Raw genomic sequence first — 57,446 nt, 5'->3', positions numbered from 1 at the left:
ACCGAAGTTCACCCGCACGACACTCGCCAAGGAGCGCAGGCTCAGCCGCGACCACGGCACCGTTCGCTACGTGCACGACGAGCGCGACCCCGCGGCCCTTCGCACCCTGATGGAGTGGAAGTCGGCCCAGTACCGCAGGACGGGCCGCAGCGACCGCTTCGCGCACACCTGGATCAGCCAGCTCGTGCGGCAGCTCTTCCACACCAGGTCCGACCAGTTCGCCGGCATCCTCTCCGTGCTGTACGTCGGCGACGTGCCGGTCGCCGGTCACTTCGGACTGCGCTCCGAGCGGGTCTTCGCCCAGTGGTTCCCGGCCTACGACCCGGCGTTCGCCAAGTACTCGCCCGGCCTGATCCTGCATCTGCGCATGGCCGAGGCGGCCGCCGCCGACGGCATCGCGTACATGGATCTCGGACGGGGCCAGAAGCAGTACAAGGACTCCCTGAAGACGCGCGAACTCACCGTGTCCGAGGGATGGGTGGCTCTGCGCCATCCGGCAGCGATCGGACACCGGGCGCGGCGCGCTCCGGTACGGGCACTGCGCAACACCGTCTTGTCACGTCCGGAATTATTCGAACCGGCCGACAAGCTGCTGAAACGCATGGGCCAAATTCGATCAAGAAAGAAGGAATAAGGGGGCACAGCAAGGAACGGGGCACTCCATATGTGTCCACCAAGACCGGCCAAATCATCAAAAGGGTGAGGCCACGTTCCAGGTCTTGCCATACGGTCTCAATCATCAATACCGTCGTACATCCACCCGCATCGGTCCATCACGCAGTGCGATCTAGGGGAGGGCTCAAGATCGCGGTGGTACCGGCGCGGGGCGCGGTAGGGGGGTGCCGTGCTCGGCGACTGAATTCTGCCGGGTCACGTCCCGCGCGATGCCAGCTCACTCGGCATGCACGGAGATCCATTTCGTCATGCGTAAGTGAGAACCCCCCTTTCGAACCGGATACATAGCCGGACCGCCCGGGGGTGGGCGGTCCACCGGACGAGAGGGATCAGACTCAATGAGTTCTTTTGTGCGCCCGGCCGCAGAGCCCGGGCAAGACCCGTTAAACCAGCCGATGCTGTCCGGGAACTACCGGGCGATTTCCACGCACCTGGCGATCACACCGCCGGTGAGTGTCGTGATTCCCGCGATGAACGAAGCGGAGAACCTTCCCTACGTCTTCAAGACACTGCCCGACTGGATCCACGAGGTCGTCCTTGTCGACGGCAATTCCACCGATGACACGGTGGCCGTGGCCCGCGAGCTGTGGCCGGACGTGAAGGTCGTAAGACAGCTCGGCAAGGGCAAGGGCGACGCCCTGATCACCGGATTCGAGGCGTGCTCCGGCGACATCATCGTGATGGTCGACGCGGACGGCTCCGCCGACGGGCACGAGATCGTCAGCTATGTCTCCGCCCTCGTCTCGGGCGCGGACTTCGCCAAGGGATCACGGTTCGCCAACGGCGGCGCCACGGACGACATGACGCCGATCCGCAAGCTCGGCAACCACGTCCTGTGCTCCGTCGTGAACGCCAAGTTCGGCGCCCGCTACACCGACCTGTGCTACGGCTACAACGCCTTCTGGAAGCACTGCCTCGACAAGATCGACCTCGACTGCACGGGCTTCGAGGTGGAGACCCTGATGAACATCAGGGTGGTCAAGGCCGGGCTCAAGGTGCAGGAGATCCCCAGCCACGAGTACCTGCGCATCCACGGCGTCAGCAACCTCAGCGCCGTGCGCGACGGCCTGCGGGTCCTGAAGGTGATCCTCACGGAGCGCTCCAACCGCCGCGGGCAGCGCCGCCGCACGCGCGGTGTCCCCTTCCGCACGCGCCAGGGAGAGGTGTCTTGAGCGTTTCCGGACGCCACGGGGGAAGCACGGTGGCGGGCATCTCCGTCGTCATCTGCGTCTACACCGAGGACCGCTGGGAGGACATCCTCGCGGCGGTCGCCTCGGTGCGGGCGCAGTCACTGGCGGCGCTTGAGACGCTTCTCGTGGTGGACCACAACGCCTCGCTGCTCGACCGGCTCGCCAAGGAGTTCAAGGAGACCGAAGGGGTGCGGGTGCTCGCCAACGCGGGCCCCCGCGGCCTCTCCGCGGGCCGCAACACCGGCATCGCCGCCACCAGCGGCGAGGTCATCGCCTTCCTCGACGACGACGCCGTCGCCGAGCGGGACTGGCTGCACCACTTCGCCGAGGGGTACGCCGACCCGAAGGTCTTCGCGGTCGGCGGGCGCACGATGCCCGTCTGGGAGTCCCGGCGCAGGCCCGCCTGGTTCCCCGAGGAGTTCGACTGGGTCGTCGGCTGTACGTACAAGGGGCTGCCCGAGGGCCGTGTGCGGGTGCGTAACGTCCTGGGCGGCAACGCCTCCTTCCGTCGTACGGCGTTCGAGGCGGCGGGCGGCTTCGCGACCGGCATCGGGCGCGACGGCGACAAGCGTCCGCTGGGCTGCGAGGAGACGGAGCTGTGCATCCGGCTCACCCGGGCGAGGCCGGACGCGATCCTGCTCATCGACGACCGCGCGGTGATCCACCACCGCGTTCCCGCGGCGCGGGAGCGCTTCCACTACTTCCGCACACGGACGTACGCGGAGGGCCTCTCCAAGGCGCTCGTGGCCCGAAGCGTCGGTGCGGGCAAGGGACTTGAGTCCGAACGCCGCTATGCCACGCGCGTCCTGCCCGCCGGTGTCGGGCGGGGGCTGCGTGACGCGCTGCTCGCCCGTCCGGGCGGCGCGGGCCGCGCGGGAGCCATTGTGGCGGGCGTGGTGACGGCGGCCGGGGGGTACGTCCTCGGCAGTCTCCGCGCGCGCAGGGGAGGCGCCACTTTCTCGGTCGTGGAGATCGAGAAGGATGCGGACGGTGAGAAGGGGGCTGCCGCATGAGCACGGCACGGACCGGCCGAGGGGGGCCACCATGAACGCTCCCGTTCCGATACTCATGTATCACTCGATCGCGCATGAACCAACCCTGGAGACACGGGCGTTGTCCGTGTCTCCAGGGGCGTTCACCGAGCAGCTCGAGCTGCTCGGCGAGCGCGGGTTCACGCCGCTGAGCACGGCCGGGCTCGCCGCCATCTGGCGCACCCCCGGCCGGACGCTGCCCGCCAGGCCCGTCCTGATCACCTTCGACGACGGCTACGAAGGCGTGCACCGGCACGCCCTGCCCGTGCTCGCCAAGCACGGCTTCGCCTCGACGCTCTTCGTCTCCACCGGCTGGCTGCGCGGCGCGCACGACACCGGGGGCGGTCTCGACGTGATGCTCGGCTGGGACCAGGTACGCGAACTGGCCGCCGCGGGCACGGAGATCGGCGGGCACAGCCACACGCACCCGCAGCTCGACCAGCTGGACGACGACGACCTCTGGTTCGAACTGCGCCGCTGCAAGGAGATCGTCACCGACGAACTCGGCACCGACCCCGCCTCCTTCGCCTACCCGTACGGCTATTCGAGCCGCCGGGTGCGCCGCATGGTGCGCGGCGCCGGATTCGCCCAGTCGCTCGCGGTCGGCAACGCCCTCGCACGGCGCAGCCAGGGGCCTTATGCCCTCCAGCGGGTGACCGTGCGCCGCTCCACCGGCATCGAGGAGTTCGAGCGGCTCGTCGAGGGCCGCGCGATCGCCCGCAATTTCGCCAGGGACCGTGCCCACACCAAGGGATACGCCGTGGTCCGCAGAGCCCGACAGGCCCGCCGGAAGGCAACTCGTACCCGTGTCTGACACGTCGACCGCCCAGGCAGACGTCTCTGGGACTCCGAGCACCGAACAGCAGCAGCCGTCCGGCAAGTCGGGCAGGCCGCGCAGATTACGCCTGCCCGGCGGGGGCGGCGGCTCCGGCGGTGGGAGTCCGCTGTTCCGCAATGCCTACGCCCTGATGCTGAACACCGGCATCTCCGGCGTGCTCGGCCTCGGATTCTGGCTGGCCGCCGCTCGGTACTACTCCGAGTCGGCCGTCGGCCAGGGCTCGGCGGCGATCGCCGCCATGAAGTTCCTGGCGGGACTCACCGCCCTCACGCTGATGGGGGCCCTCGCCCGCTTCATCCCCGTCGCAGGGCGCGCCACGGGCAGGCTCATCTTCCGTACCTACGCGGGAAGTTCGCTGGTCGTGGCGTGCGCCGCGCTGATCTTCCTGTTCACGCTCGACCTGTGGGGGCCCTCGTACAAATTCCTGAACGGACCGCTGAACGGCCTCGGCTTCATGGCCGCGGTCGTCGCCTGGTCGCTGCTCACCCTCCAGGACGGCGTGCTCACGGGGCTGCGCAGCGCGCTGTGGGTGCCGGTCGGCAACACCATCTTCTCGGTCGTCAAGCTGGGGCTGCTCATCGCGTTCGCCGCGGCGATCCCGACGGCCGGCGTGTTCGTGTCGTGGGTCGCCGCGATCGCCCTGTCGGTCATCCCGCTCGGCTATCTGGTGTTCCGGCGGCTCGTGCCACGGCACGTGAAGGCCACCCAGGACAAGGCGCAGCCGCCCACGCTGCGCGAGATCGGCCGCTTCCTGGCGGGCGACTACACCGGCTCGCTCTTCTCGCTCGCCGTGGTCTATCTCGTACCGGTGATCGTCGCCTCACAGGTCAGCTCGGTCGACAACGCGTACTTCTACATCACCACCACGATCGGCGGCACGGTCAACCTGCTCGCCATCAACATGGGGGCCTCGCTGACCGTCGAGGGCGCGCACGACCCGGCGCGGCTCGCGGCCAACACCCGGGCCGCGCTGCGCCGCATGGCGCGCATCATGCTGCCGGTGTGCGGTCTGCTCTTCATCGGCGCGCCCTTCATCCTGCGGGTCTTCGGCCAGGGGTACGCGGACGCGGCGACGCCGCTGCTGCGCTGGTTCGCGGTGGGCGCGGCGCTGCGGGTCGTCATGGAGACGTACTTCGCGGTGCAGCGCGCGCAGAGCCGCACCTCCGGGATCGCCTGGATGCAGGGCCTGTTGTGCGTCCTCGTGCTCGGTCTGACGCTGATCCTGCTGCCGCGGATGGGGCTCACGGGCGCGGGCGTCGCCGAGATCTCCAGCCTCGCGGTGATCGTGGCGATCGCGGCGCCGAAGCTGTACCGGGTGGCGCGGGGCGTGCCCGCCTCCGCGTCGGACGACGGCGGCGCACCGGACGGCGACCTCGCCGATCTGGGAACGCCCGAGGCGCCGCACCCGCCCACCGCCCCGGAGCTGGAGCAGAAGAAGGAACGGCGCGGGCCCGCGTGGGCGCTGCGCGAGACACTGGATTCTCAGACCCTGCAGCTGGCCGTGCAGACCGACTTCGAGCATCCGGAGCGCAGGCCCGACATGCGTCCCGGACCCGGAACGCCGGCGTCCGGAACAGCTGTGTCCGGAACACCCGTCTCCGGAACACCGGCCTTCGGGAAGGCCGCTTCCGGTGGGCCTGCTGCCGGGAAGCCCGCTTCCGAGAGGTCCGCGGGCACGGGGGACGCGGGCACGGGGGACGAGGGCACGGGGGACGAGGGCACGGGGGACGAGGGGGACGACATGGAGCACCGGCCGACCTGGGCGCTGAGAACACCGCTCAAGCCACGTGAGACGGGACCGTCCTCACCGATCCCCGCCTCCGTCTCCTCCGCCGTCACCGCGCCCGCCGAGGAGCCGGGCACCGACGCACGCGCGGCAGAGCCGTCCACCGGGTCCGCCGTCCCGCCCGAACCGCACCCACGCCGCCGCACCCTCTTCATGGCGCTGCTCCTCGCCTTCGCGCTCGCCCTCTACTGGCTGCCCGTCGTGGGCTTCGCCGAGGCGGACCTGGACGCGATGGGCGGCCTCGGGCTCATCTCCGTCCTGCCCGTGCCGACGCTCCTCGGGGCCGCGCTGCTCGTCGTCGTCTTCGCCTCGCTGCTCTGGATGGAACGGCCGCACAAGGCACTGCTCCTGGTGACGCTGATCGCCACGGTGGTGTGCCTGCACGCGCTGCCCGCCGTGCTCGAGGACGAGCCGCGGTTCGCGACGGCCTGGCAGCACCTGGGCTTCATGGAGTACATCGACAGGACCGGCTCCGCGGTGCCCGACCTGGACGCGCGCTGGAGCTGGCCCGGGTTCTTCGCCGCGGCCACGTTCGTGGCCAAGGCGTGCGGCGTCTCGGACATGACCGAGGTCATCCGCTGGTGGCCGCTGGCCATGCAACTGCTCTATCTGGCGCCGATGTTCCTGCTCGTGCGCTCCATGCGGGCGTCCTGGCGCGCCAAGTGGGCCGGCCTGTGGATCTTCGCCCTGAGCGGCTGGGTCGGCCAGGACTACTTCTCCCCGCAGGGCTTCACGTACCTCCTCTATCTGGTGTTCGTCGCGGTGCTCCTGGTGTGGTTCCGTGCACCGCACGTGCTGTGGGCCAAGCGCCGCCCCGGAGAGCTGGAGGTCGAGCCCGTCGACCGGCGCCAGCGCGCGGTGCTCCTCGTGGTCCTGGTCGCCCTGTTCGCGGCGACGGTCCCCGCGCACCAGCTCACGCCATTCGTGATGCTCGGCGTGCTCGCCGTCCTCGTCCTGGTGGGCCGCTCGGAGCTGCGCGGCCTGCCGATCCTCTTCGCGGTCTTCGTCGCCGTCTGGGTGGGCTTCCTCGCGGAGCCGTACTGGTCGGGGCACTTCGACGAGCTGTTCGGCGGCATCGGCGGCGTCGGCGGCAATGTGTCGTCGTCGGTGTCCGGGCGGATCGAGGGCGGCAGCTCGGCCCACAAACTCGTCCTGTACGCGCGCGTGGCGCTGGCCGGTGGCGTCATGGCCCTCGCCTGCTGGGGCTGGTGGCGGCGGCGCGACCACAAGTACACGGAGCGCTCGCTGCTCGTCCTGACCTTCGTGCCGTTCCTGGGCTTCGGCATGCAGTCGTACGGCGGCGAAATGGCCCTGCGGGTCTTCATGTTCGCGCTGCCCGGCGCCGCGCTCCTGGCGGGGCTCGCGCTCTTCCCGCGGGCGGGCATCACCGCGAAGGAGCGGGACCGCGACCGGGTGAGTCTGGCGCCCCTAGCCGCACTGATGGCGGGACTCGTCCTGATGGGCGGCTTCCTGGTGGCGCGCTGGGGCAACGAAGCCTTCGAGCGGACCCGGGCCGGCGAGGTCGCCGCGATGGAGTACGTGTACGAGCACGACGACCCGACGGTGCGGCTGCTGTGGATGAGCGACGACACCGTCAACAACGTGACACCCGCGATGCCGTGGGGCACGCGGGACATGGAGAAGGTCCAGTACGTCCCGACCCTCGCCCCGGCCGACCCGGTCCTGGTCTCCAGCCTGGTGAAGGCGCTCAAGGACGCGGGCCCCAACTCGTATCTGATGATCAACAAGAGCCAGACGGTCTATCTCCAGATGGACGTGGGCTACTCAAGGACCTGGGACTCCCGGCTGATCACGAACCTCGACAACCGCCAGGAGCTGAAGAAGGTCCTCACGAACGACGACGCGACCCTCTACACGCTGCGCAAGCAGCCGAACGGCGCGGTCGAGAAGGCCGCTCCCGGCCCGATCGGCCCGCAGGTGACGTGGACTCCCTGGTCGGTGATCGGCGCGCTCGCGGCGATCGCCGTGATCCTGCTGCTCGCCACCCGCGAGGTCGTGCGGGTGGCGGTGGAGCCGAGCGTGCGGCAGCTGCGCTGGCTGCAGAGCAGCTTCTGGTTCTCGCTGCCGCTGCTCGCCGTGCTGCTCGCCTCGCTGATCCAGCGGTTCCTGACGATGGCGTGACGTGGGTGGTGGTGGCTGGGGCGGATCACCGCTTCAGCCACTTCACCCCGTACCCCTTCAACTCGAACCGCTGCCCGTCGATCTTCGCGTCGATCGTGCGGTCGAGGGTGTTCACGACGAGCACCGTCTCCTTGTCTGCCAGGACACGGACGTTCGGTACGTCGTCGGCGGCGACGGAGACCTTCTCGAACTCCGTGCCGGGCCCGAACTCCTCGTTGAACCGGGAGAGCATCTTCAGCATCGGCAGCTCCGTGCCGCCGTCCTCCAGCTCGGTGGAGCGCCACAGGCAGCCCGCGCAGTCCTCGCCCCTGTTCTGCGGGTTCCAGTAGAAGCCGCTGCGCGCGCCGCCGCGGGCCATCGCCATCAGACCGGACGCCTGGACGGCGACGCGGTGCGGCTCGGACCAGTCGTCGCGGTCGTCGTTGCTGTCGCCCGGTTCCACGTAGTACTCGGCCCACCACAGCGGAAGGTCGCCGGTGCGCGACCGCACCCACTTGCCGACCGCCGTGAGCTTGTCGGTGGCCTTGAACTCGTCGGGGAGCATCTCGTCGTCGACGGTGTAGCTGGAGCCGTCCACGACGACGAAGTCCGCGCCCGTCTTGTTCTTGTTCCAGTAGTCGAAGGCGTCGAGGACGCGCTGGTCCATGCGGCCCCAGGCGCCCTTGACCTCTCTCGACGCCCCCTCGGTCTGGCGCGGGTCGACGCTGTCCATGACCAGGTAGGGACCGCCGACCATGATGTCCTCGTTGACCTTCTTGAGCTCCTTGTAGACCAGGTTGTAGAGCTCGGTGTAGCCCTCGTAGTCCCAGCGGGCCTTCTCGCTGTTCCAGAAGCCCTTGAATTCGTTCCAGACGATGAAGTGACGTACGTCCGGATAGCGTTTGGCGACCGTCGCCGCGAGCTTGGCGTAGTCCGTGTAGTGGGCGCGTTCCGGGGCGGTCTCCAGGGCCTGCTGGCTCCAGTCGGTGTTGTCCGCGCCGGGCTTGCCGCCCTTCATCCAGTCCGGGGCGCAGCACAGGGTGACGACCGGCGTGGCGTCGGTGGCGCGGATGAAGTCCATCCGCCGGTCCATCGCCTCGAAGTCGTAACGCCCCTTGACGGGCTCGGGGTTGCTCGCGCCCCAGCCCATGATGTGCTGGATCTGCGGCAGCGCGCGCGGCTGCTCGGCGAGCATCGTCCGGGCGCGCTGCGTGGCGGCGTCCGTGCCCTCGTCCGCGCTGTACTGGGTGTGGGTGAAGCCCCAGCCGACGGCCGGCTTCGCCTCGTCGGGCGGGACGGCCGGGGTGCCGTGCACCTTGTCCCCGTCGCGCGTGGTGCCCTCGGTGCCCGTGTCGTCGCCGGGGAGTGTGGTGATGACGGTCAGGATCAGGGCCAGTGCGGCCAGAGCAACGCCGAGCAGCGCGGTGAGCCGCCACCGCTGTGCCCCCGAATTCCACCCATGACGTCCCATCAAGGGCAAGAGTATCCGCGGCGGTTGGCGGTAGCACAGGTTCCGCGTCACGGGATTGCGGCATCCCGGCGGCTTCCGCGGGCGCACGCGGCGCGTTTGCGCACCTGAACGGAGTACGGCGGACTACGTAAACCGGGATGCACGAGGGCACTTGTGTGCCGGATCATGGCGGCATGTCTGCGAACCCTCAGGACACCCTGCCGATCCGGCTCAACGTCGACGACAGCGACTCCCCGTCGGATGTCGTGGACGCCCTCTTCCTCGGCCGTTTCGCCACCGGCGAGCAGCCCTTCTCGCACAGCTCCAACATCGACCGCGTCAAGTCAGGATCCACGCTGCTCCCGCCGGGTGCGACGGTGCTGCGCGCCGCCCGCGACGACGACCGCAGCGCGACGCTGGCCGAGGGCGACGGCTGGACGCTCCTGATCTCCCGCTGGAACCGCGGCGCGGACGTCACGGTGACGGCGACGACCGCCGACCTCGCGGAGAAGGTCCTGAAGCAGGCGACGGACGGCGCGCAGGACGAGCCCGAACCGCAGCCGGACAACGTGACCATGGGATTCTGGTACGTCTCCCCGAGGCGCGGCCCGCACCGCACCACCCGGCAGATCGCCGCCGGTACGTGGGAGGAGGTGCGGCAGAACTACACCGCGCCGGTCGCCGAGGCGATGGACTCCCTGATGAAGACCACTCCCGAGGACATCTCGGGCCGCCTCCTGCTGCTGCACGGCCCGCCGGGCACGGGCAAGACGTCGGCGCTGCGCACGCTCGCGCGGTCCTGGCGGGACTGGTGCCAGGTGGACTGCGTCCTTGACCCCGAGCGGCTGTTCAGCGACGTCGGCTACTTGATGGACATCGCGATCGGCGAGGACGACGGTACGGCGAAGGGGCGCTGGCGGCTGCTGCTCCTGGAGGACTGCGACGAGCTGATCCGCGGGGAGGCGAAGCACACCGCAGGGCAGGCGTTGTCGCGGTTGCTGAACCTGACGGACGGGCTGCTCGGGCAGGGCCGCAACGTCCTGGTCGGCGTCACGACCAACGAGGACCTGGAGCGGCTCCACCCGGCGGTGGTCCGGCCCGGCCGGTGCCTCGCCCGGATCGAGGTCGGCAGCCTGACCCGCGCGGAGTCGGTCGACTGGCTCGGCACGGACGAGGGGGTCTCCCGCGAGGGCGCGACGCTGGCCGAGCTCTACGCGTTGCGGCGCGGGACCTCCCCCACGTCGGTCCCGGACCCCCGGGAAGGGGCGGACGCGGGGCTTTACCTGTAGCGGGGCGGGCGGCTGCCCAGCCGCCGCTTCGCGGCGATTCCTTCCCGCCCACCCACCCGATCACCCCGCAGCGCAGGGGGCACGAACACCCCCGCCGCCGGGTGCCGATTCAGCAAGGCGTCACCCCGAGTCCCCGTAAGCCGCCCGCAACGCGTCCCGCACAGCGGCAAGAGCCCTCGCCTCGGAGAGCCCGAGCCGCCGAGCCCGCTCGGCAAAAGCCTGGGCCGCGGCCGAAGCCTCCCGCGCCGCCGCGTCACCGGCCGCGGCCACGAACGTCCCATGACGCCCCCGCGTCTCGATCACCCCGTCCGCCTCAAGGGCCCGATACGCCTTGGCCACCGTATTGGCGGCAAGCCCCAGCTCCTGGGCGAGCCCCCGCACGGTCGGCAACTTGTACCCCACCGGCAGCGTCCCGCCCCGCGCCTGCTCGGCGATCTGGGCCCGCACCTGCTCGTAGGACGGCACACCACCCGCACTGCCACCGTCGATCTCGATCTTCAAAGTCACGCGGCGATTGTCCCGCACCCCCGGAAAATAAGAGGCACCCCGACGCGCCCCGCGCGTAGCGTGCGGCCCCATGACCGTCCTAGTCCGCGCCCTGCGCCCCGGCAGCCGGCCCGATGCCGAGGCCTTCGCCGCCGTCCGGCGCGCCTGCGTCCCCGCCATGCTCGCCACCGCCGATTCGATCCAGTTCGACCTGGCGCACGCCCATCCCGACTCCCGCTACCGCCAGTTGGTCGCGGAGGCCGACGGAGAGATCATCGGCACGGCGCAGGTGGGCATCGCCTACGACAGCCCCGACCCCGGCCAGGGCTTCGCCAACGTCTACGTACTCCCACAGCGGCGCGGGCTCGGCGCGGGTTCGCTGATCCTGCGGACGGCGGAGGAGTACCTGGCGGCGGAAGGCGCCACCACGGTCTTCTCCTGGGTCCTGGACGAGCCCGCGAACCGCGCCTTCGCGACCGCACGCGGCTACCGCGCGAGCCGCTCGGCCCACTTCCTCCGCCTCGACCTGGCGGGCGGCACCCTGCCGCCCCGCCAAGAGCTGCCCGCCGGAGTGGAGTTGCGCACGGGAGCGGAGTTCGGGGACGACCCGCGCGCCCTCTTCGACCTGGACGCGGAGACGGTGGCGGACGAACCGAGCGACGTGGCAACGGAGTTCACGGACTACGAGCACTGGCTCGCCGAGACCTGGAACCACCCCCTGGTGAACCGCGAACTGACCTCGGTGGCGGTGATGGACGGCAGGCCCGCGGCCTTCACGCTGGCCCGCACGGACGACGCGTCGCGCTACGGGAGCGGCATGACCGGCACCGGACGCGCGTTCCGCGGGCGCGGCCTCGCCAAGCTCGCCAAGAACGACTCCCTGCACCGGGCGCGGGCCGTGGGCTGCACCGAGGCGTTCACCGGAAACGACGCCGGCAACGAGCCGATGCTGGCGATCAACAAGTGGTTCGGCTACGAGATCTGCGCAACGGAGGTACGCCATGTCCGAGACCTCGGCTGACCAGGTGGCCGTGGTCCTCATGAAGGCGGGCCGGATGAAGATCCGCTACCCCGCGGAGGTCGTCGCGGACGACGGCACCGTGGTGACGGTCCGCGCACCGTGGGCGGCTGCCGGGGTGAGGGACTTCGGCTTCGTACGCTTCGAGCCGGGTGACGTCTTCACGGAGCACTACTGGCGTGACCGCTGGTACGCCGTGAAGGAGGTCCGCACGTCCGCGGGCGTCCTGAAGGGCTGGTACTGCGACGTGACGCGCCCCGCTGTGCGGGACGGCGCCACGCTCACGGTGGAGGACCTGGACCTGGACCTGTGGTGCTCGGCGGACGGCGAGACGATCCTGCGCCTGGACGAGGACGAGTTCGCGGAGAGCGGCCTGTCCGAACGCGACCCCGAGGCAGCATCCCAGGCCATGTCCGCCCTGAACACCTTGGAACACCTGGCCCGCACCGGAGCCTCGCTCTCCCCGTCCCTCCCGAAAGCGTCCCCTGCCCTCCACAACGCGCCGTAGGGCAACCGCAACCACCTGCGCCGGACGAGCCGGAAGACCCGTCTCGTCCGGCGATCGCGGTCATCTGGTCGGAGTCGCCCCGACCACCAGCTCCACCTCGAACCCGGCCCCGTCCTCCAGATAGGCCGCACAGTGCTCCTCACCTCCCGCAAACGGATGCCGCTCCGGGAACAGCAAGGACCACCCGTGTCCCGGAGCCTCCGCCACCAGCCGGTCGAGCTCCGCCGCGCTCGCCACATGGAACGCCAGGTGGTTCAGGCCGGGCAGCAGCCGGTCATGGCCCCCGCCACGCATGTCGGGCGATTGTTCGAGCACGATGTACGTCGCACCCCGGCGCCAACTGCCGCCGCGCTCCCAGCGCTGCTCACGGACATGCCCCAGCTCGCCCAGGAGCCAGCCCCACGACTCCTCCGCGGCAGCGAAGTCCGGTACCCAGAGCTCCACATGGTGTGTGCCCCGCGCCGACGCGAGGTCAATCCCCCGCTCGGCCCCGCCCGCCTCATACCCCACCGCATCCCCCTCCTCCTGCCAGTGCAGAACGAACCGCTCCCCCACCCGCCATGCTTCGAGCCCTGCCCTGCAGTACGCCACCATGTCGTCCGGCAGCGCGTCCGCCCTGTGCCAGCTCAGTTCGTCGCACTTGTCCGGCTCCGCGTTGAACGGCTCGCCGCCCGCGCCGTACGCCGCCTCGAAGAACCAGCCGATGCGGGGATTCCCACCGGGTCCCCGGTGCTGGATGACCAGTTCGGCGCTCACGTCCTCGGGGGTGAGGTCGAGGCCGATCTCCTCCTTCGCCTCGCGGATCACCGCCATGCGGACGTCCTCTCCGGGCTCGACGTGGCCGGAGGGGGTGTTGAACAGGCCGTCGCCGTAACCGGTGTTGGCGCGGCGGGCCAGGAGAACCTCCTCACCGCGGCGGAGGATCAGGTGGACGTCCACCACCTCCTTGTGGCGGCGGGGCCCGGCGACGTGCGCCACGATCGCGTACCGCTCGTCCTCCACCCTCTTCCCCCACAACCGCTCGTCGCCCGAAAGGCGTTCGGAGTGGAGGCGGCCCGTCATCGGGGTCAGTGCGCTGATCAGGCGGGACGCGGGGATGCCTGAGGGGTTCGTCGTGCCCCATACGCCCTCGATCAGGATCAGGCGTCCGCCCCGCCGCAGCAGCCCGCACCAGTGCCGCAGCGTCGCTTCCGGGTCCGGCAGCATCCACAGCACGTGCCGGACCAGAATCACGTCGAAACGGCGCCCCTCCACCGGAGGCTCGCCCGCGTCGCCGACCAGCACCTCCGCCTCGTGCCCCGACAGCTTCTCGCGGGCCCGCTCCACCATGTTCGGTGACAGGTCCACCGCCGTGACGCGATGTCCCCGCTCGGCCGCGAGCAGAGAGAGGCTTCCGGTGCCGCAGCCCAGGTCAAGGACGTCGCCGGGGGCCATCGGCAACCAGTCCCCCAGCCGCTGTGCCCACGCCTCCCGCACCACCGCGTCCCGCAGCCCGTGGTCCGGCTCGTCGTCGAAGGTGGCCGCCTCGGCGTCCCAGTCGATGCTCATCCGGCGATGGTGACACTCGCCACTGACAATCCGACTCGGATGAGAAACCCTCCCCGCAGAGGTCTACAGACGTCCCACCTTGGACATCGGTAGTACAGGGAGGCAGCCATGCGCCGTGTGACCGTGCACAAGACCGTCGGTAAGCCCACCAATCGCCAGATCCGGGAGAAGTGCGAGTCCGAGGACCGCCCCCGCGAGCGCCCGGAGGTCCGCAAGGACGTCCAGCGGACCTGGTGGCCCGATGGGTGAGGCCGGCCGCCCGCAGGGCAGGAGAAGCCCGCACGGCACGAACCGCTAGAGGCTCTTCCTGTAGTGGTAGCGGTCGTAAGGTCCTTCCACCCTGCGCTCCACCATCTCGTAGCCGTACCGCGGGTAGATCTTCTGGTTCTCCCACATCATCGCGTTCGTATAGAGCCTGATCTCCGGGAGACCGAGCTCCCGCGCCCGCTCGTCCACGAAGGTGAGCAGGCGACGGCCCACCCCTTGGCTTGCTGCCTCGGGGTGGACCGCGATGCTGTCCAGGAACAGGTGGTCCTGGTGCGGGACGAGGACCAGGACACCCACCACCGGATTTCCGGTGACATACACCCGCCCGGCCGCCACCTCCGCCGCGTGGTCCGCCTCCATGGGGACGGGCACGACTCCGATGCGCTCGATGTAGGGGCGGTAGGCGGCGTCCGTCACCGCCTTCACGGCGGGGACGTCGGCGGCGGTGGCGAGGCGGATGTCGGCTGTCATGCCTTTACGTCTACGTCAGTCCTCCTGCCCCGCACCAGCAGTTTCTTCAGGAGCGGCCACAACACGATCAGCGCGATGATCACGTACACCGTGATCGAGAAGGGCGTGTCGAACAGGCCGCTGACGCTGCCGTCGCTGATCTGCAGGGCGCGGCGCAGCTGTTGTTCCGCGTTCGGGCCGAGGATGACGCCGATGACGGCGGGCAGGACGGGCAGTCCGTAGCGTCGCATGCCGAAGCCGATCAGGCCGATGATCAGCAGGATCACCAGGTCCAGGGCCTCGCCGCCGACCGCGTAGGCGCCCACCGCAGCGAAGAAGAGGATTCCCGCGTAGAGGTAGGGCCTCGGGATGCGGAGCAGTTTCGCCCAGACCGGGGCCAGGGGGAGGTTCAGGGCCAGGAGCAGGACCATGCCCACGAAGAGGGACGCGATCAGGCCCCACACCAGGTCCGGTTCGCGCTCGAAGAGGAGCGGGCCCGGCTGGATGCCGTACTGCTGGAAGGCCGCGAGCATCACTGCCGCGACCGCCGTCGTGGGCAGGCCCAGGGTCAGCATGGAGACGAGTGTTCCGGCCGCCGATGCCGATGACGCCGACTCGGGGCCCGCCACTCCCTCGATCGCGCCCTTGCCCCACTCGTCCTTGTGCTTGGACAGGCGCTTCTCGGTGACGTACGAGAGGAAGGTGGGGATCTCCGCGCCGCCGGCCGGGATCGCGCCGAACGGGAAGCCGATGAGCGGGCCGCGCAGCCAGGACTTCCAGGTGCGCTTGACGTCGGCCTTGCCGAGCCAGGGGCGGCCGACCGGGATCGCCTCGCCGCTGGTGCGCCGCAGGTGGGCCGCGACCCACAGGGCCTCGCCGATCGCGAAGAGGCCCACGGCGACGATCACCACGTCGATGCCGTCGGCCAGTTGGAGCGAGCCGAAGGTCAGGCGCTGCTGGCCGGTCATCTGGTCGAGGCCGACCAGGCCGAGGGTGAGGCCGATGAGGAGTGAGGCGAGTCCTCGTACGCGCGAGGAGCCGAGGACCGATGTCACGGCGATGAACGCGAGCACCATGATGGCGAAGTAGTCGGGCGCCCCGATGTCGACGGCGAGGTCGGCGACCGTCGGTGCGAGCGCCACCAGGAGGATCGTGCCGATGATGCCGCCCGCGAAGTGTCCGATGGCGGCGGCCGCGAGCGCCTGTGCGCCGCGCCCCGCCTTGGCCATCGGGTTGCCTTCCATGGCGGCCACCACCGCGGCGCTCTCGCCCGGGGTGTTCAGGAGGATCGAGGTCGTCGAGCCGCCGAACATCGCCCCGTAGTAGATGCCCGCGAACATGATGAACGCGCCGGTCGGCTCCAGGCCGTAGGTCACAGGCAGCAGCAGGGCCACCGCCATCGCGGGGCCGATGCCGGGCAGGACGCCGATCGCGGTGCCCAGGAGCACGCCGACGGCGGCCCAGAGCAGGTTCATGGGGGTGAGGGCCGTGCCGAAGCCGTCCATCAGGGAGTTGAAGGCGTCCATGTCACAGCACTCCCATCAGTGGTCCGCCGGGGAGCGGCACCCCGAGCAGGTTGTTGAAGACGACGTACGTGATGAGGGAGATCCCTGCCGCGATGAGCGGGTCGCGGTCGAGGTGACGGCTGCCGAGCGCGTACGCGGCGCCCCAGAAGAGCAGGGCGCCCGCGATGGGGAAGCCGAGCGGTTCGATGAGGACGGCGGCGCCGAGGAAGACTCCGGCGAGGAGCAGGACGGTGCGCCAGTCGGCGGGTTCGGACAGGTCGATGTCCTCGCCGCCCTCGGCTTCGCCGCGGCCGCCGCGCAGGACGTCGACGGCGAGGATCACGGCGACGACGAGGAGTCCGATGCCGACGGCGATCGGTACCGTCTTGGGTCCGATGGGGCCGCGCTGGGCGATCTCGACGTCCATGGTGAGCGCGTCGGTGAGGACGAGGGCGCCGAGGGCCAACAGCATGACGCAGACGCCGAGTTCGGAGTGTTCGCGCAGCCAGGCGCGGCGGCCGCCGCCGCGTTCCTCGGGCGGGGTCGGCGCGGTTTCGGGTGTCGACGTCGTCACAGTCCCAGCTCCTTCAGCACGGACACCACGCTCTTGTCCTGGGCGGCCAGGAAGTCGCCGAACTTGTCTCCGGTGAGGAAGGCGTCGTCCCAGCCGTTGGTCTTGAGGGATGTGCGCCACTCAGGGGAGTCGTGGAGCTTCCTGACCAGGCCGGTGAGCTTCTTGCGTTCCGCGTCGGAGAGGCCGGGCGGGGCGACGATGCCGCGCCAGTTGGTGAAGTCCACGTCGTAGCCGGACTCCTTGAGGGTCGGGCCGTCCAGGCCCTTGGCCCGCTTGGGCCCGGTGGTGGCGAGGAGGCGCAGCTCGCCCGACTTGATCTGGTCGAGATACTCGCCGACGCCCGAGACGCCGAAGGCGACCTTCTTGCCGAGGATCGAGGCGAGGAGTTCACCGCCGCCGTCGAAGGGGACGTAGTTGACCTTCTTCGGGTCGATCCCGGCGGCGCGCGCCATCAGCATGGGGGCGAGGTGGTCGGGGCCGCCCGGGGATGAGCCGCCGCCGACGGGGAGCTTGCCCGGGTTCTTCTTCCAGGCGGTGACCAGCTGCTTGATGTCCTTGTACGGCGAGTCCTTGGCGACCACGACGACGTCCGGCTCTTCGGTGAGGCGGGCGATGGGGGTGGTGTCGGCGAGGGTCTTGGGCGAGTCGTTGGAGCGCGCGGCGCCCACGACGCCCAGGCCCATGGACATGGCGAGCTTGCCGTTGCCGTGCTCGCCGACGAGGCGGCTGAGGCCGACGGTGCCGCCGGCGCCGGGGAGGTTGAACACCTCGATGTTGTGGGTGAGTCCGGCGTCCTCGGCGTTCTTCGCCGCGGTGCGGGCGGTGATGTCGTAGCCGCCGCCCGGTGTGTTGGGGACCATGAAGCGCAGGCCGGGGATCTGTGTGCCGGTCTCGGCGTCGCTGCCCGTGGAGAGCAGCGGCGGCCCTGCGAGCACGAGCAGCGCGGCCCCGAGCAGGGCAAGGGGTGTGCGCAGACGCACGTGTGCCACCACCTGTCGGTACGTAGTCATTGCTGGGGATACGGAGTCATTGCCGGGGAGTTGATGCGGCCGGGTTCCCCGTGGGGGCGGGAACCCGGCCGCCGTCCGCGGGGACGGGGATACCTGTGAGGTGGCCCACATGTTGCCTGCGCGTTAAGAAGCTGTCTCTCTTCCGGAATCAACGGACGTTGTGGTCGTTGTGGTCGCGCCCTTAGCCTGCGGCGATGACAAGGGTGCTGGTCGTGGACGACGACTTCATGGTCGCCAAGCTGCACAGCCGTTATGTGTCCGCGGTGGACGGATTCTCGGTGGTGGGAGTGGCGCACAGCGGTACGGAGGCGCTGGCGGCGGTGGAGCGGCTGCGCCCCGATCTCGTACTCCTTGATGTCTATCTGCCCGATATGGACGGCATCGCGGTGCTGCGGGAGTTGCGTGCCGTGGAGGAGCGCGACCGGGACCGGCAGCCGCTGGACGCGCTGTTCATCACGGCGGCGCGGGACGCGGAGGTCGTGCGGGCCGCGCTGCGGGCCGGTGCGCTGCACTACCTGATCAAGCCGTTCAACCAGGCGGCGCTGCGCGAGCAGTTGCTGCACGTGGCGGCGGTGCGGGCCCGCCTGGACGGCCTGGACGAGGCGCGCCAGGAGGACATCGACCAGATCTTCGGCCCCCGCCCGCCGGGCTCCCGGGAACTCCCGAAGGGCCTGGCGGCCCACACCGCGGACCTGGTCGAGCAGACGCTGCGGCGGCACCCGGGAGGCCTCTCCGCCTCGGAGTGCGCGCAGGAGGGCGCACTGTCACGGGTGAGCGCGCGCCGCTACCTGGAGTTCTTCGCGGACACGGGACGGGTCGAGGTGACGCTGCGGTACGGGGGGACGGGGCGGCCGGAGCGGCGGTATCGGTGGGTGCGCTAGGGGGCGGGGGCTTCCCTGGGACTTCCCAAGAGCTCCCCTGGGGCAATTCGGGCACGACCTGAGCGGAGCCTGAGGGCTCCCTTAACCCCACCATAAAGATCGCCATCACCCCCTCCCAGCAGGCGAATCCGGGGATTTCAGCGGCTAGCTTTCTCGTCGCCGGGCCGGTTACGAACCGTCGGCGCCGCACGCAATCGGGGGGCGGCACCGGCCGTTCGCAACCGTCTCGTGTCCCCCACCCCCCCAGAACCGCCGCTGAGGAGAACCACTCATGACCGCACGCCGAAGCAAGGTCGCCGCGATCGCCGCCGTCGGGATCGCCCCGCTCGCCCTGACCGCCCTGTCGGCCGCCCCCGCCGCCGCGCACGGTTCGATGACGGACCCGGTGAGCCGTGTCTCCGCGTGCTTCCAGGAAGGCCCGGAGTCGCCGACCTCGGCCGCCTGCAAGGCTGCCGTGGCGGCCAGTGGCACGCAGGCCTTCTACGACTGGAACGGCGTGAACATCGCCAACGCCGCGGGCAAGTCGAAGGAGATCATCCCCGACGGCAAGCTGTGCAGCGCGGGCAACGACAAGTACAAGGGCCTCGACCTGCCGCGCGCCGACTGGCCGTCCAGCAAGATGTCCGGCGGCAACCACACCTTCCGCTACAAGGGCACCGCCCCGCACAAGGGCTCCTTCGAGCTGTACATCACGAAGGACTCGTACGACCCGAGCAAGCCCCTGAAGTGGTCGGACCTGGAGGAGAAGCCGTTCGTCGACGTCGCCGACCCGAAGATGGAGAACGGCGACTACGTCTTCGACGGCAAGGTCCCGGCCAAGTCGGGCCGCCACCTGATCTACTCGGTCTGGCAGCGCTCGGACTCCCCCGAGGCCTTCTACACCTGCTCCGACGTCGTCTTCGGCAAGGACAGCGGCGGCAGCGGGTCCGCGGCTCCGGCCCCGGCCGCCTCCGCGCCCTCCGAGCAGGACATCGCCGCGGGCGCCGAGAAGTCCACCGTCGAGCACCACGGCCACGGCGACAGCGACGCCAAGACGGGCGCCGAGGCCTCCGAGGCGGCCCCGGCCGCGGGTGAGGACACCGCGGCCAATCAGCCCGAGGTGAACGGCGGCGCCGAGAAGCCCGTCGCGGCGGCCAACGAGAACCTCGCCGAGACCGGCGGCGACAGCAACACCCCGTACATCGCGATCGGCGGCGCCGCCGCGCTCGCCATCGGTGCCGCGGCCATGTTCGGCACGGCCCGCCGCCGGACGGCGCGCCACGGCCGCTGAACCGGCTGAGCGTTGATGGGCCGCCGCCTTCCCGTGCGTCAGGGGAGGGCGGCGGCCCTCTGCCGTCAGGAGAAGCAGGTGCTCGGCGTCGCGTGCGCGGGGTCGAGCGCGTTCGCGACCTCGTGGTGCGCGACCCGGTCGAGGATTCCTATCGCCACGTGCTCCGACAGGTCGACGGGGCACAGGTCCTGGACGGTCACGTTGCGTACGCCGGGGCCGTTCAGGAATTGCGTGCGGTACGGGGTGACCACCTCGTCGTACTGGGTGGCGATGACGGTGTAGCGCACGCCCGGGACGGTGTCGCCGCCTTCGTTGAGCTTGGTCAGGAACGGCGATCCGGCCACCTGGTCGGCCAGGCTCGGGGTCTTGGTGGTGAGCAGGTCCTCGATGCCCGGGAAGTAGGGCAGCAGCTTGGTGAGGCCGAGCAGGGTCGTGCCGTGGTTGTCGGGCGCGAGTCCGACCAGGGCGTTCACCTTCTGCGCGCCGCCGAGGAACTTCAGGTAGTAGCGGGGCATCATGCCGCCCTGCGAGTGGCCGACGAGGTCGGCCTTCGCGGCGCCCGTCGAGGCGAGCACCTTGTCGACGAAGCCGTCGAGCTGCTCGGCCGACTTGTCGATCGGGCCGAGCCCGTTGAAGAAGGGCACTCCGGGCAGCTGGCCGTAGTCGAGGGAGTAGACGCAGTAGCCGCGCCTGACCAAGTACGGGGCGAGGACGAGCCAGTTGTCGATGGAGTTGCCGAAGGTGCCATGGACCAGGACCACGGGGCGGGGGTGGGCGGCCGACGGCTTGCAGCCGTAGTCGTTCCAGCCGCTCGACGAGGCGGTGGTGGCGGCAGGCGCGGCGGACGCCGTGGCGGCGGGGGTGAGGGTGAGCGCGCCCGTCATGAGAAGGGCGGCGGCAAGCGCTCTGAGCGCTCGTCTCCAGGGCAGCATCGTGTGATCTCCTTGCGGCTCAAGGGAGTTGCGATGAATGAGCCCTGTGATCCGGATCACGAGGATGCCGTGCACACGCCAAACTAAGGGTCGGTCGTAGAAGTGTGAAGTTACGCGTCAGTAAAACTTCCAGCAATCACTGGCACAGTCCCCCGCAACCCTCTATCGAGGAGGCTCCACCAGCCCCAACTCATAGGCGATGATGACCAGTTGGACCCGGTCGCGGGAGTCGAGCTTGGTGAAGAGCCGTGCCACGTGCGCCTTGACCGTGGCCACGGTGATGACGAGTTCGGCCGCGATCTCCGCGTTGGACAGGCCGCGGCCCACCAGCGTCAGCACCTCGCACTCGCGGTCGGTGATGCCGCCGGCCGTCCGCCGTACCGAAGGCGTGGGCTCGGGCCGCGCCGCGAACTCCTCGATCAGGCGCCGGGTGACGCTCGGCGCGATCAGGCCGTCCCCGGCGGCCACCACATGGATCGCCGCGAGGATGTCCTCAAGTGCCATGTCCTTGACCAGGAATCCGCTCGCGCCCGCGCGCAGCGCCCCGTACACGTAGTCGTCGTCATCGAAGGTGGTGAGGACGAGGACGCGCGTCGCCCCGCCGTCGGCCGTGATCAGACGGGTGGCCTCGATGCCGTCCATGCCGGGCATGCGGATGTCCATCACGACCACGTCGGGGCGTATCTCGCGCGCCAGTTGGAGCGCTTCGGCACCCGTGCCCGCTTCCCCCACCACCTCGATGCCGGGGGTGTCGGCCATCAGGACGCGCAGGCCCGCGCGGACGAGGGGCTGGTCGTCGGCGAGGACGACCCTGACCACCGGGCCGGTCATCGGGCCTCCACCGGCGGCAGGGGCAGCAGGGCCGTCACCCGGAAGCCGCCCTCGGGGCGCGGTCCCGCGGTGAACCTGCCGTGCAGCAGGGCGACTCGCTCGCGCATGCCGACGAGACCGAACCCGGTGCCCGCGGGCAGGCCACCCCGGCCGTCGTCCTCTATCTCCAGGGACAGCTCGCCGTCCCGCCGCTCGACGGTCACCCGGCAGGTGTCCGTTCCCGCGTGCCGTACGACATTGGTGAGGGCCTCCTGGAGGATGCGGAACGCGGCCAGGTCGATGTCGGCGGGCAGCGGGCCGCTCTCCCCCCGCCTGCGGATCTCGGCGTGGACCCCGGCGTCCCGTGCCGAAGCCGCGAGGCGGTCGACGTCGGCGAGCCCGGGGGCTGGTTCGCGCGGCGGCGGCGCGGAGGTGTCGCGGGGCGGGTCCAGTGTCCCGCCGTCGGCTCCCGGCTCCGACTCCGACTCCGGCCTGCGCAGCGCGACCAGCGTCCGGCGCAGCCCCGCGAGGGTCTCCCTGCTGGTGGCCTCGATGGTGGCGAGCGCGTTGCGGGCCTCCGCGGGCTGGGTGTCGATGACCCGGCTGCCCACGCCCGCCTGGATGGCGATGACGCCGATGCTGTGCGCGATCATGTCGTGCAACTCCCTTGCGATGCGCAGCCGTTCGGCGGTGACGGCGCGGGCCGTGGCCTGGGAGCGCAGGGCCTCGGCGTGCGTGCGGCGCTCGCGGGCCGAACTGCCCGCCATCCAGGCGGCGATGAGAAGGACGGCCACGAGCACGGCACTCTGGCCGCTGTCGTCGGCCCAGGCGGACGACGAGCAGTTCCGCATCCCGTACTCGCCGGGAAGGCACCCGGTGTCGGGCGGGAAGCCGAAGAGGGAGCCCATCTGCGCCGTGAACGCCAGGACGGCGGCGGTGACCGACGTGCGCCGCGGACGGGCGGCCGCGAGATAGCCGACGGCACAGACCCCGGCGAAGACCTGCAGATAGCTGACCTCCGACGTCCGCATCTCCATCGTGGCCGTGACCCCGCCAAGGAGCAGCAAGGTCAGGGCCGGCAGCGGGCGGCGGCGCAGCAGCGAGGCGACCACGGCCGCGAGCACGAGCGACGCGAGGACCATCAGGAGGTCGAAGCCCTGCTGTCCGTCGGAGAACGTGACGTAGGTGACGGCGGGGAAGAGAACGGCCCCGCTCCAGGCCAGACCCGTGCGTACCGCAGGCCACGGCCGCCCGGGGACGAGCGTGCGGCTGCCCTTGTTCCGGCCCTTCGCGGACAGCTCCTGACCTGGTGTGACGTCCATGCGCCGATCGTATGCGGCCGCCGCTCGCGGGGGTATTGGCCCGCGGTCGTACGCCCAGGGGCTACCGAGCCGCCGACGGGTGTGGCCGACGGCCCGATGCCGGGCGGGCCCGGCCCGCGGCACCGTGGTCCGCGTGATCGAAGTCAATGAGCTGACGAAGCGGTACGGCACCAAGAACGCCGTACACAACCTGTGTTTCACCGTGCGCCCGGGGCAGGTCACCGGGTTCCTCGGCCCGAACGGCGCGGGCAAGACGACCACCCTGCGGATCCTCCTCGGCCTGATCGACCCCAGCGGCGGGACGGCGACCGTCGACGGCCGTCCTTTCCGGGACCGGCCGCGCGGCCTGCGCCATGTCGGCGCGCTGCTCGACGCGGGCGACGTGCACGGCGGGCGCACGGCGGTGGCCCACCTCGCCGCTCTGGCCCGCGGCAACCGCATCCCGCGGGCGCGGGTCGACGAGGTGCTGCGCGAGGTCGGCCTCGCCGATGTGGCCCGGCAGCGCACCGGCGGCTTCTCGCTGGGCATGCGGCAGCGCCTCGGGATCGCCACCGCGCTGCTCGGCGACCCGCCGGTGCTGCTCTTCGACGAACCGCTCAACGGCCTCGACCCGGAAGGGGTGTTGTGGGTACGCGGGCTCTTCCGGCGCCTGGCCGCCGAGGGCCGCACCGTCTTCGTGTCGAGCCATCTCATGACGGAGATGGAGAACACCGCCGATCAGCTCGTCGTCATCGGCCGTGGCGAGCTGATCGCGGCCGAGAGCCTCACGGACTTCGCGGCGCGGGGCACGCGGCTGAGCGTGACCGTGCGCACGCCGGACACCTCGACGCTGACGGACGCGCTGAGCGCCGAAGGCGCGTCGGTGGAGACCACGGGGACGGGTACGGACGGCGACACGCTCACCGTCACCGGTCTGCCCGCCGCCCGCATCGGCGAACTCGCCTTCCGGCACCGGGTGTTGCTGCACGAACTGGCCACCAGGGCAGCGTCCCTGGAGGAGGCGTTCATGGAACTCACCGCCGACAGCGCCGAATACCTGGCAGGAGAACCCCGATGAAGCCACTGACCCTCGCGGCGGTCACCGAGCCCCGCGCCCGCTTCCGCGATCTGGCCGCCGCCGAGTGGATCAAACTCTGGTCGCTGCGCTCCACGTACTGGGTCCTCGGGGTCGGCGCGCTGGTCGTCATCGGGATCAATGTGAACTCCGCGCAGTCCAACGCCGACCGCCTCGCCCATCTGCCGCCGCCCCCGGACGGCCTGGAACCGCACATGTATTTCGACCCCCTGCACACCGCCTTCGTCGACCCCGCCTGGCAGATCTTCATGGTCATCGCGGGCAGTGTCGGCGCCATCGCGGTCTTCGGCGAGTACACCAGCGGCCTGGCCCGTACGACGTTCGCGGCCGTCCCCGACCGGCGCGCGGTGGTGGTGGCCAAGGCGGCCGTCGTGGCGGCGGTCATGCTCGTGCTCGGCGCGGTCGTCTCGGGGGTTTCGTTCGGCACGACCCAGGCGATCCTGCGGGAGCACGGCGGCCTGTCGCTCGGTGATCCCGGCGCGCTGCGCGCGGTCGCGGCGGGAGCGCTGCTCGCGCCGCTGTGCGCACTGGTCGGCATGGCGGCCGGCGCCCTCGTGCGGCACGCCACGGGCACCGTCGTGACGACCCTGGTGACGCTGCTCCTGCTGCCCGCGCTCTTCCAGGGCGAGACCCATCGCTGGGTCGCGGAGATCGGCAACGCGATGCCGATCACCGCGTGGCGGGCACTGGTCGAGAACCCTTCGATCGGCTTCCCGCAGGGCAAGTACCCGGTGTCGGTCACCGAGGCGTGGATCGTGTTCGCGGTGTGGCCGCTGGTGGCGGCGGTCGTCGCGGTGGTGACCGTGCACCGCAGGGACCTGTGACCCCGGAGCATGGCGCTACGCCGCCAGCGTCCCCGGCACGATCGCTCCGGGACCGAACTTCGCCCGCGCCCGGTCGGCCACCGCCTCGATTCTGCGGGCCCTGTCGTCCACCGGGTCGAACATCAGCTGGTGGGCGGCGTGTTCGGCGGGGGCGAGCCCTTCGGCACGCAGCGAGATGCCGCGCACCCGGGCCCGCTGGAGGCCGAGGGTCTCGTACATGCGGTACGCCGATCCGGTCAGCGCGCTGGAGTGCGCGGTCGGCTCGGGCAGCGTACGGGTGCGTGTCGTGGTGGAGCGGTCGGCGTACCGCACGGTGAGGGTCAGGGAGCGGCACACCTGGTCCTCGTCGCGCATCCGCGCACCGAGTTCGTCGGTGAGCGAGAGCAGCGCCCTGCGGTGGCGCGCGGGGTCCAACTCGTCGCGAGGGAAAGGCCGTTCAGAGGCGAGAGAACGGGCGGCCGCGTTCGGCACGACGCGTGCGCGGTCGATGCCGTGCGCCTTCTCGTGCAGCTCGCGGCCCGCGCGGGCGCCGACGAGGCGCTGCAAGGTGGACAGCGGTGCGGCGGCCACCTTGCCGACGGAGTCGAGGCCGTACGAGCAGAGGGTGCGGGCGGTGGCGCGGCCGACCCCCGGCAGTTCGGCGACCGGCTTCGGCCCGAGGAACTCCGCGACGGCGTCGGGCTCCGGGCCCACGATCCGGGTCACGCCCGGCCCGGCTTCCCGCACGGCCATCCGCGCGAGCATCGGCCCAGGACCGGCGCCGATCACGCAGTCCACTCCGTGGTGGGCGAGCGCCCGTACCCGTATCACCGAGGCGAGTTCGACGGTGTCGCGCCCGAAGTAGCGCATCGCTCCCCGTACGTCGACGAGCGCCGCGTCGGGCGGCAGGGCCTCGACGACAGGGCTGAACTCGCCGAGCAGCAGGAGCAGTCGGGGCAGGGCCGCCTCGTACATGGGCGGCAGGAGGAACCGTACGCACAGGGTGCTCATCCCGCGCTCCCCGGGCTCTGGTGCCACAACTTCCGCCCTGTGGCCGCCCGTTCACCGGGCGGCTGGAGGTCGGCCCAGGGGTGCATCTCGTACCCCGTGGACATCCGGATGCGGCGGCCGCCGTCCGCCGGGGTTCCGTCGGACGCTTCGTCCGGTCCCGGTCCCGGTTCCGGTTCCGGTCCCGGTCCCGGTTCGGCGAGACGTGCTCCGACCGCTTCGAGTCCGCCCTCCTGCCGCAGCTCCACCAGTTCCGCCAGGTTCCATGCGGCGGCGCCGACCACGCTGAGGCTGCGCGGGCCGCGCCGCTGCACCACCCCGCGGACCAGGAGCAGCCAGGAGTGGAAGACGGTGTGCGCGCACCGTTCGTGGGCGTCGTCGAAGAAGGCCAGGTCGACCAGGCCGGTGCCGTCGTCCAGGGTGGTGAAGATGACCCGCTTCCCGGAGCGGATCGGCGGGGTCTGGGTGGCCGCCTTGGCGCCCGCGACCAGGACGGTCGCCCCGTGTTCGGCCTCCCGCAGGCGGCGGGCGCTCCGCACGCCGAGCTCGCGCAGGAACTCCGCGTGGTCGCCCATGAGATGGCGCGAGGAGTCCATGCCGAGGACGCCGAGCTCGGCGCTGAGCCGTTCCGCGTCGTCCAGGTCGGGAAGACCGGCGGGTGCCGTCCTCCGCCCGCCGGACAGCGGGAGTTGGGCCCCGGAGGAGCCCCGCGAGCCCCGCCGCAGCTCCGTCAGGTGCAGTTGCAGGTCGCGGCGGTTGGCGCCGAACGCGTCGAGCGCGCCGACCTGCGCGAGCCGCTGCGCGACCGGTTTGCTCGGCCTTGCCCGCTCCCAGAAGTCCAGGAGCGAGGCGTAGGGCCGGCCGTCGGCGATCCGCGCCGCCTCGGCCTCGCTGATGCCGTGGACGTCGGCCAGCGCGAGACGCAGACCCCAAGCCTCCCCGGGTTCGGACACCAGTTCGATACGGTGAGCGACCGCGGACCGGTTCACGTCCAGCGGAAGGATCGGCACCCCCCGCCGCCGCGCGTCCGCGAGCAGCAGCCGCTTCGGGTACATGCCGGGGTCGTGCGTGAGCAACCCGGCGTAGAACGCGGCCGGGTGATGGGCCTTCAGCCACGCCGACTGATAGGTGGGCACGGCGAAGGCCACCGCGTGCGCCTTGCAGAAGCCGTACGAACCGAAGGCCTCGATGATCTCCCAGGTTCGGCCGATGGTCTCGGCGTCGTACCCCTTCGCCGCCGCCTGCTGCGCGAACCAGAACCGGATCCGCCCCTGCGATTCGGGGTCGGAGAGCCCGCGCCGCACCCGGTCCGCCTCGTCGCGCCCGCAGCCGGTCATGATGTCCACGATCTCGATGATCTGCTCGTGGAAGACGACGACGCCGTACGTCTCCTTGAGCGGCCCCGCCAGGTCCGGGTGCGGGTAGCGGATGGGCGCGCGGCCGTGCCGGGCCTCGATGAAGGGCCGCACCATGTCGGCGGCGACAGGGCCGGGCCTGAAGAGCGAGATGTCGACGACCAGGTCATGGAAGGTCGCGGGCTGAAGTCGCCCGACCAAGTCACGCTGGCCCGGCGACTCGATCTGGAAACAGCCCAACGTCTCGGCGGACCTGATGAGTTGATACGTTGCCGGATCCCCCGGCGGCACCGCGTCCACGTCCACCCGCTCGCCGGTGGCCCGCTCGACCTCCCCCACCGCGTGCGCCATCGCCGACTGCATCCGCACGCCGAGCACGTCGAGCTTGAGCAGCCCGAGGTCCTCCACGTCCTCCTTGTCGAACTGGGACATGGGAAAGCTCTCGCCGCTGGTGGGCACGACGGGCGTACGTGCGAGCAGCGAGGCGTCGGAGAGCAGCACACCGCACGGGTGCATGGCGATCCCGCGCGGCAGCGCGTCCAGTGCCTCGACCAGCTCCCACAGGCGCCCGTGGCTCTCCGCCTCCCCCGCCACCTCGCGCAGTTCGGGCAGCTCCTCCATCGCCGAGCGGGCGTCCCGCGCGCGGATGTGCGGGAAGGCCTTGGCGATCCTGTCGATCTCGGCCGGGTCCATGGACAGGGCGGCGCCCACGTCACGGATGGCGTGGCGGACGCGGTAGGTCTCGGGCATGGCGACGGTCGCGACCCGCTCGGTGCCGAAGCGGCCGATGATCGCGCGGTAGACCTCCAGGCGGCGGGCCGACTCCACGTCGATGTCGATGTCCGGCAGGACGGCACGCCGCGTGGACAGGAACCGCTCCATGAGCAGGCCGTGCTCGACGGGGTCGGCGTGCGCGATGCCGATGAGGTGGTTGACCAGGGACCCCGCGCCGGAGCCGCGCGCCGCGACTCGGATCCCCAAGTCGCGTACGTCGTCGACCACTTGGGCCACGGTGAGGAAGTAGGAGGCGAAGCCGTGGTACGCGATGACGTCCAGCTCGTGGTGCATCCGCTCCCAGTAGCCGTGGGCGCCCGGGGAGCGGTCGTACCCCCGCAGCACCATCCCCGCCGCCGCCCGCGAGGCGAGCACGCGCTGCGCGCTGCGGCGTCCCGCGCCGACGAGGTGCGGCTCGGGGAAGCGCACGGAGCCGATGCCGATGTCGTCCTCGGGGTCGACGAGGCACTCGGCGGCGGCGGCCTGGGTCTGCTCGACCAGGCGGTGGGCGGTGTCACGGCGGAAGCCCGCCGCCTCCACGATCCGCTCGGCGTTGCCCAGCATGGCGTCGGCACCCTTCAACCACCGCTCCCCGCCGTCGAGTTCCTTGGTCGGGTCGACGGGGACGAGGCGGCGCGCGGCGTCGAGCACGTCGGCGACCGGGCCGAGCCCCGCGTCGGCGTAGCGGACTGCGTTGCTCAGGACGGGGCGCACCCCCTGCTCGGCGGCGAAGCCGACGGTGCGGGCGGCGAGGCGCAGCGAACCGGGTCCGGTGCCTTCGCGGCCGTGCCACACGGACTCCAGGCGCAGCGCGTCTCCGTAGCGCTCGCGCCAGGGGGCCAGGAGGCGGGCGGCCCGGTCGGGGCGTCCGGCGGCGAGTGCGCGCCCCACGTCGGATGCGGGGCCGAGCAGCACGGTCATGCCGTCGCCGTGGTTCTCCTCCCACGGGAGCACGGGCTGCCCCTCGCCGCTCCGGTGCGCGGCGGTGATCAGGCGGCACAGCGCGGCCCAGCCGGTGGCGCCGTCGCGGGCGAGGAAGGTCACGCGTGGGGTCGACTCGTCGATGAAGGCACCTCCGCGCACCGGGGTCCGCCGCCGCGCACCGCTCGCGGGCGCCGGCTCCCCCACCGCGAGCTCGGTGCCGAACAGCGGCCGCACCCCCGCCTTCGCGCAGGCCTTGGCGAACCGGACGGTGCCCGCGAGGGTGTCCCGGTCGGTGAGCGCGAGGGCGTCCATGCCCCGCTCGGCGGCGCGCTCGGCGAGCCGCTCCGGGTGCGAGGCGCCGTAGCGCGGGGAGAAGCCGGAGACGGTGTGCAGATGCGTGAACCCTGGCACACGCACCTCCTGAAACCCTGAACCGATCCGACCTCACATCCCCCGCCTCCACCATAGACCAAGTTTCGAACGTACGTACGACACCCGACTCGAACCGCACCCCGTTTCGCCCATTCGGCCCCGCCCACCTGCGGGAACGACAGGGGCCACGGAGCGTGGGGGCATGAGTTTCACCGATGAGTTGAAGAGTGCCGTCACCCCGCGAGCAGCCCTGCTGGTCATCGGTGTGCTGGCCCTGCAGCTGCTGTTCATCGCCTCCTACGTAGGGGCCCTGCACGACCCGAAGCCGAAAGACGTGCCCTTCGGAGTCGTCGCCCCGGGACCCGCGGCCAAGGAGACCTCGGACAAGCTCGGGAAACTCCCCGGTGAACCGCTCGACCCGCGCGTGGTCGAGGACGAGGCCGCGGCCCGGCACCAGATCATCAACCGCGACATCGACGGCGCCCTGATCGTCGACCCTCGGGGCACCACCGACACCCTGCTGGTCGGCTCGGGCGGCGGCACCGTCCTCGCCACCGCCCTTGAGAAGATCGCCACCGAGGTCGGCACGGCCGAGAAGCGGGGAGTCAGGACCGTGGACGTGGCCCCGGCGTCCACCAAGGACTTCGACGGGCTCTCGTCCTTCTACCTGGTCGTCGGCTGGTGCGTCGGCGGCTATCTGTGCGCATCGATCCTGGCGATCAGCGCGGGCTCCCGGGCCGCCAACGGCCCGCGCGCACTGATCAGGACCGGCGTCATGGCGCTCTACTCGATCGCGGGCGGCCTCGGCGGCGCGCTCATCATCGGGCCGATCCTGGGCGCCCTGCCCGGCAGCATCATGGGCCTGTGGGGCCTCGGCTCGCTGGTCGTCTTCGGGGTCGGCATGATCACGCTCGCCCTGCAGTCGCTCACCGGCATCGTGGGCATCGGCCTCGCCGTCCTGCTCGTCGTGATCGCGGGCAACCCGAGCGCGGGCGGCGCCTTCCCGCTGCCGATGCTGCCGCCGTTCTGGAAGGAGATCGGCCCCTGGCTGCCGCCGGGCGCGGGCACCTGGGTGGCGCGTTCGATCGCGTACTTCAAGGGCAACGCGATCACCGGACCGATGCTGGTGCTCGCCGCCTGGGCGGTCGTGGGCACCGCCGTCACCCTGGTCATGTCCTCGCTGCGCGGGGACCGCCAGCCGGGGCAGAAGCCCGCCATGGAGGAAGACTCCGGCGCCCACCGCGGGTGAGTGCGAGCGGCGGCCCGGGGCCGTTGTCAGACCCGGGTGCGAGGCTTGAGCGATGATCACCACCCTGGCGGTCGAGAACTACCGCTCCCTGCGCAAACTGATCGTCCCCCTGGACCGCCTGAACGTAGTGACGGGCGCGAACGGCACCGGCAAGTCCAGCCTGTACCGCGCGCTGCGACTGCTCGCGGACTCCGCGGCCGGCGGCGCGGTCGCGGCCCTGGCCCGCGAGGGCGGCCTGCCCTCCGCGATGTGGGCGGGCGAGCGCAAGGCGGAGCCCGCCGCCCTGCGCCTGGGCTTCGCGGGCGACGAGTTCGGGTACGCGGTCGACTTCGGCGTCCCCCAGTCCAGCGGCGCGGGCCCGGGTGGCGCCCCCTCCATGTTCGGCCTCGACCCGGAGATCAAGCGCGAGTCCACCTGGGCCGGGCCCGTGCTGCGGACCGCCGCGCTGCTCTGCGACCGCGCGGGCCCCGCCGTGCGCACCCGCACCGCCGACGGCGGCTGGCACCGCTCCCAGGGCATCCGGCCGTACGACAGCATGCTCAGCGAGTTCGCCGACCCGCAGTTGGCCCCCGACCTGCTCAGGCTGCGCGAACTGATCCGCTCCTGGCGGTTCTACGACCATGTGCGCACCGACGCCGACGCACCGGCCCGCGCCGCCCGCATCGGCACCCGCACCCCCGTCCTCAGCCACGACGGCGCGGACCTCGCGGCCGCCCTGCAGACGATCCGGGAGATCGGCGACGACCGTGCGCTCGACGAGGCGGTGGACGACGCCTTCCCGGGCAGCAGCGTGCGGATCGTCGACAACGGAGGCCGGTTCGAACTCCAGCTGCACCAGCGCGGGCTGCTGCGCCCGCTGGGCCCCGCCGAACTGTCCGACGGGACACTGCGCTATCTGCTGTGGACCGCGGCCCTGCTCACGCCCCGGCCGCCGTCCCTCCTCGTCCTGAACGAACCGGAGACGAGCCTGCACCCGGACCTGTTGCGCCCCTTGGCGGACCTGATCCTGACCGCGACCAAGGACACCCAGGTGGTCCTGGTGACCCACGCCCGCCCCCTCGCCGAAGCCGTGGCCAAGGGGGCGGTGCGCCACCGGATGGACGTCAACTCCATAGAACTGGTGAAGGAGTCGGGCGAGACGACGGTGGCGGGCCGCGAGAGCCTCCTGGACGAGCCGCTGTGGTACTGGCCGAAGCGCTGAGTGCTGACCTGCGGGTCGTCAGTGGCTGGTCGCGCAGTTCCCCGCGCCCCTTCGGGGCGCCCCGTAATAGGCCTGCCGCATCAACTGCTCCATCTCGGAGAGCATCGGCATCCGCGGGTTGGCAGGCGCGCACTGATCCGCGTACGCGTTCATCGCCTGCTCCGGCAGGGCCTCGATGAAGGCCGCTTCATCGACACCCTCCTCCTGGAAGGACGCGGGGACACCGCACTTGGCACGCAGCTCCTCGACAGCACGGGCGTAGGACTCCACCCCCTGCTCCGGGGAAGCCGCCGCCAGGCCCAGCATCCGGGCGATCTCCTGAAACCGCTCCGGCGCCCGGTAGACCTCAGCCTTCGGCCAAGGCGTCGCCTTGGCCGACACCGTGCCGTTGTGCCGGATGACGTGCGGCAGGAGCAGCGCGTTGGTGCGGCCGTGCGAGACGTGGAAGGTGTTGCCCAGCGTGTGCGCCATCGCGTGCACCAGGCCCAGGAAGGCGTTGGCGAAGGCCATGCCCGCCACGGTCGAGGCGTTGTGCATCTTCTCGCGCGCCTCGGGGTCCTTCGCCCCGTTCACGACGCACCGCTCCAGGTTCTCGAAGATGAGCCTGATGGCCTGGAGGCAGAGCCCGTCGGTGTAGTCGTTCGCGTACACCGAGACGTACGCCTCGGTGGCGTGGGTCAGCGCGTCGAAGCCGGAGTCGGCTGTGACCGTCGCGGGGAGCCTCATCGGCAGGGTCGGGTCGACGATCGCGACGTTCGGGGTGAGGGCGTAGTCGGCGAGCGGGTACTTCTGCGCGGCCCTCGGGTCGGAGATGACGGCGAAGGGGGTGACCTCGCTGCCCGTGCCCGATGTGGTCGGGACGGCCACCATCTGCGCCTTCTCGCCCAGGCCCGGGAACTTGAAGGCCCGCTTGCGGATGTCGAAGAACTTCTCCTTGGTGTCCGCGAACTCGATCTCGGGGTGCTCGTACATCAGCCACATGATCTTGGCGGCGTCCATCGGTGAGCCACCGCCGAGCCCGATGATCGTGTCCGGCTCGAAGTCCCGCATGCGTGCCGCCCCGGCCTGCACGGTCGCGAGCTCCGGGTTGGGCTCGACGTCGTCGATGACCTGGACGGTGACGGCTTCGGGGCGCGCCGCGAGGATGTCGGTGACCTTCTGGACGAAGCCGAGCGTCGACATCGTCTTGTCCGTCACGATCGAGACGCGCTTGATGCCGTCCATCTCGCCCAGGTAGCGCAGGGAGTTGCGCTCGAAGTAGATCTTCGGCGGGACCTTGAACCACTGCATGTTGGTGTTGCGCCGTCCGATCCGCTTGACGTTGATGAGGTTGACCGCGGAGACGTTGTTCGACACCGAGTTGTGCCCGTAGGAGCCGCAGCCGAGGGTGAGCGAGGGCAGGAACGCGTTGTAGACGTCGCCGATGCCGCCGAAGGTCGAGGGCGCGTTGACGATGACGCGGACCGCCTTGACGCGCCTGCCGAACTCCTCGGCGAGCTCCTCGTCCTCGGTGTGGATGGCGGCGCTGTGGCCAAGGCCGTTGAACTCGACCATCCGGGCCGCCAGTTCGAGGCCCTGCTCGGTGGAGTCGGCCTTCAGCGCGGCCAGGACCGGGGAGAGCTTCTCGCGGGTCAGCGGCTCGCCCTCTCCGACCTCCGCACACTCGGCGACGATGACCGACGTGCCCTCGGGGACCTCGAACCCGGCCTGCTCGGCGATCCACCGCGGGGACCTGCCGACGACGGCCGCGTTCAGCTTCGCGCCCGAGCAGTCGGCGCCGAAGGCCGTCGTCTTGAAGACGAACTCCTCCAGCTTGGTCTTCTCGGCCGCCGTGACGACGTACGCACCGAGCCGCTCGAACTCCGCGATCCCCTCGTCGTAGATCTCCTTGTCGAGGATCACGGCCTGCTCGGAGGCGCAGATCATGCCGTGGTCGAAGGCCTTGGAGAGCACGATGTCGTGCACGGCACGCCGCAGCTTGCCGCTGCGCGTGACGTACGCGGGTACGTTGCCCGCGCCGACGCCGAGCGCGGGCTTGCCGCAGGAGTAGGCGGACCTGACCATGGCGTTGCCGCCGGTGGCGAGGATGGTGGAGACGCCCTCGTGGTTCATCAGGAGGCCCGTCGCCTCCATCGAGGGCTCCTCGATCCACTGCACGCAGTCCGCGGGGGCACCGGCCTCGATCGCGGCGTCGCGCACGATGCGGGCGGCCTCGGCGGAGCAGCGCTGGGCGCTGGGGTGGAAGGCGAAGACGATCGGGTTGCGGGTCTTCAGGGCGATGAGGGCCTTGAAGAGGGTCGTCGACGTCGGGTTGGTCACCGGGGTCATGGCGCAGACGACGCCGACCGGTTCGGCGATCTCGGTGATGCCGTTCAGTTCGTCGCGGGAGATGACGCCCGCGGTCTTCAGGCCGCGCATCGAGTTGACGACGTGCTCGCAGGCGAAGAGGTTCTTGACGGCCTTGTCCTCGAAGAGCCCGCGGCCGGTCTCCTCCACGGCCAGCTTCGCCAGGTCCCCGTGCCGGCCCAGTGCGGCGAGTGAGGCCTTCTTGACGATGTGGTCGACCTGCTCCTGGTCGTACGACGTGAACCGGCCGAGCGCGGTCAGCGCCCTCTCGACCAGTCCGTCCACCATCTCGCTGGCCTCCATGGCGGGGCTCCTTCACTGAGGCGTTTTCGCTTATGCCTCAATTGCACACCCGCACATCCCGCCCCAGGAGGCGAAAAGGGCCTCTGGGGGCAGGCCGAAAGTCCTTTTGTGAAAACTTTCACAAGGCTCGCGGAAAGGGGCCGGTCCGCCCGTCGGCGGACCGGCCCCAAGTCCCGCTGCCCCCTGCCGGGGGCCTGCCGTCAGCCGATTTCCGCACCGAACGCGGAGAGCGCCTCGGGAACCGGCTGGAAGAACGTCTCCCCGCCGCCGGAGCAGTCACCGCTGCCGCCCGAGGTCAGGCCGAGCGCGGTGTCGCCCGCGAAGAGCGCGCCGCCGCTGTCGCCGGGCTCGGCGCAGACATCGGTCTGGATGAGCCCGTTGACGATGTCGCCGTTGCCGTAGTTCACGGTGGCGTCGAGGCCGGTGACCGAGCCGTCGTGCAGCTGCGTGGTCGAGCCGCTGCGCTGCACCTTCTGGCCCACGGTCGCGTCGCCGGCCTTGGTGATGGCCTGCGTCGAGCCGTTGTAGAGGTTCACCTCGCTCGGGTGCGCGGTGTCGCCGCTGTACTTGACGATGCCGTAGTCGTTGTCGGGGAAACTGGAGCCCGCGTTCTCACCGATGGCCGGGCCGCCCTGCTCCTCGGACCAGCTGGTCACCGCCTCGGTGCAGTGGCCCGCGGTCAGGAAGTGCGGAGCGCCGTCCTTGACCACGTTGAAGCCGAGCGAGCAGCGGCTGCCGCCACCCCAGATGGCGTCGCCACCTGCGATGAAGGGCTTGAACTCCCCCTTGCTGTGCTGGAGTTCGGCCTTCGAGCCGAGCCCCTTCACGACAGCGCCGAGCTTGTCGAGGTCGGCGCCCTTGACCGTGCGGTCCGCCGTGACGACGACCTTGTTGGTGGCCGGGTCGACCGCCCACGAGGTGCCGGGGATGGACGCCTTGTCGCTCAGCGTCGTACGGGCGCTCTTCAGCTCGGCCAGGGAGTTCTCGACGACTCTCGCCTTGGCTCCCGCCGACTCGACAGCGTCAGCCGCGCTCTTGTCGAGGACGTTCACGACGAGGTTCTTGGCCTTGGCGTCGTAGTACGAGCCTGCCGCGTCCAGGCCGAGGTCCTTGCCGAGGGACGAAGCGAGCTTTCCGGCCTTCGCGACCGAGAGGGTGTCCGGCGTGGGGGTCGGGGCACTCTCACTCGCGTTCGCAGTCTGGAAGGTGATTCCGGCGGCGATCAGTGCGGTGATGCCCGCACCTGCCACGGCTGCACGTCGCTTGGATATGCGTCGGTGCTTCAAGTCACGTCCTCCTGTGGGGGGTCGGCCCGTTCGGTGTGGGGACCTGGGGACCGGAAGGCGTACCGGCACGGAGTCGCACACGCTGCAATAGCCGCGTCCATGCCAAATGGTGCGGCCCACTATCCCGATACCGCCTGGTAGCACACAAGGTCTACTTCAGGACGCGCACGCGACGGTCACCGTGCGCCCCCCGTGTCTTCACCGGCGCCGGTCTCACCACGTCGGTTCCCGCTGCAAACACCGCGTGCGAGCGGGTGATCGGCAGCGGGTAAGGACTAGTCCTGTCCGGTTTTCGACGCTCCTGGCGCGTCCGGCTCTCCGGCTGTCGCACTCCCGGAATCCGCCGTACCGGATTCCGGGAGTGCGGCAGCGGGAGACTCGGACACGGCGGCGGGCGGCTGCGGCGGTGCCGGCGGCTGCGCCTGCGTGGACCGCTCCAGGAAGCGCAACAGCTCCACCGGGAAGGGCAGTACGAGCGTCGAGTTCTTCTCGGCGGCGACCGCCACCACCGTCTGCAGAAGCCGCAGCTGGAGGGCGGCGGGCTCGTCCGCCATCTCGTGCGCGGCCTGGGCCAGCTTCTTGGAGGCCTGCAGCTCGGCGTCCGCGTTGATGACACGGGCCCGCCGCTCACGGTCGGCCTCGGCCTGCCGGGCCATGGAGCGCTTCATCGTCTCCGGGAGCGACACGTCCTTGATCTCGACCCGGTCGATCTGCACGCCCCACCCGACGGCGGGAGAGTCGATCATCAACTCCAGGCCCTGGTTGAGCTTTTCCCGGTTGGAGAGCAGATCGTCGAGATCGCTCTTGCCGATGATCGACCGCAACGACGTCTGCGCCATCTGCGAGACCGCGAAGCGATAGTCCTCCACCTGGATGACGGCCTCGGCGGCATCGATGACCTTGAAGTAGATGACCGCGTCCACGCGCACCGTGACGTTGTCCCGGGTGATGCCGTCCTGCGCCGGGACCGGCATCGTCACGATCTGCATGTTCACCTTACGGAGCCGGTCCACGAACGGCACGATCATCGTGAACCCGGGCCCGCGCACCGAACGCTGCAACCGTCCCAGCCGCAGCACCACACCCCGTTCGTACTGTTTGACCACACGCGCCGCGGCCATCACATAGACCGCTCCGGCACATCCGACGGCCACTCCCGTCGCCACCAGCTCCTCGACCATGCCGGCCCCCCAGGGTCCGAATTGGGCGTGTTGGGCGTGCACTTCGAAGGTAGCGCCGCACGGCGCACAAAGGGAGACGGGAGACAGGAGAGAGCCCCCGCCCGGAACTCCGGGCGGGGGCTCTCCTGCTGCTGGCTGCAGGTCGGCCGTACGTCGGTCAGTAGACGCTCACGCCGTACGCGCTCAGCGCCTCGGTGACCGGCTGGAAGAAGGTCGTGCCGCCCGATGAGCAGTTGCCGCTGCCGCCCGAGGTGAGGCCAAGTGCCTTGGTCCCCGCGTAGAGCGGGCCGCCGCTGTCGCCGGGTTCGGCGCAGACCGTGGTCTTGATCATGCCGTAGACGACGTCACCGCCGCCGTAGTTGACGGTCGCGTTCAGGCCGGTGACCCTGCCGCTGTGGGTGCCGGTGGTGGAGCCGCGCCGGGTAACGTTCTGACCCACGGTGGCGTTGCCCGCGCTGGTGATGTCCTGGCTGCCGACCGTGCCCGACTTGGTGATCGACGTGTTCGAGTACTTGACGATGCCGTAGTCGTTGGTCGGGAAGCTGGATCCCGTCGTGGAGCCGAGGACCGTGGTCTTCGCCGAGTTGGCCCACCAGGTGCCCGCACCGTCGGTGCAGTGACCGGCGGTGAGGAAGTAGTAGGTGCTGCCGCTGCGGACGTTGAAGCCGAGCGAGCAGCGCCAGCTGGACGCGTAGATGGCGTCGCCGCCGGAGATCAGCTTGCTGAACTTGCCGGGGGTGCGCTCGACCTTGAGGGCGCCGGCCGTGCTGCCCGCCGCGTCCTTGATCTTGGCGATCTCGGCCTTCGAGACGGTGCTGTCGGCGGTGACGACCAGACGGTTCGTCGCCTTGTCGACACTCCATGCGGTGCCTGCGACATCCGCGTCGAGCACCGCGTCGCTCGCCTTGGTGAGCTGCGCCGAGCTGAAGGTGGTGACGTCATTGGCGTTCGCAGCGGGGACGGCGAGCGCGCCGACGGCCACAAGTCCGGTGGCCACGGCGAGCAGACGAGTACGTCTCGCTATGCCGCTGCGGGGGGTGGTGCGCTTGTTCCTCACTTGTTGTTCCTCCCGGGGGGAAGTCAGTGGGCCCGTGTGGGTTGGGGCCCGTGAGGCGCAGCCAATGAGCAAAAGGCAGACCGGATTCCGGATACGCCGTGCTCCTGACAAGCGCTGCTCGGGAGTATTCGGGCCGGGGACACCGCGCACAAGGGCGCCTTTCGGCCGTCAGCCGGATACACGAAGACCGGCCCCGGCGGCTGTCGTACCTGTCGTACGCCGCCGGGGCTTGGGTCATCGGCTCTGTTTCTGACGTGTCAGTGGTCGATAAGGTTCCGCTCTCCCGCGGCGATCTCGGCGTCAAGGGTGTTGCCCGGGGGCGGGAAGGGGCAGATGAAGTGGTCGGCGAAGGCGCACGGCGGCAGCAGCGCGCGGTTGAAGTCGACCGTCGTGCGCCCCTCGGCGTCCGGCGCGGCGGGCCGCAGGAACCGGAACCGGTAGCTGGACACCCCACCGGTCGCGTCGCCGAACACCGCCCACAGCGAGCCGTCCCCCTCGACGGACACCTGGAGCGTGTGGTCCGTTCCGGCCAGGCTGAAGGCCAGCTCACCGCCGAGGCCGAGCCCCCGCTCCACCCCGTCCGCGTTGCCGACCCGGACGGTGCGCACGCCGTCGACGGTGCTCTCGGCGGCGTACGGCGTGAAGCGCCCCGGCACCGCCCAGCGCGCGTCGTACTCGGTGGCCTCGATGCCCTGGAAGGCGCGGCGCGTGGCGGAGTCCGGGTCGAAGTCGCGTACCGCCCAGAGCCCTTCGCGCCGCAGCACGACGAAGCGGCGGTCGCCGTGCCCGACGCGGGCCGCGGCGACCGGCCCCGGGTCGGCGGCGAGACGGGCCTCTCCGGTGAAGAGCTGCCCGTCGAGGGTGAGCCCGTCGCCGGTCTCCGCGGTCAGGACGATCTCGTCGCCCGCCTCGGTCCAGCGCCCGGGGATGTCCGGAAGCGATCCGTCCGGGTAGTCCGCGAGCCAGTGCGTGCCGGTGAGGGAGAGCGGGCCGTAGGGCGCCGACACCGTCTCCGTGCGCTGCTCGTGCCAGTGCTTCCAGTCGCGTGAAGCGTCCGTCGTTCCGTCCGTCGTCATGTGATCAACCCTTTCATACCGGTATGTGCCGCATACGGTCATCCCCTTGCGGCTTTGCGCAGACGGTCCCTACGGCTTGGGCAGACCCTTGGGGTTGATCTGCGACTCCTTCACGGCCTCGCTCGTCAGATCCCAGCGCGCCAGGACCTTGGCGTAACTTCCGTCCTTGATCACGTGGTTGAGCGCGGCGGCGTAGGCGTCGACGAGCCCGCTGTCCTTCTTCGTGGTGGCGGCGATCTCGCCCTGGATGCTCGGGCCGCCACCCGAAAGGGTCCCGATGATCTTCGTCTGCCCCGACGACGCGACGTGGTAGGCGGCCGACGGGTTCGGGCCGAGGTAGGCGTCGATGCGGCCCGACTGGAGGGCCAGGTAGTAGTCGGAGTCCTTCTGGAAGTACTTGATCTCGACCGGCTCGCGCCCGGCCTTCTCGTTCTGCTCGCTCCAGTCGAGAAGGATCTTCTCCTGGTTGGTGCCGGAGGAGACCGCGATCGTCCTGCCCGCCACGTCGGCCGGCTTCTTCGCCGTCCAGTCGGCGTCCTTGCGGGCCTCGAAGGCGATGTTGTCGTGGCGGTAGGTCGCGAAGTCGTACTTCTCCTTGCGCTCCTCGGTCACCGTGACGTTCGAGAAGACGCCGTCGAACTTCCCGCTGTCCAGGCCGACGAAGAGGTTCTCCCAGGAGACCTGCTCGAACTTCGGCTTCAGGCCGAGCGTGTCGGCGACCAGGCTCGCGATGTCGACCTCGGAGCCGATCCGCGTCTTGTCGTCGGTGGCGTAGAAACCGAGCGGCGCGACCGAGTCGGCGCTGCCGCCGAGCCGCAGCGTGCCGCGCTCGCGCACCTTCGCGGGCAGGAGTTTCGCGAGCGCGTCGACCTTCTTGCCGCGTACGCGGTTCTGGTCGGGCCCGATGTTGATGTTGCCGACCTTCTTGGTGCCGGGCTCGCCTTTGCCGGTCGCGGCGTCGCTGTCCCCGCCGCAGGCGCCGAGCAGGGGCATCAGGGCCAGGGCGGCGACGGAGGCGGAGAGGGTACGTCGGGAAAGCATGCGGGAGCTCCTGGAGAATCTTGGGGCGGGGAGGGCTGGAGAACCTTGGCTAGAGAACCTTGGAGAGAAACGCGCGGGTGCGGTCGTGCCGCGGCCGGTCGAGTACGTCGCCGGGGGCGCCCTGCTCGACGATGAGCCCCTCGTCCATGAAGACGACCGTGTCGGCGACCTCGCGCGCGAAGCCGATCTCATGGGTGACGACGATCATCGTGGTGCCCTGGCTCGCCAAGTCCTTGATGACGTCGAGGACTTCACCCACCAGTTCGGGGTCGAGGGCCGACGTCGGCTCGTCGAAGAGGAGCAGCTTCGGTTCGAGGGCGAGCGCGCGGGCGATGGCCACTCGCTGCTGCTGCCCGCCGGAGAGCTGCTTGGGGTAGGCGTCCGCCTTGTCGGCGAGCCCGACCCGGTCGAGCAGGGTCCCGGCGTGGGCGACGGCTTCCTTGCGCGGGCGCTTCAGCGCCGAGATCGGCGCCTCGACGACGTTCTCCAGGACGGTCAGATGCGGGAAGAGGTTGAAGTTCTGGAAGACGAAGCCGATCTGGGTGCGCTGCTTGAGCACGTCGCGTTCGCGCAGCTCGTACAGCTTGTCGCCGGAGCGCCGGTAGCCGACGAGCGCGCCGTCGACGCTGATCCAGCCCTTGTCCACCTTCTCCAGGTGGTTGATGGCGCGCAGGAGCGTGGACTTGCCGGATCCGGAGGGCCCGAGGATGACGGTGACCTCACCCTTGCGGACCTCCAGATCGAGGCCCCGCAGGACTTCCAGGGACCCGAAGGACTTGTGTACGGACCGGAGTTCGACCATCGCGCTCATCGCGATGCCCCCTTCGAGAAGTGACGTTCGACGTAGTGCTGGAGGACGGAGAGGGCGGTGGTGAGCAGGACGTACCAGGCGGTGGCGACCATCAGGAGCGGCACGACACGGCCGTTGCGGCCGTAGATGACCTGGACCTGGTAGAAGAGCTCGCCGATCGCCATCACGGAGACGATCGAGGTGCCCTTGAAGAGGGAGATGATCTCGTTGGCCGCATTGGGCAGGATCGAGCGCATCGCCTGCGGCAGGACAATGCGGCGGATCTGCCGCAGCCGGGGAATGCCGAGCGCGGCCGCCGCCTCCAACTGACCGCTGTCGACGGACAGTACGCCCGCGCGCACGATCTCGGCGGCGTACGCGGCCTGGTGCAGGGCCAGTCCGAGGACCGCCGCGCTCATCGCGCCGACGAGCCCCATCGTGTCGAAGGAGAAGAAGCCGGGCCCGAACGGGATCCCGAACTGCAACTCCTTGTACAGATAGGCCAGGTTGAACCAGAACAGCAGCTGCACGATGAGCGGGATCGACCGGAACGCCCAGATGTAGGCGAAGGCCACCGCCTTCAGGAACGGGCTCGCCGAGAGCCGCATGAAGGCGAGCACGATGCCGAGCGCGAAGCCGAGGGCCGTGCCGTAGAAGGTGAGCTGGAGGGTGACCCAGACCGCCTTGAGGATCACGTCGGCGGTGAAGAACTCGGCGAACACCTCCCATTCCCAGCCGGAGTTGGTGGCGAGGCCGTGCGCGAACTGGGCCACGAGGACGGCCGTGGCGACGACGGCCGCCCAGCGCCAGGGGTGGCGTACGGGGACGACCTTCAGCGCGCCGAAGTCGTCCTTCACGAGGTCACTGACCGGCTCGCGCTCCGTCACGCTCATCGGGTGCGCTCCGAACCGCGGGCGTAGTGCCGCTCCACGTAGTACTGGCCGACGCTGAGCAGCGAGGTGATCACGACGTACCAGATGGTGGCGACCAGGAGCAGCGGGATGACCTGGTAGGTGCGGTGGTAGACGAGCTGCACGGAGTAGAGCAGGTCCTGCACCGCGATCACGCTGACGATCGACGTGCCCTTGAGCGTGCCGATCAGCATGTTCCCCGCGGGCGGCACGATGGAGCGCATCGCCTGCGGAAGGACGACCCGCCGCCATCGGCGCCACCGGCTGAGCCCGAGCGCCTGCGCGGCCTCGATCTGCCCGCGGTCGACGGAGAGGATGCCGCCGCGCACCACCTCGGCGGCGTACGCGGCCTCGTGCAGGGTGAGTCCGATGACGGCGATGGTGATGGGCCCGAGGAGGTTCACCGTCTTGATGCCGAAGAGGTACGGGTACAGCGCCCCGATGTTGAACCAGAACAGCAGTTGCACCAGGATCGGCATCGACCTGAAGAGCCAGACATAGCCCCAACTGACCCCGCGCAGCACGGGGTTGGACGAGAGTCGCCCCATGGCGAGCACCGCGCCGAGCGCGAAGCCGAGCGCCATGACGACGGCGGTCAGCCAGAGCGTGAGCCACAGGCCGCGCAGCACGGACGCGGAGGTGAAGTAGTCGCCGACCACGTCCCACTGGAACGCTTCGTTGCGGACGACCGAGTTGACGGCGAGCGCGAGGAGCACGAGGACCGCGGCGGCGGCCACCCACTGTCCGGCGCGGCGCTGCGGCACGATGCGCGGGACTTCGGGAGGTGGGTCGTGAGGAGGGGCGGTCGCGGCTTTGGCGAGCGTGTCGGAAGACATGGCGAAGGCTCCGTGGATACGGGAGGTGATGCCTTCACACGGACCGAGCCCCTCAGCACGATCCGCCTTGAGAGTAAGGGGCGGTTCACGCGCCCTGTCAAGGCCGTCCAGGATGTGAGCGTTACGTCTCAGGGCAGTTGACGCGCAAACGGATGCCTGTTCCACTTGCCCCATGCATCCGCAGCAGTGGCTGGTCACGCGCTCCCACATCGACTTCGGTCGAGTGTGGTCCGCGTCGTGTTCGACGACTCTCTGAGCCGACCCCCTGCGCGCTGAGCCCTTCGCTGTTCCCGGGTCTCTCCCGCCTTGCATCTCCCGTGCGCTCGCGCGCCGTTGACCCCGCCTTCACACGCGTACGCCGCTGCTGCACCGCCCTGAGCAGCGGCACCCCCTCCCCTCGCACGTCCGCTTCGCCCTGCCCTGCTGCCTGATGGAGACCGTCACGCCATGAGCAAGCCCCCGTACTCCCGCCGCATCCCTGCGGCCTTCGCCCTGATCACCGCCGCCACGCTCACGCTCACCGCCTGCGGTTCCGGCGGCTCCGCCGACACCACGGGTGGTGCGGCGCCCGCGGGCAAGAGCGCCAAGATCCCCACGCAGGACGTGGTCTCCTCGGTCAAGAAGGACGCGACGGCCGCGAAGCTCCTGCCGCCGGACGTGCGCGAGCGGGGCACCCTCAGTCTCGCGACCGCCGTCGGCGGCAGTCCGCCCGGCAACACCTACCTGGAGGACGGCAAGACGATCGTCGGCCAGGACGCCGACTTCGCGGAGGCCGTCGCCAAGGCGCTCGGCCTGAAGCTGAAGCGCGAGGCCGCGAGCTTCGAGGCGATCCTGCCCGCCCTGGACAGCGGGAAGTACGACCTGGGCACCGGCAACTTCGGCGTGACCGAGGAGCGGCGCAAGACCATCGACTTCGTCACGTACATCAACGACGGCCAGGGCTTCGCCGTCCGTGAGGACAGCAAGCTGAAGAAGGTCACCGATTTCAGGCAGCTGTGCGGCCTGAACGTGGCGACCGGCGCGGGCACCACCTTCGAGGTCACCCTTGAGGACAACAAGCACGTGTGCGAGGACGCGGGCAAGAAGCCGTACAGCGTGAAGACGTACGCCGAGCAGGGCGCGATCTGGGGCTCGCTCCAGCAGGGCCGCACCGATGTGGTGATGTCCACGATCAACGGCCTGCGCTATGCGGTCGACCAGCAGGAGGGGCTGAAGTTCCTCGGTGAGTACCACCGTCTCGACGTCGGCTTCGCCTTCAAGAAGGGCACGAGGCTGGCGCCGGCCTTCCAGGCCGCGGTGAATCAGCTGATCGAGGACGGCACCTACGACCGCATCCTGAAGAAGTGGGGAACCCAGGCCTCGGCGATCGACGAGTCCCGGATCTCGCCCCCGGAGATCAAGGACTGACTGCCCATCAGGGTGGGCGCCCCCAAGGGGCGCGGGGAACTGCGCGACCAGCCACGACGAGCCCGCGGACGAAGCAGGGACCGCCGGGTGCCTAGAGCCCGCAGTCGCAGCACTGGCAGCACTCACAGATGCCGCAGCACCCGCAGTCGCCACAGTTCGCGCAGCACCCCTCGCGCTTCTTGCGGGACCAGGGACCCTCGTACGAATCCGCACAGCACAGCTTGCAGGTGCAGCACAGCCCGATGGCAACGGCACACCCCGCCCAGAAGCCCCGCTTCCCCGGCTTCGGCGGCTGCGGCTCGAACGCCGGCCCGCCACCGGGACCGCCAGGACCGCCCGGACCGCCGGGCACCCCGCCTCCGTACGGATTGCCACCTCCGTACGGGGACTGCGGGCCGTACGGACCGCTGGAGGGAGGTCCGTACGGTCCGCCCTGGTCCGGCGGCGGGCCGAAGGAACCGCCCTGATGGGCCGTCACCTCGTGTGCGTGCCCGCAGGCATCGGTCCCGAAGGCGCGGTCCACCGAGCGCCCCAGCTCGTGCGCGAGCAGCATGTGGGCGAGCTTGCCGTCGGTGAATTCGACCTCGCGCAGCGCGAGGCGTATGCCGTGCAGCGCGTCGTCGGCCAGGCGCCGGGCCTCGGCGAGGCCGGCGCCCGTGGCCGTCAGCGGGTTCCAGGCACCCGACGCGGCGTCAGCTTCCTTGTCCTCCACGGCATCCAGGAGGTGCGCGAGCCTGCCGAAGAGCCGCCCCGCCTCGGCGAGCGGCTCGGCGTTGCCCGGCCTGCCCGCGATGACGGCGGTGTGCGCGAAGGCCGCGGCGGTCGCGGTCTCGGTCGGCTCGGTGACCGTGAGCAGGGAGGTGCCGGGGCCCGCCAAGGTCTCGATGCCGACCTGCCGTTCGACGGCGTCGAGCAGGACCGCCGTGTCGAAGCCCACATCGGCGCCGGTGCGCGCACCCGCCCTGTCCCAGCTCTGTGCCACTTTCCGGGCGGCGGCGGCCACCGGCCTGCGCGCCAAGAGGCCGTCCCCGTCGACGACGTGGTCGCGCACCTTCGCCGACGCGAGCACCAGCGAGACGGCGGCGGCGAGCCGCGCTCCCTCGCCCTGCGCGACGGACGCGGTGCGCATCCCGCGCAGCGGACAGGGCCCGGCGGTGCGCCGCCAGCCGGTCGACTTGGCGGCCTGAGCCTCCGTCAGAACCGAGATGATCAGGCCGTCGTAGTTGGTCACGACCCGGGCGAACTGCCCGTGATCACTGCGCAGCGCGAGGCAGAGCCCGCACAGATGCGCCATCCATTGCGTCTTGAGCCCCTCACCGAGACGATGACTGCAGGGCCTGACGATTCCGAACATGCGACTCCCCCGTGAGCCTGTCGCCGATCAACTCGGGCATCGTATCGAGGGGTCCGTTCACCCGGACGCACCGGTCGTCACCCATACGCCGTGAAGAATCATATTTCACTCACTGTCAGCAGCCGTACACAGCAGGACCCTTGGGGAGCCACGTGAAACACGGGGTTGACTCTGCACCAGTACCGTCACGAAAACCCCGCGCGGCGACTATCCACTTGGCGCACTATCCGCATCATGGACGAACATGGGGATAGGGACTGCAGAAAGCCCGCTGCGAGAGGAGGCGTCCATGGGATCGGTACGCAAGGCGAGCGCCTGGCTTGGCCTCGTCGACGACAACAACAATGACGAGCGTTACTACGACGGCTACGACGACGACGGGGCCGAGGGGCCCGGCGATGCCTGGGTGACCGACCCGCGGGTGCGGGTGGTGGCCGAGGCCGCCGAGGAGGAAGGACGCCGGATCGGGACCGTGACCCCGGACAGCTTCCGGGACGCCCGCGGCATCGGCGAGCTCTTCCGGGACGGCGTCCCGGTCATCATCAACCTCACGTCGATGGAGCCCGGCGACGCCAAGCGCGTCGTGGACTTCGCGGCGGGCCTGACCTTCGGTCTGCGCGGCTCCATCGAGCGCGTGGCGACGCGGGTCTTCCTGCTCACCCCCGCCAACACGCAGATTGTCAACGGGGAGGCCACGAGCCGTCCGTCGGACGGCTTCTTCAACCAGAGCTAGCGGGCGAGGCCGCTCACCGGAAGGCGTCAAGACCGGTGAGCGCCTTGCCCAACACGAGTTGATGCATCTCGACGGTGCCCTCATAGGTGAGCACCGATTCGAGGTTCGTGGCGTGCCGCATCACGGGGTACTCGAGCGAGATCCCGTTCGCGCCCAGGATCGTCCGGGACGTGCGGCAGATCTCGATCGCTTCTCGTACGTTGTTGAGCTTGCCGAAGCTGACCTGTTCGGGGCGGAGCCTGCCCGCGTCGAGGCGCCGGCCGAGGTGGTGCGCGAGCAGGATGCCCTTGTGCAGCTCGACCGCCATGTCGGCGAGCTTGGCCTGGGTGAGCTGGAAGCCGCCGATGGGCCTGCCGAACTGCTCGCGGGTCTTGGAGTACTCGACGGCTGTCTCGAAGGAGGAGCGGGCGGCGCCCATGGCTCCCCAGACGATGCCGTAGCGCGCGTGGGAGAGACAGCTCAGGGGGCCCTTGAGCCCGGTGACCTCGGGAAGCACCGCGTCGGCGGGCAGCCGCACCTCGTCCATCACCAGCTCACTGGTGACGCTCGCGCGCAGCGACCACTTGTGCTTGATCTCGGGGGCCGAGAAGCCGGGGGTCCCGGTGGGGACGACGAAGCCCCTGATTCCCTCGTCGGTGTGCGCCCAGACCACGGCGACCCCGGCCACGGATCCGTTGGTGATCCACATCTTGCGTCCGGTGAGCACCCAGTCCGTGCCGTCCCTCTTCGCGAAGGTGCGCATGGAGGCCGGGTCGGAGCCGTGGTCGGGCTCGGTCAGGCCGAAGCAGCCGATGATCTCGCCCGCGGCCATGCCGGGCAGCCAGCGCTGCTTCTGCTCCTCGGAGCCGAAGCGGTGGATGGCGTACATGGCGAGGGAGCCCTGCACGGAGACGAGCGAGCGGATGCCGGAGTCGGCGGCCTCCAGCTCCAGACAGGCCAGGCCGTACTGGACGGAGCTGGCGCCCGCGCAGCCGTAGCCCTCCAGGGACATGCCGAGCGCGCCGATCGAGCCGAGCTCGCGGGCCAGATCGCGGATGCCGGGCAGCTCGCCCTTCTCGTACCAGTCGGCGATGTGCGGCAGGACGCGGTCGGCGGCCCAGGTGCGGACGGTCTCCCGGATCGCGAGGTCCTCCGGCTCCAGGAGGTCGTCGATGCCGAGCGGGTCGGCGGGGTCGAAGGGCGGCAGGGGCGTACGGCTGCGTGCGGACATCTCGGGCCTCCGGCGGCGCAAAAACTAGCAGTGGTAGTTACTTACGGCTAGCTGTGACGTTACGGCGAGGCGGTCGCGCGCGTCCAGGGTGGCCCGGTGCGCCCGCGTCAGCGGACCGACGACTCCACGCGGACGCCCGCCCCGTCACGCGGTGCGGGTATCCCGGCATCCGCGTCCGGCTTGGGCTCATGGTCCTGGTCCTGGTCCTGATCCCGGTCCTGGTCCTGCGAGGCGGCCCCACACTCCATGGTCCGCGGCAGCTTCAGCGCCATCAGCGCGCCGAGCAGCAGCAGCCCCGCGCTGACCAGCAGGGTCACATGCAGCCCGTGCACGAAGGACTCCCGCGCGGCGCTGCGGAGCGCCTCGCCCGCCCCGCCGCCGAGCCCCGAAGCGACTTCGTACGCCTCGCCCAGCGAGTGGCTCGCGGCGGCGCTCTCCTTGGCGGGGACGCCCTGCACGGACGAGAGGCCCGGCGCGTACGCCGCGTTCATGACGCTGCCGAGCAGCGCGATGCCGATGCCGGCGCCCAGCTGGTACGAGGTCTCGCCGATCGCGGCTGCGCCGCCCGCCTGCGACTGAGGAGCCTCGCTGAGCATCGACTCGTACGAACCGAAGAGCGTGGTCTGCAGGCCGAGGCCGAGCAGCACGAAGCTGGTGATCATCAACGGGTCGTTGAGCTGGTCGCCCATGCCGGTGAGCACCACCACGGCCACCGCGGTCAGGGTGAAGCCGGAGGCCACCATCGTGCGCGGGCCGAAGCGGTGCAGGAACTTCGATCCGGCGAGGCCCGCGACCATCGCGGCGACGGTGAGCGGCACGAGCCGCATGCCGGTCTCCAGCGGGGAGAGGCCGAGCACCAGCTGGAGATACTGCGCGGCGACCAGTTCGAGGCCCACCAGGGCGAGCATCGCGAGCACGATGCAGCCGAGCGAGGTGCTGAAGGCGGGCCGCGAGAACATCGACAGGTCTATGAGCGGGTGCTTGCGCCGCCGCTGCCTGCGGACGAAGCCGACCAGGAGGGCCGTGCCGAGGAAGAACGAGAGGAGGGTCGTCATGCCGAACGGCGACTCTCCGCCACCGGCCCGCTTCACCGCGAACACGAGGCCGAAGAGACCACCCGCGGCCATCAGCGCGCCGACCACGTCCCACGGCCCGTCGCGGTCGCCCGTCGACTCGGGAAGCAGCAGCCGCCCGATGGGCAGGCTGACCAGCATCAGCGGGATGTTTATCAGGAAGACCGAGCCCCACCAGAAGTGCTCGAGCAGGAAGCCGCCGAGCAGCGGTCCGCCCGCGGCGCCGATACCGGCCACCGCGCTCCACACACCGATGGCGACGGCACGCTCACGCCGGTCGGGGAAGACCTGGCGGAGGATCGAGAGGGTCGCGGGCATGATCATCGCGCCGCCGACGCCGAGCAGGGCGCGGGCCGCGATCAGGACCTGGGCGTTGTCGGCCATCGCCGCCACGGCCGAGGCCACTCCGAAGAGGGCGTAGCCGAGCAGCAGCACGCGTCTGCGGCCGATCCGGTCACCGAGGGTGCCGAAGAGGATGAGCAGCGAGGCGCAGACCAGCGGATAGACGTCCACGATCCACAGCAGCTCGATGCCGCCGGGCTTGAGGTCCTCGGTGACGGCGGGCACCGCCACGTGCAGGACGGTGGCGTCGACGGCGACGAGCAACAGGCTTACGCAGAGAACGACGAGCACCAGCCAGCGGTTGGCGCCACCCTGCGACCCGGGTACCCGACGGCCGGAAGGAGCGGTGGCCGTGGTTGAACCCGACATGTGCGATACCTCCCAGTGATCCCTCGCATCGGCGGCCCTGCGGGACGTGATCTCCCAGCTGGCGGCGGCGAAAGGCGAGTGAGCCGTCAGAGTACGCGAGTTCACGGCTGTGGCGCGTGGCGGACCTCTCACGGTTGCACGGAGACGGTGTGGCGTACGCCACGCTGCCCACGCATGGACCACGCACCCGGGCGGGCGGCCGGTTCCCCCCTGCGCCGATAATCGAGCCCGTGACCGATCTTGATCAACGCCTGCCGCCGCCCTCGTACGGCGCCCGTGCGGGCGCCGCGCTGCGCCGTGCGGCGCCCGCTCTCCTCGCCTACGCGGGGGTGCGCGCCCTGGGCGTCGCGGTGCTCGCGGCGTGGAGCGCGGCGGCGGGCAAGAGCCCGCACACGCTGCTCACCGCCCGCTGGGACTCGCTCTGGTACACCCGCGTCGCCGAGTTCGGCTACGGCTGGGAGGTGCGGCTCCCGGACGGCAGCGTGCACTCGAACCTCGCGTTCTTCCCGCTGCTGCCCTGGCTGGAGCGCCTCGTCTCGGCGATCAGCCCCTTGTCGTACGCCGACGCGGGCCTGGTGGTGAGCTGGCTCGCCTCGCTCTGCGCCGCCGCGGGGATCTTCGCGATCGCCGATCACCTCTACGGGCGACGTGCGGGGATCTGCGCGGTCGCGCTGTGGGCGGTCCTGCCCGTGGGGATCGTGCAGTCGATGGCGTACAGCGAGTCCCTCTTCACGGCGCTCGCGGCCTGGTCGCTGTACGCGGTGCTCACAGGGCGCTGGGTGTGGGCGGGGGTGCTCGCCTCCTTCGCGGGCCTGACCCGTCCGGTGGGCGCCGCGGTCGTCGCGGCACTCTGGGTGACGGCGGCGCTGCGGATCCGCGGCGAGCGCAAGGCCGACCGGCGCATGATCCTCGGGGGGGTCCTGGCCCCGCTCGGCGCCGCGGGCTACGTCCTGTGGGTCGGCCACCGCACCGGGGACGGCCTCCTCGGCTATCTCGACGTCCAGGCGGGCTGGGGCAACGGCTTCGACTTCGGCTACGCCTTCGCCCGCTTCATCGGCGACAAGTTCACCGCCTTCCCCGCGGCGCTCGCGGGCGTCGGCCTGATCGTCGGGGTCGCCCTGGTGGTCTGGCTGTACGTCATCGGCGTACGGAAGAAGCAGCCGCTGCCGCTGCTCGTCTACAGCGGGATCGTCGTGGCGCTCGCCCTGTGTGCGGCGGGCTATTTCGGCTCGAAGCCGCGCCTCCTGCTGCCCGCCTTCCCGCTGCTCCTGCCCCTCGCCGTGGCCCTCGCCCGGCTGCGTACGTCCAGGTCGGCGCTGGTGCTCGGGGGTGTGGCGGCGGCGAGCGCGGTGTACGGGGCGTTCTGGCTGAACGGCTCGGGTCCGCCATGATCATTTCCTGGGCCCCGGTGAGCGCGGGGGAAATTCCGCACCAGGCCCCGGTGAACGAATTCATAAGCGCCATAAAACGGCCGCACTAATGATCAACGAATTCGGTAAGGGGCTCTTCGCGGAATAGGGAAGCCGCAGGAATAAACCCCTGTCTGAGATCAATGCCACATCACATCGTCATCACAAAGCCACTGATTCGGCCTAGTGGTGCACTCACTCGCTGTAACGTCGATTGGGTGCGTACCGAACGAAACCTCACCCGTCTGGACCGGGTCTTCGCCCGTCTTGACCGTGAGCCGGAACGACCGGCCGGCCTCGATGTACCGAGGATGAGCAGGCACAGGATCGTGCTCTTCAGCGCGACCCTGGCCTTCTACCTCGCCATCGTGGTCGCCGTGCTGACCACCTCGTGGCTGGTGCGGTTCGACTGGCAGGTCATGTTCTTCCGGCCCTACCAGCAGTGGCCCGAGATCCACGCCTTCCTCGACTACTGGGTGGTCCTCGGCCAGCGCGGCCCGACCGCCGTGATGGTCGCGGCCTGGCTGGGCTGGCGCTCCTGGCGTCAGCACACCATCCGCCCGCTCCTGACGTTCGGCGCCGCCCTGCTTCTCCTGAACGTCACGGTCGGCGCCGCCAAGATCGGCATGGGCCGCCTCGGCCCGCACTACGCCACCACGATCGGCGCCAACGAGATGTGGCTCGGCGGCGATATATTCCCTTCCGGCCACACCGCCAATGCCGTGGTGACCTGGGGAATCCTGGCCTACATGGCCTCCACCCCGCGCACCCGCCGCTATCTCTCGGCGCTCTCCGCCGTGGTCTCCCTCAGCGTCGGCCTGACCACCGTGTACCTCGGCACGCACTGGCTGAGCGACGTCTTCCTCGGCTGGGCCGCGGGTCTGCTCGTCCTGCTCGCGCTGCCGTGGGTGGAGCCGCTGCTCACCCGGGTCGAGGGGTGGATCTTCAGCCTGCGGGACCTCTGGCGCGACCGCCGCGCAGCCGCCGGCCTCCCGGCCCCGGTCACCCCGGTCCCGGCGATGTCGCCGCAGCCCGCAGCACCGGCCGACGAGCCCCAGGTCCGCGAGCCGGTCGGTGCCCCGCGCCCCGCCCGCGCCCCGGCCTACCTCGCGCCGGGCCCGCACACGCCGCGCTCCGAGCGCAGCCCGGTCACCCCGGCGGGCAGCCGCCGCCCGCCGCACTCCGAGCGAGCCTCACGCGCCGCCACGTCGCCCCGCCCCGTCGCGGGCGGCTAGCCCCAAGGACAGCGGGGGTCGGTACGCACAACCCATCCCCCGCATCGCGAAGGCCCCGGTTCCGTCCAGGAACCGGGGCCTTTCGCTTTCGCCATGCCGTGCCGTCGTCATACGTCGCCGGGGCGCGGTCAGCCCTTCCAGCAGCGGATCACGACGCCTTCCTTGACCTCGAAGTTGAGCCGCCCCGCGAGGTACTCCATGGTGATGATCGCGCCCGGCGGCAGCGACCTGACCGTGGACCAGCCGCGCTCGCGGGCCTGCTGCTCGGCGCCCTCGGCGGCGAGGCCGACGTAGGCGTCCATGCTGCCCTGGGGTTCCTGGGGTTCGGCGGGAGGAGTCGGAATAGGTGCCATGGCCGCCACGTTAGGCGGCGTGGCCCGGCCGGGGAAGGCCGTAGCCGGACACCATGCGTCACCGGTCCCTCTCCGGTCACGCTTTTGTCACAGCATCACGACCGTCGTTTCGCCTTAACTCCGTCACACGTACGGGCGGTTGTGGAGTTGTTCCGACGTGATTCCTGGATTTCCCGCGAGCCTCACGGCAGCGCCCAGAAACGACCGTAATAGCACGGCGGAAAAGTGGACGAGGCACCTTTGCGGACCCTGCGCAATTCCCGAATCCTGGCCGCCCGACGGCAGGTGACGCCACATAGGGAATTCACGGTTCCAGCACAGCGGTCCGGTACGCCCCCTGTCGGAGCCGGGTGTGACGCGAGCATCATGGCGGGTGCTTCAGGCAGGCCCAGGGCGCACGACGGCGAAGGGGCGAGCAATGGGGACCGAGACCGCAACGGCGGCGGCACCGCCGGCCCGGCAGAAGAGTCCGGGCCGGGTCCTCGTGGACTGGCTGACCACCACCGACCACAAGAAGATCGGTCACCTGTACCTGATCACGTCCTTCGTGTTCTTCCTGGCCGCGGGGCTGATGGCCCTGATGATGCGGGCCGAGCTCGCCCGCCCCGGGCTGCAGCTGATGTCGAACAACGAGTTCAACCAGATGTTCACCATGCACGGCACGATCATGCTGCTGCTCTTCGCGACGCCGACCTTCGCGGGCTTCGCCAACGAGATCATGCCGCTCCAGATCGGCGCGCCCGACGTCGCCTTCCCGCGGCTCAACATGCTGTCGTACTGGCTGTTCCTGTTCGGCGGTCTGATGGTGCTCGGCTCGTTCCTGGTGCCCGGCGGCCCCGCCAACTTCGGCTGGTTCGCCTATGCGCCGCTCAACAGCATGGAGCGCTCGCCCGGGATCGGCGCCGACCTGTGGATCATGGGCCTCGCGCTCTCCGGGTTCGGCACGATCCTCGGCTCGGTGAACTTCCTGACGACCATCATCGGGATGCGGGCGCCCGGCATGACGATGTTCCGTATGCCCGTCTTCACCTGGAACGTCCTGTTCACTTCGATCCTGGTCCTGATGGCGTTCCCGGTACTCGCCGCCGCACTGCTCGTCCTGGAGGCGGACCGGCGCTTCGGCTCCATGGTGTTCGCCCCGGAGAACGGGGGCGCGCTGCTGTGGCAGCACCTCTTCTGGTTCTTCGGGCATCCGGAGGTCTACATCATCGCGCTGCCGTTCTTCGGGATCATCTCCGAGATCATCCCGGTGTTCAGCAGGAAGCCGATCTTCGGCTATCTGCCCCTGATCGGCGCGACGATGGCCATCACGGGGCTCTCGGTCGTCGTGTGGGCGCACCACATGTTCGCGACGGGCGCGGTGCTCCTGCCCTTCTTCGCCTTCATGTCCTTCCTCATCGCGATCCCCACCGGCGTGAAGTTCTTCAACTGGACGGGGACGATGCTCAAGGGCTCGCTGTCGTTCGAGACACCGATGCTGTGGGCGGTCGGCTTCCTGGTGAGCTTCCTCTTCGGCGGGCTCACCGGCGTCATCCTGGCCTCACCGCCGCTCGACTTCCACGTCACCGACTCGTACTTCGTCGTGGCGCACTTCCACTACGTGGTGTTCGGCACCGTCGTCTTCGCGACCTTCGGCGGCTTCTACTTCTGGTGGCCCAAGCTCACCGGGAAGATGCTCGACGAGCGGCTCGGCAAGATCCACTTCTGGACGCTCTTCGTGGGCTTCCACGTGACGTTCCTCGTCCAGCACTGGCTGGGCGCGGAGGGCATGCCCCGGCGCTACGCGGACTACCTGTCGGCGGACGGCTTCACGGCGCTCAACACCATCTCGTCCATCGGGGCGTTCCTGCTCGGCCTCTCCACGCTGCCGTTCCTCTACAACATCTGGAAGACCGCCAAGTACGGCAAGAAGGTCGACGTCGACGACCCCTGGGGCTTCGGCCGCTCCCTGGAGTGGGCCACCGCCTGCCCGGCGCCGCGCCACAACTTCGTCACGCTGCCCCGGATCCGCTCCGAGTCCCCGGCGTTCGATCTGCACCATCCCGAGTACGCGGCGTTCCAGCCGCCGGGGACCCAGCGCCCGGATCCGCAGACCGAACACCCCGGTCCAGGGCCCGGCTCAGGAGGTCCCTCGCCGAGCTGATCCGTTCGGTGAAGTCCGCGGGCTCGACGACCTCGAACTCGAAGCCCATCAGAAGCACATGGATCACCATGACGTCCAGGCTCATGGCGCCCGTGCGCAACAGACAGCTGCTCCCGGTCTCGGCCTCCAGCGTGCCGTCCGACGGGGTGACCCGCTGGGCCGCCTCCTCCAGGGGCACCAGGAGCCGGAACACCGCCTGGGCGGCGTACGCACGGGTGGAGACGCCCTGGGAGACGTACGCGGCGAGATCGTCGGCGGGCGGGGTGCGCGGCGCGAAGCGCGGTCCGTGCGGCGGCCTCGGGGTGATGCGGTCCGCGCGGAACGTGCGCCAGTCGTCGCGGTCGACGTCCCACGCGACCAGGTACCACCGGCGCTCGGTGCAGACGATGCGGTGCGGTTCGACGGTGCGGCGGGTCGAACTGCCGCCGTGGTCGCGGTAGTCGAAGCGCAGGCGCTCCGCGTCCCGGCAGGCGTGGGCGAGTTCGGTCAGGACCGAGGGGTCGACGGCCTGCTGCTGCGGGGTTCTGAGCATCGGCACGGTGAACGCCGTGAGCGCGCCGACCCGGCGCCGCAGCCTGCTCGGCAGGACCTGCTCCAGCTTGGTCAGGGCGCGTACGGAGGTCTCGCCGATGCCCTCGATGCCCTGCCCCGCGGCGGTGCGCAGGCCGACGGCCACGGCGACCGCCTCGTCGTCGTCCAGGAGCAGCGGCGGCAGCTCCGCGCCCGCGCCGAGCTGGTAGCCGCCGCCCGTGCCGGGGCTCGCGTTGACGGGGTAGCCGAGCTCGCGGAGCCGGTCCACGTCACGGCGCACGGTGCGCGGGGTGACGCCGAGCCGGTCGGCCAGGTCCGCGCCCGACCAGTCCCGGTGGGCCTGGAGGAGCGAGAGCAGGCGGAGCAGTCGTGCGGAGGTCTCCAACATGGGGCCGATTGTGCCCGGCGTCGCGGACAGCCACGGTCCGCGATGACGTCAGGAGTCGGTCACGTCAGCCGTCGGTCACGTCAGTCCTCGATCGCGTTCGCCTCGCGGATCCGGACCGAGAGGTCGTTGTCGTTCGTGTAGTACGGCCCCGCCTCCAGCGGTCCGTGCACCGTGGTGTCGAGCCGCACCGACGGGTAGGTGAAGATCTGCTTCTTGTCCGGCACGTCGTCCAGGAGCCGGGCGAGCCGGACCCGCGGCCCGCTCTCCCCCGCCGGGCGCAGCCAGAGGTCCCAGGGGCCCGGGCCGCTGTCGGCGAGCACGTCGCAGCGCAGTCCGAAGCTGAACTCCACGCCGTCCGCGGTCAGTTCGGAGCGCTCGATACGGTCGGGCTCGGACCGCAGGGACGCCTCGGCGTAGGCGGCGCCGGTCAGCACCGTGCCGTACACGCGGCCCTGCGCGGTCACCGCGGTGCCGGAGATCCGCAGCTCGCCGATCTCCGCGTGCGGGGCGCGCAGCCAGCTGCGTACGGAGAGGTTGCCCTGCTTGGTCGCGTACGGAATGCGTACGGCGATGTGGCCGCGGGCCCCGCTGGGTGCGCGGTCGACCAGCGAGCGCAGGTCGTTGACGCCGGGCGCGAGGCGGCGGGGGGTGCCGCCCCCGACCTGTGCGTAGGCGTTCCAGCGTCCCTCGGCCAGCTCGACGCTGCTGGGCAGCGCGGCCCGCAGCCTGCCGTCGGCCGCCGGGGACAGCGGCAGGCGCACGTCCTCGTCGGCGGACGCGGCGTCACGGCGGCGCAGCAGCAGGTAGGCCGCGCCCTTGCCGCCGGGGTCGGTGACGTCGAAGGTGAGGCCGCCCGCGGAGTCGGCTATGCAGTCGGCGCGCGGGGCCGCGGCGACGTCCTGATCGGTACCGGCGTCGCAGGGCGATGAGGCGTCCGAGGTGGCCAAGGCCGTCATGCGGTGGATCCCTTCGTCTGTATGCCGCTGGTCGGTACCCCGTGTCCCATGTCCCGTACCGCGTACGCGCCGCCGAGGAGCGCGCCACGGGTGCGGTGCAGCGTGCCGCGCACCCGGCCGCCGAAGGAGCCGCCGCGGGCGAGCATCCCGGTGAACATCGCGTCGTAGCGCTCGGCGATGCGGGCCGGGTCGAAGCGCTCGGAGTCCTGGAGCGCGGCGCCCGCCATCCGCCGGCGCAGCGTGTCGTTGTTGATCAGTTCGAGCAGTCCGCCCGCTATCGCGTCGGGGTTGCCGACCTCGACGAGGCGTCCGTCGACGCCGTTGTCGATGATCTCGCCGGGCCCGTGCGGGCAGTCGGTGGCGACGACGGGCAGGCCGCAGCGCATCGCCTCGACGATCGTCATGCCGAAGGACTCCAGGCTGGAGGTGACGGCCGCGATGGAGCCCTTGGCCCACTCGGGCTCGATGGGGTGGGCGGGCCCCATCAGGAAGACGTGGTTGTAGAGGCCGAGTTCGTCGATCAGAGCGCGCAGCTTGTCCTTCTGCTTGCCGCCGCCGTATATCCGAAGCCGCCAGTCGGGACGCTCGGCGCGCACCTGGTCGAAGGCGCGGATCAGCAGGTCGTACCGCTTGACGGGGGCGAGCCGTCCCGCCGCGACGACCCACTTCTGGTTGCCGTCGGCGGGCTCGATGCCGGGCGCGGGCACGGGGTTGGGGACGGCCTGGACGTGGACGCCGGGCAGGCGCATGGTGCGGCGGTAGGCGCGGGCGTCGGCCTCGGTGGTCGTGGTCAGGACGTCGAGGCGGGGATAGACGCTGCGCAGTTGACGGCGCAGTTCCTTGGAGTGGCTGTCGAGCGTGAGGTGCTCCTGGCCGACGCGCAGCGGGCCGCGCGCGGTCTCGCGGGCGAGGTGCACGTTCAGGCCGGGCCGCGTGCCGACCACCACGTCGGAGCTGACCGAGGAGAGGTGCTCGGCGATGCGTCGGTCGGTGAGGGCGCTGTACTGGTCGTAGCGGCCTTCCGCGCTGGGGAAGGTCCGGGCGGGCCGCAGGGCCTCGGCGGCCTCCCCCTCGTAGCCGGGGCTGTCCTTGCGCATGTCGACAAGGTGACTGAGCCTGACGCGGGAGTCGGGCGAGAACACGGGGGCGTCACGGTGCCGGAAGACGGAGACGATCTCGACGTCGTGCTGCTCGGCGAGAGTGTTCGCCAAGTTGTACGTCGTCCGGATCGTCCCGCCGATTCCGTACGCGTTGTGAATAAGGAAAGAGATGTGCATGCGTCCCCGTATCCCACGCTTCCCCGCGGACAGTCCCTCTCGTCCGCCTACCGCAGGGTTAGACGGGGATTAAGGACAGAGGGTTGGGTTTCATCATCATCTTGTTCCTGAACAGTT

47 protein-coding genes and 1 pseudogene (1 of these 48 only partly in view) are annotated in these 57,446 nt (G+C 70.5%); 20 read left to right on the top strand and 28 right to left on the bottom strand.

The window, feature by feature from the left end; all coding sequences use genetic code 11:
• From M4V62_RS33065 to M4V62_RS33045, 5 genes are all read left to right on the top strand, one after another.
• Window positions 1-634, top strand: partial view of a GNAT family N-acetyltransferase gene (locus M4V62_RS33065; RefSeq protein ID WP_249590858.1) — the 3' portion only. The gene continues 467 nt to the left of window position 1, outside the view; the window shows 634 of its 1,101 coding nt (coding positions 468-1,101); its start codon lies off the left edge, out of view; its stop codon occupies window positions 632-634.
• A gap of 379 nt (window positions 635-1,013) precedes the next feature.
• Entirely contained in the window at window positions 1,014-1,847 is an 834-nt protein-coding gene (locus M4V62_RS33060; RefSeq protein ID WP_249590857.1) for a glycosyltransferase family 2 protein, read from the top strand.
• A complete protein-coding gene (locus M4V62_RS33055) occupies window positions 1,844-2,878 on the top strand; it encodes a glycosyltransferase family 2 protein (RefSeq protein WP_425575298.1) in 1,035 nt (344 codons plus the stop codon). Before M4V62_RS33060 ends, M4V62_RS33055 begins: the two co-directional genes overlap by 4 nt.
• A gap of 31 nt (window positions 2,879-2,909) precedes the next feature.
• Window positions 2,910-3,710 (top strand): polysaccharide deacetylase family protein, encoded by an 801-nt coding sequence (locus tag M4V62_RS33050; RefSeq protein WP_249590856.1) that lies wholly within the window; start codon window positions 2,910-2,912, stop codon window positions 3,708-3,710.
• Window positions 3,703-7,662: a lipopolysaccharide biosynthesis protein gene (locus tag M4V62_RS33045; RefSeq protein ID WP_425575299.1), complete on the top strand. Its 3,960-nt coding sequence runs from the start codon at window positions 3,703-3,705 to the stop codon at window positions 7,660-7,662. The genes M4V62_RS33050 and M4V62_RS33045 overlap by 8 nt, the downstream gene beginning before the upstream one ends.
• 25 nt (window positions 7,663-7,687) lie before the next feature.
• Here the strand turns inward: M4V62_RS33045 and M4V62_RS33040 are convergent, their stop codons facing one another.
• Window positions 7,688-9,112 (bottom strand): GH39 family glycosyl hydrolase, encoded by a 1,425-nt coding sequence (locus M4V62_RS33040; protein ID WP_249590855.1) that lies wholly within the window; start codon window positions 9,110-9,112, stop codon window positions 7,688-7,690.
• A 173-nt stretch (window positions 9,113-9,285) separates the two neighbouring features.
• Here M4V62_RS33040 and M4V62_RS33035 point away from each other — a divergent pair, with 173 nt between their 5' ends.
• Window positions 9,286-10,380, top strand: coding sequence for a DUF5925 domain-containing protein (locus tag M4V62_RS33035; protein WP_249590854.1), 1,095 nt, complete (start codon window positions 9,286-9,288; stop codon window positions 10,378-10,380).
• A 120-nt stretch (window positions 10,381-10,500) separates the two neighbouring features.
• Here M4V62_RS33035 and M4V62_RS33030 read toward each other — a convergent pair whose 3' ends face one another.
• Window positions 10,501-10,887 (bottom strand): GntR family transcriptional regulator, encoded by a 387-nt coding sequence (locus tag M4V62_RS33030; RefSeq protein WP_249590853.1) that lies wholly within the window; start codon window positions 10,885-10,887, stop codon window positions 10,501-10,503.
• Window positions 10,888-10,957: 70 nt separating this feature from the next.
• On the opposite strand from M4V62_RS33030, the gene M4V62_RS33025 reads away from it, so the two are divergent.
• Together M4V62_RS33025 and M4V62_RS33020 are read left to right on the top strand one after the other, a co-directional pair.
• Window positions 10,958-11,887, top strand: a complete 930-nt coding sequence (locus M4V62_RS33025) for a GNAT family N-acetyltransferase (RefSeq protein ID WP_249590852.1) — start codon at window positions 10,958-10,960, stop codon at window positions 11,885-11,887.
• Window positions 11,868-12,392, top strand: coding sequence for a ribonuclease FAU-1 family protein (locus M4V62_RS33020; protein WP_249590851.1), 525 nt, complete (start codon window positions 11,868-11,870; stop codon window positions 12,390-12,392). The genes M4V62_RS33025 and M4V62_RS33020 overlap by 20 nt, the downstream gene beginning before the upstream one ends.
• 60 nt (window positions 12,393-12,452) lie before the next feature.
• Here the strand turns inward: M4V62_RS33020 and M4V62_RS33015 are convergent, their stop codons facing one another.
• Window positions 12,453-13,940, bottom strand: a complete 1,488-nt coding sequence (locus tag M4V62_RS33015; protein WP_249590850.1) for a trifunctional class I SAM-dependent methyltransferase/NUDIX hydrolase/VOC family protein — start codon at window positions 13,938-13,940, stop codon at window positions 12,453-12,455.
• 108 nt (window positions 13,941-14,048) lie between these two features.
• On the opposite strand from M4V62_RS33015, the gene M4V62_RS33010 reads away from it, so the two are divergent.
• Window positions 14,049-14,189: a hypothetical protein gene (locus M4V62_RS33010; protein WP_249590849.1), complete on the top strand. Its 141-nt coding sequence runs from the start codon at window positions 14,049-14,051 to the stop codon at window positions 14,187-14,189.
• Between the two features lie 45 nt (window positions 14,190-14,234).
• Here the strand turns inward: M4V62_RS33010 and M4V62_RS33005 are convergent, their stop codons facing one another.
• From M4V62_RS33005 to M4V62_RS32990, 4 genes are read right to left on the bottom strand one after another with little or no spacing between them, the layout of a single operon-like run.
• Window positions 14,235-14,678, bottom strand: a complete 444-nt coding sequence (locus tag M4V62_RS33005; RefSeq protein WP_249590848.1) for a GNAT family N-acetyltransferase — start codon at window positions 14,676-14,678, stop codon at window positions 14,235-14,237.
• Entirely contained in the window at window positions 14,675-16,183 is a 1,509-nt protein-coding gene (locus M4V62_RS33000) for a tripartite tricarboxylate transporter permease (RefSeq protein ID WP_249590847.1), read from the bottom strand. Before M4V62_RS33000 ends, M4V62_RS33005 begins: the two co-directional genes overlap by 4 nt.
• Before the next feature lies 1 nt (window position 16,184).
• Entirely contained in the window at window positions 16,185-16,736 is a 552-nt protein-coding gene (locus M4V62_RS32995) for a tripartite tricarboxylate transporter TctB family protein (protein ID WP_249590846.1), read from the bottom strand.
• Window positions 16,733-17,716, bottom strand: coding sequence for a Bug family tripartite tricarboxylate transporter substrate binding protein (locus M4V62_RS32990; protein WP_249593111.1), 984 nt, complete (start codon window positions 17,714-17,716; stop codon window positions 16,733-16,735). Before M4V62_RS32990 ends, M4V62_RS32995 begins: the two co-directional genes overlap by 4 nt.
• Window positions 17,717-17,940: 224 nt before the next feature.
• On the opposite strand from M4V62_RS32990, the gene M4V62_RS32985 reads away from it, so the two are divergent.
• Window positions 17,941-18,627: a response regulator gene (locus M4V62_RS32985; protein WP_249590845.1), complete on the top strand. Its 687-nt coding sequence runs from the start codon at window positions 17,941-17,943 to the stop codon at window positions 18,625-18,627.
• A 271-nt stretch (window positions 18,628-18,898) separates the two neighbouring features.
• Window positions 18,899-19,897, top strand: coding sequence for a lytic polysaccharide monooxygenase auxiliary activity family 9 protein (locus M4V62_RS32980; RefSeq protein ID WP_249590844.1), 999 nt, complete (start codon window positions 18,899-18,901; stop codon window positions 19,895-19,897).
• A gap of 65 nt (window positions 19,898-19,962) precedes the next feature.
• On the opposite strand, the gene M4V62_RS32975 is transcribed toward M4V62_RS32980, so the two are convergent.
• From M4V62_RS32975 to M4V62_RS32965, 3 genes are all read right to left on the bottom strand, one after another.
• On the bottom strand, window positions 19,963-20,829 hold the full coding sequence (locus tag M4V62_RS32975; RefSeq protein ID WP_249590843.1) for an esterase/lipase family protein: 867 nt from the start codon (window positions 20,827-20,829) through the stop codon (window positions 19,963-19,965).
• Between the two features lie 162 nt (window positions 20,830-20,991).
• A complete protein-coding gene (locus M4V62_RS32970; protein WP_249590842.1) occupies window positions 20,992-21,660 on the bottom strand; it encodes a response regulator in 669 nt (222 codons plus the stop codon).
• Window positions 21,657-22,961 (bottom strand): sensor histidine kinase, encoded by a 1,305-nt coding sequence (locus M4V62_RS32965; protein WP_249590841.1) that lies wholly within the window; start codon window positions 22,959-22,961, stop codon window positions 21,657-21,659. Before M4V62_RS32965 ends, M4V62_RS32970 begins: the two co-directional genes overlap by 4 nt.
• A 133-nt stretch (window positions 22,962-23,094) precedes the next feature.
• On the opposite strand from M4V62_RS32965, the gene M4V62_RS32960 reads away from it, so the two are divergent.
• Window positions 23,095-24,018 carry an ABC transporter ATP-binding protein gene (locus M4V62_RS32960; RefSeq protein WP_249590840.1) on the top strand — a complete coding sequence of 308 codons (924 nt, stop codon included), beginning with the start codon at window positions 23,095-23,097 and terminating at the stop codon, window positions 24,016-24,018.
• Window positions 24,015-24,860 carry an ABC transporter permease gene (locus M4V62_RS32955; protein ID WP_249590839.1) on the top strand — a complete coding sequence of 282 codons (846 nt, stop codon included), beginning with the start codon at window positions 24,015-24,017 and terminating at the stop codon, window positions 24,858-24,860. The genes M4V62_RS32960 and M4V62_RS32955 overlap by 4 nt, the downstream gene beginning before the upstream one ends.
• A 15-nt stretch (window positions 24,861-24,875) precedes the next feature.
• On the opposite strand, the gene M4V62_RS32950 is transcribed toward M4V62_RS32955, so the two are convergent.
• Together M4V62_RS32950 and M4V62_RS32945 are read right to left on the bottom strand one after the other, a co-directional pair.
• On the bottom strand, window positions 24,876-25,850 hold the full coding sequence (locus tag M4V62_RS32950) for a DNA polymerase Y family protein (RefSeq protein ID WP_249590838.1): 975 nt from the start codon (window positions 25,848-25,850) through the stop codon (window positions 24,876-24,878).
• Window positions 25,847-29,311 (bottom strand): DNA polymerase III subunit alpha, encoded by a 3,465-nt coding sequence (locus M4V62_RS32945; RefSeq protein ID WP_249590837.1) that lies wholly within the window; start codon window positions 29,309-29,311, stop codon window positions 25,847-25,849. Before M4V62_RS32945 ends, M4V62_RS32950 begins: the two co-directional genes overlap by 4 nt.
• Window positions 29,312-29,474: 163 nt before the next feature.
• Between M4V62_RS32945 and M4V62_RS32940 the strand changes: the two genes are divergently transcribed.
• Together M4V62_RS32940 and M4V62_RS32935 are read left to right on the top strand one after the other, a co-directional pair.
• Window positions 29,475-30,521: an ABC transporter permease gene (locus M4V62_RS32940; RefSeq protein WP_249590836.1), complete on the top strand. Its 1,047-nt coding sequence runs from the start codon at window positions 29,475-29,477 to the stop codon at window positions 30,519-30,521.
• A 52-nt stretch (window positions 30,522-30,573) separates the two neighbouring features.
• Window positions 30,574-31,722, top strand: a complete 1,149-nt coding sequence (locus M4V62_RS32935; protein ID WP_249590835.1) for an AAA family ATPase — start codon at window positions 30,574-30,576, stop codon at window positions 31,720-31,722.
• 18 nt (window positions 31,723-31,740) lie between these two features.
• Here M4V62_RS32935 and adhE read toward each other — a convergent pair whose 3' ends face one another.
• From adhE to M4V62_RS32890, 9 genes are all read right to left on the bottom strand, one after another.
• Window positions 31,741-34,371: a bifunctional acetaldehyde-CoA/alcohol dehydrogenase gene (gene adhE / locus M4V62_RS32930; RefSeq protein ID WP_249590834.1), complete on the bottom strand. Its 2,631-nt coding sequence runs from the start codon at window positions 34,369-34,371 to the stop codon at window positions 31,741-31,743.
• A 200-nt stretch (window positions 34,372-34,571) separates the two neighbouring features.
• Entirely contained in the window at window positions 34,572-35,657 is a 1,086-nt protein-coding gene (locus M4V62_RS32925) for a S1 family peptidase (RefSeq protein WP_249590833.1), read from the bottom strand.
• A 275-nt stretch (window positions 35,658-35,932) separates the two neighbouring features.
• Window positions 35,933-36,838 carry a slipin family protein gene (locus tag M4V62_RS32920; RefSeq protein WP_249590832.1) on the bottom strand — a complete coding sequence of 302 codons (906 nt, stop codon included), beginning with the start codon at window positions 36,836-36,838 and terminating at the stop codon, window positions 35,933-35,935.
• Window positions 36,839-36,995: 157 nt separating this feature from the next.
• The gene (locus M4V62_RS32915; protein ID WP_249590831.1) at window positions 36,996-37,895 is read right to left on the bottom strand and encodes a S1 family peptidase; all 900 of its coding nucleotides are present in this window, start codon (window positions 37,893-37,895) and stop codon (window positions 36,996-36,998) included.
• Window positions 37,896-38,152: 257 nt separating this feature from the next.
• Window positions 38,153-38,971: a DUF1684 domain-containing protein gene (locus M4V62_RS32910; protein ID WP_249590830.1), complete on the bottom strand. Its 819-nt coding sequence runs from the start codon at window positions 38,969-38,971 to the stop codon at window positions 38,153-38,155.
• A 69-nt stretch (window positions 38,972-39,040) separates the two neighbouring features.
• Window positions 39,041-40,012: an ABC transporter substrate-binding protein gene (locus M4V62_RS32905; RefSeq protein ID WP_249590829.1), complete on the bottom strand. Its 972-nt coding sequence runs from the start codon at window positions 40,010-40,012 to the stop codon at window positions 39,041-39,043.
• Window positions 40,013-40,061: 49 nt separating this feature from the next.
• Entirely contained in the window at window positions 40,062-40,823 is a 762-nt protein-coding gene (locus tag M4V62_RS32900) for an amino acid ABC transporter ATP-binding protein (protein WP_283779121.1), read from the bottom strand.
• The gene (locus tag M4V62_RS32895) at window positions 40,820-41,695 is read right to left on the bottom strand and encodes an amino acid ABC transporter permease (RefSeq protein WP_249590828.1); all 876 of its coding nucleotides are present in this window, start codon (window positions 41,693-41,695) and stop codon (window positions 40,820-40,822) included. The genes M4V62_RS32900 and M4V62_RS32895 overlap by 4 nt, the downstream gene beginning before the upstream one ends.
• The gene (locus tag M4V62_RS32890; RefSeq protein WP_249590827.1) at window positions 41,692-42,549 is read right to left on the bottom strand and encodes an amino acid ABC transporter permease; all 858 of its coding nucleotides are present in this window, start codon (window positions 42,547-42,549) and stop codon (window positions 41,692-41,694) included. The genes M4V62_RS32895 and M4V62_RS32890 overlap by 4 nt, the downstream gene beginning before the upstream one ends.
• Before the next feature lie 447 nt (window positions 42,550-42,996).
• Between M4V62_RS32890 and M4V62_RS32885 the strand changes: the two genes are divergently transcribed.
• Window positions 42,997-43,956 carry an ABC transporter substrate-binding protein gene (locus tag M4V62_RS32885; RefSeq protein ID WP_249590826.1) on the top strand — a complete coding sequence of 320 codons (960 nt, stop codon included), beginning with the start codon at window positions 42,997-42,999 and terminating at the stop codon, window positions 43,954-43,956.
• Window positions 43,957-44,047: 91 nt separating this feature from the next.
• Here M4V62_RS32885 and M4V62_RS32880 read toward each other — a convergent pair whose 3' ends face one another.
• Window positions 44,048-45,310: a DUF5685 family protein gene (locus M4V62_RS32880; RefSeq protein WP_249590825.1), complete on the bottom strand. Its 1,263-nt coding sequence runs from the start codon at window positions 45,308-45,310 to the stop codon at window positions 44,048-44,050.
• Window positions 45,311-45,599: 289 nt separating this feature from the next.
• Between M4V62_RS32880 and M4V62_RS32875 the strand changes: the two genes are divergently transcribed.
• The gene (locus tag M4V62_RS32875; protein ID WP_249590824.1) at window positions 45,600-46,043 is read left to right on the top strand and encodes a cell division protein SepF; all 444 of its coding nucleotides are present in this window, start codon (window positions 45,600-45,602) and stop codon (window positions 46,041-46,043) included.
• Between the two features lie 13 nt (window positions 46,044-46,056).
• Here the strand turns inward: M4V62_RS32875 and M4V62_RS32870 are convergent, their stop codons facing one another.
• Entirely contained in the window at window positions 46,057-47,253 is a 1,197-nt protein-coding gene (locus tag M4V62_RS32870; RefSeq protein ID WP_249590823.1) for an acyl-CoA dehydrogenase family protein, read from the bottom strand.
• A 107-nt stretch (window positions 47,254-47,360) separates the two neighbouring features.
• Complete coding sequence (locus tag M4V62_RS32865) at window positions 47,361-49,037, bottom strand: MFS transporter (protein WP_249590822.1); 1,677 nt, start codon at window positions 49,035-49,037, stop codon at window positions 47,361-47,363.
• 230 nt (window positions 49,038-49,267) lie between these two features.
• On the opposite strand from M4V62_RS32865, the gene M4V62_RS32860 reads away from it, so the two are divergent.
• On the top strand, window positions 49,268-50,428 hold the full coding sequence (locus M4V62_RS32860) for a glycosyltransferase family 39 protein (RefSeq protein WP_249590821.1): 1,161 nt from the start codon (window positions 49,268-49,270) through the stop codon (window positions 50,426-50,428).
• Between the two features lie 236 nt (window positions 50,429-50,664).
• Window positions 50,665-51,681, top strand: coding sequence for a phosphatase PAP2 family protein (locus tag M4V62_RS32855; protein WP_249590820.1), 1,017 nt, complete (start codon window positions 50,665-50,667; stop codon window positions 51,679-51,681).
• A gap of 128 nt (window positions 51,682-51,809) precedes the next feature.
• Here M4V62_RS32855 and M4V62_RS32850 read toward each other — a convergent pair whose 3' ends face one another.
• On the bottom strand, window positions 51,810-52,034 hold the full coding sequence (locus tag M4V62_RS32850; RefSeq protein WP_249590819.1) for an I78 family peptidase inhibitor: 225 nt from the start codon (window positions 52,032-52,034) through the stop codon (window positions 51,810-51,812).
• Between the two features lie 418 nt (window positions 52,035-52,452).
• Between M4V62_RS32850 and ctaD the strand changes: the two are divergent.
• Window positions 52,453-54,024 (top strand): annotated as a pseudogene (gene ctaD, locus M4V62_RS32845) (aa3-type cytochrome oxidase subunit I); the annotation flags it as partial.
• 1 nt (window position 54,025) lies between these two features.
• Here ctaD and M4V62_RS32840 read toward each other — a convergent pair.
• The 3 genes from M4V62_RS32840 to M4V62_RS32830 form a co-directional block, all read right to left on the bottom strand.
• Entirely contained in the window at window positions 54,026-55,096 is a 1,071-nt protein-coding gene (locus tag M4V62_RS32840) for a helix-turn-helix transcriptional regulator (protein ID WP_249590818.1), read from the bottom strand.
• An 80-nt stretch (window positions 55,097-55,176) separates the two neighbouring features.
• Window positions 55,177-56,052: a FixH family protein gene (locus M4V62_RS32835; RefSeq protein ID WP_249590817.1), complete on the bottom strand. Its 876-nt coding sequence runs from the start codon at window positions 56,050-56,052 to the stop codon at window positions 55,177-55,179.
• A complete protein-coding gene (locus M4V62_RS32830) occupies window positions 56,049-57,329 on the bottom strand; it encodes a glycosyltransferase family 4 protein (RefSeq protein WP_249590816.1) in 1,281 nt (426 codons plus the stop codon). The genes M4V62_RS32835 and M4V62_RS32830 overlap by 4 nt, the downstream gene beginning before the upstream one ends.
• Window positions 57,330-57,446: the final 117 nt, after the last annotated feature.

The organism is Streptomyces durmitorensis, from assembly GCF_023498005.1.
Classification (GTDB): Bacteria; Actinomycetota; Actinomycetes; order Streptomycetales; family Streptomycetaceae; genus Streptomyces; species Streptomyces durmitorensis.
Note: the sequence above shows the minus strand (reverse complement) of the source record. Positions and strands in the feature narration are given on the sequence as shown.

Coding starts and splice junctions, on each gene's coding strand:
- M4V62_RS33060 (WP_249590857.1), top strand. CDS start 1,014: ATGAGTTCTTTTGTGCGCCCGGCCGCAGAGCCCGGGCAAGACCCGTTA.
- M4V62_RS33050 (WP_249590856.1), top strand. CDS start 2,910: ATGAACGCTCCCGTTCCGATACTCATGTATCACTCGATCGCGCATGAA.
- M4V62_RS33040 (WP_249590855.1), bottom strand. CDS start 9,112: ATGGGACGTCATGGGTGGAATTCGGGGGCACAGCGGTGGCGGCTCACC.
- M4V62_RS33035 (WP_249590854.1), top strand. CDS start 9,286: ATGTCTGCGAACCCTCAGGACACCCTGCCGATCCGGCTCAACGTCGAC.
- M4V62_RS33025 (WP_249590852.1), top strand. CDS start 10,958: ATGACCGTCCTAGTCCGCGCCCTGCGCCCCGGCAGCCGGCCCGATGCC.
- M4V62_RS33020 (WP_249590851.1), top strand. CDS start 11,868: ATGTCCGAGACCTCGGCTGACCAGGTGGCCGTGGTCCTCATGAAGGCG.
- M4V62_RS33015 (WP_249590850.1), bottom strand. CDS start 13,940: ATGAGCATCGACTGGGACGCCGAGGCGGCCACCTTCGACGACGAGCCG.
- M4V62_RS33010 (WP_249590849.1), top strand. CDS start 14,049: ATGCGCCGTGTGACCGTGCACAAGACCGTCGGTAAGCCCACCAATCGC.
- M4V62_RS33005 (WP_249590848.1), bottom strand. CDS start 14,678: ATGACAGCCGACATCCGCCTCGCCACCGCCGCCGACGTCCCCGCCGTG.
- M4V62_RS33000 (WP_249590847.1), bottom strand. CDS start 16,183: ATGGACGCCTTCAACTCCCTGATGGACGGCTTCGGCACGGCCCTCACC.
- M4V62_RS32985 (WP_249590845.1), top strand. CDS start 17,941: ATGACAAGGGTGCTGGTCGTGGACGACGACTTCATGGTCGCCAAGCTG.
- M4V62_RS32980 (WP_249590844.1), top strand. CDS start 18,899: ATGACCGCACGCCGAAGCAAGGTCGCCGCGATCGCCGCCGTCGGGATC.
- M4V62_RS32975 (WP_249590843.1), bottom strand. CDS start 20,829: ATGCTGCCCTGGAGACGAGCGCTCAGAGCGCTTGCCGCCGCCCTTCTC.
- M4V62_RS32970 (WP_249590842.1), bottom strand. CDS start 21,660: ATGACCGGCCCGGTGGTCAGGGTCGTCCTCGCCGACGACCAGCCCCTC.
- M4V62_RS32965 (WP_249590841.1), bottom strand. CDS start 22,961: ATGGACGTCACACCAGGTCAGGAGCTGTCCGCGAAGGGCCGGAACAAG.
- M4V62_RS32955 (WP_249590839.1), top strand. CDS start 24,015: ATGAAGCCACTGACCCTCGCGGCGGTCACCGAGCCCCGCGCCCGCTTC.
- M4V62_RS32950 (WP_249590838.1), bottom strand. CDS start 25,850: ATGAGCACCCTGTGCGTACGGTTCCTCCTGCCGCCCATGTACGAGGCG.
- M4V62_RS32940 (WP_249590836.1), top strand. CDS start 29,475: ATGAGTTTCACCGATGAGTTGAAGAGTGCCGTCACCCCGCGAGCAGCC.
- M4V62_RS32935 (WP_249590835.1), top strand. CDS start 30,574: ATGATCACCACCCTGGCGGTCGAGAACTACCGCTCCCTGCGCAAACTG.
- adhE (WP_249590834.1), bottom strand. CDS start 34,371: ATGGAGGCCAGCGAGATGGTGGACGGACTGGTCGAGAGGGCGCTGACC.
- M4V62_RS32920 (WP_249590832.1), bottom strand. CDS start 36,838: ATGGTCGAGGAGCTGGTGGCGACGGGAGTGGCCGTCGGATGTGCCGGA.
- M4V62_RS32910 (WP_249590830.1), bottom strand. CDS start 38,971: ATGACGACGGACGGAACGACGGACGCTTCACGCGACTGGAAGCACTGG.
- M4V62_RS32905 (WP_249590829.1), bottom strand. CDS start 40,012: ATGCTTTCCCGACGTACCCTCTCCGCCTCCGTCGCCGCCCTGGCCCTG.
- M4V62_RS32900 (WP_283779121.1), bottom strand. CDS start 40,823: ATGAGCGCGATGGTCGAACTCCGGTCCGTACACAAGTCCTTCGGGTCC.
- M4V62_RS32895 (WP_249590828.1), bottom strand. CDS start 41,695: ATGAGCGTGACGGAGCGCGAGCCGGTCAGTGACCTCGTGAAGGACGAC.
- M4V62_RS32890 (WP_249590827.1), bottom strand. CDS start 42,549: ATGTCTTCCGACACGCTCGCCAAAGCCGCGACCGCCCCTCCTCACGAC.
- M4V62_RS32885 (WP_249590826.1), top strand. CDS start 42,997: ATGAGCAAGCCCCCGTACTCCCGCCGCATCCCTGCGGCCTTCGCCCTG.
- M4V62_RS32880 (WP_249590825.1), bottom strand. CDS start 45,310: ATGTTCGGAATCGTCAGGCCCTGCAGTCATCGTCTCGGTGAGGGGCTC.
- M4V62_RS32875 (WP_249590824.1), top strand. CDS start 45,600: ATGGGATCGGTACGCAAGGCGAGCGCCTGGCTTGGCCTCGTCGACGAC.
- M4V62_RS32870 (WP_249590823.1), bottom strand. CDS start 47,253: ATGTCCGCACGCAGCCGTACGCCCCTGCCGCCCTTCGACCCCGCCGAC.
- M4V62_RS32865 (WP_249590822.1), bottom strand. CDS start 49,037: ATGTCGGGTTCAACCACGGCCACCGCTCCTTCCGGCCGTCGGGTACCC.
- M4V62_RS32850 (WP_249590819.1), bottom strand. CDS start 52,034: ATGGCACCTATTCCGACTCCTCCCGCCGAACCCCAGGAACCCCAGGGC.
- M4V62_RS32840 (WP_249590818.1), bottom strand. CDS start 55,096: ATGTTGGAGACCTCCGCACGACTGCTCCGCCTGCTCTCGCTCCTCCAG.
- M4V62_RS32835 (WP_249590817.1), bottom strand. CDS start 56,052: ATGACGGCCTTGGCCACCTCGGACGCCTCATCGCCCTGCGACGCCGGT.
- M4V62_RS32830 (WP_249590816.1), bottom strand. CDS start 57,329: ATGCACATCTCTTTCCTTATTCACAACGCGTACGGAATCGGCGGGACG.